Source organism: Clostridium yunnanense, assembly GCF_016595795.1.
GTDB lineage: Bacteria > Bacillota > Clostridia > Clostridiales > Clostridiaceae > Clostridium_AR > Clostridium_AR yunnanense.
This window is the reverse complement of the sequence record NZ_JAENHN010000037.1, coordinates 1-57,671: the sequence shown is the minus strand read 5'-3', so window position 1 is coordinate 57,671 and position 57,671 is coordinate 1. Positions and strand designations below refer to the sequence as shown.

General features: G+C 32.5%; 30 protein-coding genes, 1 pseudogene and 1 riboswitch (1 of these 32 running past the window's edge). Of the genes and pseudogenes, 27 read left to right on the top strand and 4 right to left on the bottom strand.

Annotated features, from left to right (window positions below; translation table 11 throughout):
* The 7 genes from JHL18_RS11640 to JHL18_RS11610 all read left to right on the top strand — a co-directional run.
* On the top strand, positions 1-673 hold the 3' portion of the coding sequence (locus tag JHL18_RS11640) for a PTS sugar transporter subunit IIC (protein WP_200269317.1). 611 nt of this gene lie to the left of the window's left edge; 673 of the gene's 1,284 nt are visible here — the last part of the coding sequence; its start codon lies off the left edge, out of view; its stop codon occupies positions 671-673.
* 282 nt (positions 674-955) lie between these two features.
* Positions 956-3,706, top strand: a complete 2,751-nt coding sequence (locus JHL18_RS11635) for a sigma-54-dependent transcriptional regulator (protein ID WP_200269315.1) — start codon at positions 956-958, stop codon at positions 3,704-3,706.
* 235 nt (positions 3,707-3,941) lie between these two features.
* Positions 3,942-5,228, top strand: a complete 1,287-nt coding sequence (locus JHL18_RS11630) for a hypothetical protein (RefSeq protein WP_200269313.1) — start codon at positions 3,942-3,944, stop codon at positions 5,226-5,228.
* A 163-nt stretch (positions 5,229-5,391) separates the two neighbouring features.
* Entirely contained in the window at positions 5,392-7,116 is a 1,725-nt protein-coding gene (locus JHL18_RS11625; protein ID WP_200269311.1) for a sigma 54-interacting transcriptional regulator, read from the top strand.
* Positions 7,117-7,495: 379 nt separating this feature from the next.
* On the top strand, positions 7,496-9,040 hold the full coding sequence (locus JHL18_RS11620; protein ID WP_200269309.1) for an acyl CoA:acetate/3-ketoacid CoA transferase: 1,545 nt from the start codon (positions 7,496-7,498) through the stop codon (positions 9,038-9,040).
* Between the two features lie 75 nt (positions 9,041-9,115).
* Positions 9,116-10,510 carry a GntP family permease gene (locus tag JHL18_RS11615; protein ID WP_200269307.1) on the top strand — a complete coding sequence of 465 codons (1,395 nt, stop codon included), beginning with the start codon at positions 9,116-9,118 and terminating at the stop codon, positions 10,508-10,510.
* A 57-nt stretch (positions 10,511-10,567) separates the two neighbouring features.
* Positions 10,568-10,984: a MaoC family dehydratase gene (locus JHL18_RS11610; protein WP_200269305.1), complete on the top strand. Its 417-nt coding sequence runs from the start codon at positions 10,568-10,570 to the stop codon at positions 10,982-10,984.
* 121 nt (positions 10,985-11,105) lie between these two features.
* Here JHL18_RS11610 and JHL18_RS11605 read toward each other — a convergent pair whose 3' ends face one another.
* Entirely contained in the window at positions 11,106-12,848 is a 1,743-nt protein-coding gene (locus tag JHL18_RS11605) for a 1-deoxy-D-xylulose-5-phosphate synthase (protein WP_200269303.1), read from the bottom strand.
* A 503-nt stretch (positions 12,849-13,351) separates the two neighbouring features.
* Here JHL18_RS11605 and ppsA point away from each other — a divergent pair.
* From ppsA to JHL18_RS11590, 3 genes are all read left to right on the top strand, one after another.
* Complete coding sequence (gene ppsA, locus JHL18_RS11600; RefSeq protein ID WP_200269301.1) at positions 13,352-15,964, top strand: phosphoenolpyruvate synthase; 2,613 nt, start codon at positions 13,352-13,354, stop codon at positions 15,962-15,964.
* A 407-nt stretch (positions 15,965-16,371) separates the two neighbouring features.
* Positions 16,372-17,196 (top strand): phage replisome organizer N-terminal domain-containing protein, encoded by an 825-nt coding sequence (locus tag JHL18_RS11595; RefSeq protein WP_200269299.1) that lies wholly within the window; start codon positions 16,372-16,374, stop codon positions 17,194-17,196.
* Between the two features lie 178 nt (positions 17,197-17,374).
* Positions 17,375-18,592 carry a macrolide family glycosyltransferase gene (locus JHL18_RS11590; protein ID WP_200269297.1) on the top strand — a complete coding sequence of 406 codons (1,218 nt, stop codon included), beginning with the start codon at positions 17,375-17,377 and terminating at the stop codon, positions 18,590-18,592.
* Between the two features lie 124 nt (positions 18,593-18,716).
* Here JHL18_RS11590 and JHL18_RS11585 read toward each other — a convergent pair whose 3' ends face one another.
* Positions 18,717-18,887 (bottom strand): hypothetical protein, encoded by a 171-nt coding sequence (locus tag JHL18_RS11585; RefSeq protein ID WP_200269295.1) that lies wholly within the window; start codon positions 18,885-18,887, stop codon positions 18,717-18,719.
* An 810-nt stretch (positions 18,888-19,697) separates the two neighbouring features.
* Between JHL18_RS11585 and JHL18_RS11580 the strand changes: the two genes are divergently transcribed.
* The 10 genes from JHL18_RS11580 to JHL18_RS11535 all read left to right on the top strand — a co-directional run bounded on the left by JHL18_RS11580 (position 19,698) and on the right by JHL18_RS11535 (position 32,989).
* Positions 19,698-21,161: a family 43 glycosylhydrolase gene (locus JHL18_RS11580; protein ID WP_200269293.1), complete on the top strand. Its 1,464-nt coding sequence runs from the start codon at positions 19,698-19,700 to the stop codon at positions 21,159-21,161.
* 214 nt (positions 21,162-21,375) lie between these two features.
* Positions 21,376-23,388 (top strand): putative bifunctional diguanylate cyclase/phosphodiesterase, encoded by a 2,013-nt coding sequence (locus JHL18_RS11575; RefSeq protein WP_200269291.1) that lies wholly within the window; start codon positions 21,376-21,378, stop codon positions 23,386-23,388.
* Positions 23,389-23,635: 247 nt separating this feature from the next.
* Positions 23,636-24,325 carry a response regulator transcription factor gene (locus tag JHL18_RS11570; protein ID WP_200269289.1) on the top strand — a complete coding sequence of 230 codons (690 nt, stop codon included), beginning with the start codon at positions 23,636-23,638 and terminating at the stop codon, positions 24,323-24,325.
* An 82-nt stretch (positions 24,326-24,407) separates the two neighbouring features.
* Complete coding sequence (locus JHL18_RS11565) at positions 24,408-25,460, top strand: sensor histidine kinase (protein ID WP_200269287.1); 1,053 nt, start codon at positions 24,408-24,410, stop codon at positions 25,458-25,460.
* A 304-nt stretch (positions 25,461-25,764) separates the two neighbouring features.
* Complete coding sequence (locus JHL18_RS11560; RefSeq protein WP_200269923.1) at positions 25,765-26,532, top strand: ABC transporter ATP-binding protein; 768 nt, start codon at positions 25,765-25,767, stop codon at positions 26,530-26,532.
* Positions 26,519-28,480: an FtsX-like permease family protein gene (locus JHL18_RS11555; RefSeq protein WP_200269285.1), complete on the top strand. Its 1,962-nt coding sequence runs from the start codon at positions 26,519-26,521 to the stop codon at positions 28,478-28,480. The genes JHL18_RS11560 and JHL18_RS11555 overlap by 14 nt, the downstream gene beginning before the upstream one ends.
* A gap of 156 nt (positions 28,481-28,636) precedes the next feature.
* Positions 28,637-30,391 (top strand): spore germination protein, encoded by a 1,755-nt coding sequence (locus tag JHL18_RS11550; protein ID WP_200269283.1) that lies wholly within the window; start codon positions 28,637-28,639, stop codon positions 30,389-30,391.
* The gene (locus JHL18_RS11545) at positions 30,384-31,493 is read left to right on the top strand and encodes a GerAB/ArcD/ProY family transporter (protein ID WP_200269281.1); all 1,110 of its coding nucleotides are present in this window, start codon (positions 30,384-30,386) and stop codon (positions 31,491-31,493) included. The genes JHL18_RS11550 and JHL18_RS11545 overlap by 8 nt, the downstream gene beginning before the upstream one ends.
* The gene (locus JHL18_RS11540) at positions 31,480-32,823 is read left to right on the top strand and encodes a Ger(x)C family spore germination protein (protein WP_200269279.1); all 1,344 of its coding nucleotides are present in this window, start codon (positions 31,480-31,482) and stop codon (positions 32,821-32,823) included. Before JHL18_RS11545 ends, JHL18_RS11540 begins: the two co-directional genes overlap by 14 nt.
* A gap of 1 nt (position 32,824) precedes the next feature.
* Complete coding sequence (locus JHL18_RS11535) at positions 32,825-32,989, top strand: hypothetical protein (protein ID WP_200269277.1); 165 nt, start codon at positions 32,825-32,827, stop codon at positions 32,987-32,989.
* 6 nt (positions 32,990-32,995) lie between these two features.
* Here JHL18_RS11535 and JHL18_RS11530 read toward each other — a convergent pair whose 3' ends face one another.
* Complete coding sequence (locus tag JHL18_RS11530; protein WP_200269275.1) at positions 32,996-33,136, bottom strand: hypothetical protein; 141 nt, start codon at positions 33,134-33,136, stop codon at positions 32,996-32,998.
* Between the two features lie 601 nt (positions 33,137-33,737).
* Here JHL18_RS11530 and JHL18_RS11525 point away from each other — a divergent pair.
* The 7 genes from JHL18_RS11525 (at position 33,738) to JHL18_RS11495 (ending at position 56,795) form a co-directional block, all read left to right on the top strand.
* Positions 33,738-39,269 (top strand): carbohydrate binding domain-containing protein, encoded by a 5,532-nt coding sequence (locus JHL18_RS11525; RefSeq protein WP_200269273.1) that lies wholly within the window; start codon positions 33,738-33,740, stop codon positions 39,267-39,269.
* Between the two features lie 570 nt (positions 39,270-39,839).
* Entirely contained in the window at positions 39,840-49,004 is a 9,165-nt protein-coding gene (locus JHL18_RS11520; protein ID WP_200269271.1) for a carbohydrate binding domain-containing protein, read from the top strand.
* Positions 49,005-49,385: 381 nt separating this feature from the next.
* Positions 49,386-50,426, top strand: coding sequence for a PocR ligand-binding domain-containing protein (locus tag JHL18_RS11515; protein WP_200269269.1), 1,041 nt, complete (start codon positions 49,386-49,388; stop codon positions 50,424-50,426).
* 403 nt (positions 50,427-50,829) lie between these two features.
* Positions 50,830-50,912, top strand: a riboswitch (cyclic di-GMP riboswitch).
* 76 nt (positions 50,913-50,988) lie between these two features.
* A complete protein-coding gene (locus tag JHL18_RS11510; RefSeq protein ID WP_200269267.1) occupies positions 50,989-52,665 on the top strand; it encodes a methyl-accepting chemotaxis protein in 1,677 nt (558 codons plus the stop codon).
* A 169-nt stretch (positions 52,666-52,834) separates the two neighbouring features.
* Positions 52,835-53,113 (top strand): hypothetical protein, encoded by a 279-nt coding sequence (locus JHL18_RS11505; RefSeq protein WP_200269265.1) that lies wholly within the window; start codon positions 52,835-52,837, stop codon positions 53,111-53,113.
* A 594-nt stretch (positions 53,114-53,707) separates the two neighbouring features.
* Complete coding sequence (gene uxaC / locus JHL18_RS11500) at positions 53,708-55,108, top strand: glucuronate isomerase (RefSeq protein WP_200269263.1); 1,401 nt, start codon at positions 53,708-53,710, stop codon at positions 55,106-55,108.
* A gap of 331 nt (positions 55,109-55,439) precedes the next feature.
* Positions 55,440-56,795 carry a glycoside-pentoside-hexuronide (GPH):cation symporter gene (locus tag JHL18_RS11495; protein ID WP_200269261.1) on the top strand — a complete coding sequence of 452 codons (1,356 nt, stop codon included), beginning with the start codon at positions 55,440-55,442 and terminating at the stop codon, positions 56,793-56,795.
* Positions 56,796-57,391: 596 nt separating this feature from the next.
* On the opposite strand, the pseudogene JHL18_RS11490 reads toward JHL18_RS11495, so the two are convergent.
* Positions 57,392-57,671 (bottom strand): annotated as a pseudogene (locus JHL18_RS11490) (hypothetical protein); the annotation flags it as partial.

The following is a 57,671-nucleotide window of genomic DNA, read 5'->3' as shown; positions in this document are numbered from 1 at the left end:
ATCACTATATTTCACATTGCAAAGGCCTTTAACAGCCATAATAGGTAGTTTAGGAGGCGTTTTAGTAATAATTTTCATAACACAACTTTTATGGTTCTTTGGTCTACATGGCGGAAATATAGTAGCCCCAGTTAGTAATGCAATACTGCTTCCAATGATTTTAGCCAATACAGAAGCATTTCAAGCAGGACTTAAGCCAGAAAATATATTAAGCAGTCAGTTTTTGGAATCATATGTATATATGGGGGGAGCCGGAGCAACAATTGCATTAATCATTGCTATATTTATAATTGGAAAGAAGAGAGCAGGAACACAACAAACTTTAATAGCTAATTTAGGAATTGGTCCTGGTTTATTTAATATAAATGAGCCAGTAATATTTGGTATGCCAATGGTTTTAAATCCGATATATGTAATACCATCATTATTAGCACCAATGTTATCATGTATCATAGCATACACTTTGACCGCTATAGGATTTGCACCAGTAGCTCATATTATGGTAGCATGGACAACTCCACCAATACTTGGAGCAGCGCTATCAACAAATTCAATTACGGGGGCAATTACAGCTATTATTTGCTTAGTTGTAGATATATTAATATATATTCCTTTTGTATATATGGCAGGTAAACAAGAACTTAAGGCAGAAGAAATTGCACAAAATGTATAGAGTTAGTAAAAGTTTTTGTATGAACTAAAAAATAATATACTTATCTTCAAGGTTGGAAGTAGAATAAGAACTTTCAACCTTTATATAATTATTTAATGTTATTGTTTAATATATATAGATTAAGAAATTAGTGTTTGTATATTTCAAATTAATTATTTTTAAAATATAAATTTAAATTTGTGCAGTAAAGTTTATTAATAATTAGTATGCAAAATTTTCTTGATAATTAATCTTTCGGTAGTATAATAAGTATTGTTTATTAACAAGGGAGGAGAGGCCTTTATGGAGGGATTAAAAAGGGAGGAAGAAGTCTTAATATACCTAATTAAACTAGAAAAAATTAATCAAAGAGGCATAACGGCTGCTGAATTGAGTTCATATATGGGATTGGACCGCACAAATACAAGTAGATATTTAAATAAATTATATAAGGAAAAGCGGATAAATAAAAATGAAGGTAGGCCTGTTAGATATAGTAGCATTAAAGAGTCAGATGAAGCTAGAAGTTCAATTGAAAATGAATTGGAGCAGATAGTAAAGAATAAAGATAGTCTAGAACAACTTATAGGATCAGAGCAGTCACTTAAGTTACCAATACAGCAGGCAAAGGCTGCAATTTTATATCCACCTAGAGGATTACATACTCTTATATTAGGAGAAACTGGTGTTGGAAAATCATTGTTTGCGGAAGCTATGTATTGTTTTGCTAAAGAATCAAAAATGATAGCTAATGATGCACCTTTTATTAGGTTTAACTGTGCAGATTATGCAGACAACCCACAATTAGTTGCAGCTCAAATCTTCGGAGTAAAAAAAGAGGCATTTACTGGAGCCAATAATGATAAAGAAGGGTTATTAAAGAAAGCAGATGGAGGAGTATTTTTTTTAGATGAAATACATAGATTATCGCCACAAGGGCAAGAAATGCTATTTACTTTTATCGATAAAGGATATTTTAGAGCCTTAGGAGATACTGAGAAGAAGATAAAAGCAGATGTACAAATTATAGCTGCAACAACTGAACAACCTGAATCCTCTTTGTTGAAAACATTTACTAGAAGAATTCCTATGATAATAGTCTTACCACCATTAAGAGAAAGAAAATTAGAAGAAAGATATTACCTTTTAAATGATTTTATAATAGCTGAATCACTTAGGATTGGGGAGAGTATATATGTAAGTAAAAAAGTAATTATTACTCTTTTACTATATGATTGTCCTAATAATATAGGGCAATTTAAAAGTGATGTTCAGCTTGCTTGTGCAAAGGCATTTTTAAATTTTAAAATAAATAAAAATACACATATTTTAGTAGAACAAACTGACTTACAACCTAGAATTCAAAAAGGAATATTGAAGTATCAGGAATATAGAAAGGAAATAGATGCTTTGTTAAAAAGCATGAATGATATTTTAAGATTTTCAAACGACGATAGCATGCTAAAAAATTTTGAATTAGAAGTTAGTCAGAATGAAAGTTTTGAGAGTGAGAGTTTTTATTCCATTATAGAAAAGAAAATGGAAGACTTAAGGAAACAAGAGCTGGAAGACGGTAGGATTAGCGATATTTTAAATATTGATTTAGAAAAATATTTTAAAAAATATATAAGCGCTATAAATTCAAATTATAAAAAGGATGAAATCTCTAAGATTGTAGACATTAATGTTGCAAATGTAGTTGAAGAAATGTTAACAGTAGCATCAAAAAAGTTAAACAGAGAATTTAATCAAAAGGTTTTTTTTGGTTTATCACTTCACTTGCAAGGGAGTATTAAAAGAATTCTCTCAGGGAAAAGAATATACCATCCTAAACTTAATGTTGTTAGAGTAGAGTATAGAGAAGAATTCAGTGTAGCAATGGAGATAGTTAAAATAATAGAAAAAGAGTTTTGTCTAGATGTTCCACTAGATGAAATAGGTTATATAAGCATGTTTTTATCGGAATATAATGAAGAAAGTGATGAACAATTAGAAGAAAAAGTTGGAATACTAGTTATGACGCATGGGACAAGTACAGCTAGTAGCATGGCGGAAACGGCGAATTATTTGATAGGTGAAGAATATATACAAGCATTGGACATGCCTCTTACAATGAAATCAGAGCATATGTTAGAAAAAGCTAAGGAAAAAATAATGACAATGAGTAGTAAAAAAGGTGTTTTGCTATTAGTTGATATGGGATCTTTGGTTAACTTTGGAGATATAATTAGTGGTGAGTTAGGAATAGAAATTAAAACATGTGATATGGTAACAACTCTAACTGTCATAGAAGCTGGAAGTAAGGCATTAAATGGGCGAGGTTTGAATGAAATATATAATTTGTGTAAAGATATAGGAAAGTCATCAATACAGATTGAGAAAGAAGATTATAAACACAATAAAGAACTAACTATAATTACTACATGTTTTACAGGTGAAGGTGCTGCAGAAAGAATAAAAGAAAGAATAAGTAAAAATTTAGGTAATATAGAAAAAGTAAATATTGTGCCGCTCAATATTTTAGATAGAGAAGATTTTCTGAAAAAGGTTAGCAAATTAAAAGAAAATTTCATAGTAGTAGCTATAGTAGGGACAGTAAATATAGCAATTGATGGAATAACATTTATACCAGCACAAGATGTGTTTATGGATAAAGGAATAAATTATTTAGAAAAATTAATTGAAGTTGAAAACGATTTTTTGAAAGTACGCAAAGCGTTAAGTAAGGAAATTAGAGAATTGAATTCCGTAAAGTTATTCTTGGAGATTAGAGATACAATAAGACAAATAGAAAAAAAGTTAAAAATAAGAATTCAACATGATGCACAAATAGGAATTTTGATTCATGTCAGTTTTCTAGTTGATAAATTAAAACATGGTGGACAGGAAGTCAGCTTTAAAAATTTAGAAGAATATAGACAGCGTTACAGAAAAGAATTTGTTTTAATTAAAAAAATTCTGAAGAGTCTAGAAGTAATATACGAAGTAAATATTGGAGATAATGAAGTAGCATATGTAGTAAGGATGGTTAAAGAAAATATAGTTACTGTGTAAAAAAATTACAGAGTGTGCAATTATGTTTTGCACACTCTGTCATTTTTTTACACTCTACAAATAAGCTTGTAATTTAGTAATAAAGCCAATCTGCGTCAAAAAGAAATATATTACAAATTGGCATGCAAATTGCTCTACATATTTAAGTAGAAAGAAAGTTTGATGTTGCGGAAGCTGCTTATAAAGCTAAAAATAAAAAGTATTTTGCAACATAAATTTAGGAGGGAATTTTATTATGAGGAAAAACAAGCTTAAAAAATTTTTCGCAATTGGGTTGGCTTTTACATGCTGTATAGTTACTTCTATTCAAACTAATAAGAAGGTAGCATTTTCAGCAGAACAAAATCAAATGAGTTGGATGTTAAATCAACTTACCACAGATACTAATGGTGGTGCTAAATTAATGAAAGCTTATGGTCCAGAATCAGAGTATTGTTCTGAAAATGCATATCCATATGACCAGGCGACTGCAATTATTGCCTTTACTAGTAGGGGATATAATAGTCAGGCAAAAGCTATTCAAACTGATTTGAAAAACATACAAAATAGTGATGGATCATGGTATTTTTCCTATAATGCATCAAATACAGCTAATATATATGCTGATAAAAAATTGGGAGCACAAGCTTCATGGGTTGTTTTGGGACAAACTTATTATGCAAATAAAACAGGAGATACTCAATATCTTGATTCAGCTGTAAAAGCTATGGACTTTGTTATTACTCTTCAAGATGCTGCAGACGGTGGTATAAAAGGTGGTGTTGGTATAAATTGGAAGTCTGTTGAGCATAATCTAGATGCCTATGCAGCTTTTACACACCTATCAGCAGTATTAAATAAATATAATTTGAACACTAGTAAAATAGCTAAATATAGCAATGCTGCTAACCAAATTAGAAATTTTTTAGAAACCAAGTGTTGGGATAATACTGCGGGGAGATTTTATAGAGGATTAAATGATCCTTATACTATTTTTGATGTAAATTCTTGGGGCATATTAGCACTAGGAACAAAAAGCATTGATGGTACAAAAGATTTTACAAGAGGGTTAGATTGGCAAGAAACTTATTGTAAAAAAACAGACACTAGTATCCGTACAAATAAAAGCGTTACAGGTTTTGATTTTAATTTTGATAAAAACTCAGATTATGATGGAAATAAGGCATTTACCGCAGGTGGAGTTCATACAGGTGATGGAACAGATACAGTATGGTCAGAAGGAACATTGGGCAATGTTATTGCAAATTATGCCTCAGGTAGAACTAGTAAAGGAGATTATTATTTAAACCAAGTAAAGAACATGATTCTTCCTAGTGGAGGTGTAGCGTATACTACTAGTAAAGGAAGTAGTGCTGAATATGCACCTGATAATGATGGTGATGGTAAAGATGATACTGAACTAGCTGAAATAACTGGTACAAGTACTTGCGCAACAGCTTGGTATATTTGTGCGCAAGATAAAGTGAACCCATTTAATACATTCCCAGTTAAACTTTCTAACGGGATATATTTAAATAACTAAATAGAGATGCTTTTTAAATTACATTTAGCCGTCTTTTTTATAATACAATCTCGTCATGAACTTTGTATTGCTAGATATTTTTACCTTAAAAAATTGTAATTTTAAATCCTGTAAGCTATACTATTTAAAAGCATAAAGTTTACAAGAAAGAAGGTACTAGTGAATGGTAAAGGGATTATTATCTTTGAACTATTTTAATGAATTGAAGACGATATTAGATAACATATTTAATGAAATAATTATAGTTGATAATAGTAATAAAATATTCTTTATCAATGAATCAGCTAGTATTCTCTTTGATTTAGATTGCAAAAGTAGTTTAGGTAAAGATATTAATAAATTAATACAGGGTTCAGAACTTTCTTATTTCATATCAACTAAAAAAGAAGAAATTAAAAAGCCTATAGTAGTTAATGAATTAAGTTTAATATTAAATGTTATACCACTATCTAATGGTGAAAGTTTAGAAGGATCAATACTGGTTTTCAATAATATAACAAATTATAAGGAGCTTCTTCATAAGCTTGATGAAGAGAAAAACAGCAGTGAAATATTAAATACTGTAATTGAGACTGCTTACGATGGTATGGTGATTATAGATAAGAATGGAATAATCACTATGATGAGTAAGGCATATAAGGACTTCTTAGGAATAAAAAGTGAAGATGTAATAGGCAGACATGTAACTGAAGTTATAGAAAATACAAGAATGCCAATAGTACTTGAAACCGGTAAAGAAGAAGTTGCACAGCTTCATAAGATTAAAGGAAATTATATGATAGCCTCAAGAATACCTATAATAAAGAATGGAGAGGTTATTGGAGTTGTAGGTAAAGTATTATTTAGAAATGTAAAAGAACTAAATAGTCTTTATAAAAAGATAAGTGCTATAGAAAAAGAATTAGCCAATTATAAATCAAGGTTTAAGGAATTTAATACAGCGAGTTACTCACTTGAAAACATTATAGGGGAAAGTGAGGCTATTTGTTCAGCTAAAGCTATAGTGAAAAAAGCTGCTCATACTAATTCTAATGTACTTATTTTAGGGGAAAGCGGCACTGGTAAGGAAATCTTTGCACATGCTATACATTCAGAGAGTAATCGTTATGAGGGACCTTTTGTTAAGGTTAACTGCGCAGCGATTCCAAGTGATTTGCTTGAGTCAGAATTATTTGGCTATGAAGCAGGAGCTTTTACAGGTGCAAGGAAAGAAGGAAAGATCGGAAAGTTTGAAATCGCAAATGAAGGTACAATATTCTTAGATGAAATTGGAGATATGCCCCTTCATATGCAGGTAAAACTTTTAAGAGTAATTCAAGAAAGAGAAGTTGAAAAGATTGGTGGAGTTGCAACCAGGAAGATTAACATAAGAATAATTGCTGCTACAAACAGGAATCTTGAAAGATTAGTTTCAGAGGGGAAGTTTCGTGAAGATCTCTATTATAGGCTCAATGTTGTAACGATAGAAATTCCGCCCTTACGAGAACGTGGTAATGATATTATACTTATCTCTAATCATCTTATTAGAAAACTTTCAGTAAGCTTGGATAAGAAGGTTAATGGAATGACAAAAGAGGCTGAACAATATCTTAAAACCTATGAATGGAAAGGTAATGTTAGAGAACTAGAAAATATATTAGAGAGGGCAATTAATATTATGGGAGATAGTGATGTAATTGACGTTGATGATCTGCCGAAAGAAATTACAGGGAAAAAAGCTTCAATAACTCCTAAAAAGCTTCAGGACATCTTAGAAGAAAGTGAAAAAAATGCTATTATACTTGCTCTTAGAGCAGCAGATGGAAATAAGACAAAAGCAGCAAAAATTTTAGATATAGGTCGTACTAGCTTGTACGAAAAAATAGAAAAATATAAAATACAGAAGTAGTTGTACGGAGATTCGTACAACTACTTTTTTTACTTATTATAATTGTACGGAATAGCGCACAGTGTGTAAATGTTTACGTAAATTAATGTACGGAAATGTGAACATAAATTTTGTATTTTATAAGATTTGTATACCTTTAAAGCAGTTGAACCCCACTATTTACGTTTTTTTAATCTCTAAAGTCTTGGCATGGATGTTGCTTATATAAATAAGTGAAAGCGAACTTATTAATAAATATTACAAATTTAATTTATGGAGTATATGAATGTACCACTTCATAATAAAATTTATATTTTCAAATTCTCATCTCAGAACCTAGAGGAGTTTTGAAAATAGTTTTCGGATTGAAGTGGTGCATCTATAAAAAGGAGGAGAAAATATGAGCAAGGTAATGTCGGCAGAACAAGCAATCTCCTTAATAAAAAATGGAGACACAGTGGCAGTAGGCGGCTTCATAGGTATTGGACACCCTGAGGGAATTACAAAGAAGCTTAAAGAGATTTATCTAGAGAAAGGTGCTCCAAATAGCTTAACTCTTGTTTATGCAGCAGGCCAAGGAGATGGAAAGGAAAAAGGCTTAAATCATTTAGGACAAGAAGGTCTTCTTTCTAAAGTAATAGGAGGACATTGGGGGCTCGCTCCTAAGGTTCAGGAACTGGCAATTAAGAATAAGATAAAAGCTTATAACCTTCCTCAAGGAGTAATATCAAGTCTTTACAGAGATATTGCAGCAGGAAAGCCAGGAACAATTACTCATGTTGGCTTAAAAACTTTTGTAGATCCAAGGGTTGAAGGCGGAAAATTAAATGATTTTACTACTGAAGATATTGTAAAGGTTATTGAGATTGACGATAAAGAGTATCTTTACTATAAGGCTTTTCCTATAAATGTAGCGATAATTAGGGCTACCTATGCAGATGAAGAAGGGAACGCAAGTCTTCAAAAGGAAGCTGCGACGCTTGATGGGCTTTCAATGGCTCAGGCAGCAAAGAATTCTGGCGGAAAGGTTATTCTTCAGGTTGAAAAAATAGTATCAAAAGGTAATTTAGACCCAAGACTTGTAAAGATTCCAGGAATACTTGTAGATGCTGTGGTTGTAGCTAGTGCAGAAGATCACATGCAGACCTTTGCAGAAGTCTTTAATCCAGCTTTCTGCGGAGAAATAAAAATGCCAGCGAGTTCTATTAAAAGCCTTCCAATGGACGAAAGAAAAATAATAGCTAGACGTTGTGCCATGGAACTTGTGCCAAATGCAATCGCAAATTTAGGAATCGGAATGCCAGAGGGTATTTCTATGGTGGCAAATGAAGAAAATATTAGCAGTGCCTTGAGACTTACAATTGAGTCTGGTCCAATTGGAGGAATACCAGCTGGTGGACTGAGCTTTGGAGCAGCGATTAATCCAGATAGCATAATAGATCAATCTTCTCAGTTTGACTTTTATGATGGTGGAGGTTTAGATGTAGCATTCTTAGGGCTAGCTCAATGCGATGAAAAAGGAAACATAAATGTGAGTAAATTTGGACCTAAGATAGCTGGTTGTGGCGGTTTTATAAATATAACTCAAAATTCTAAAAAGGTTGTTTTCTGTGGTACCTTTACTGCAGGTGGACTTAAGATTAATATTTCTGATGGTAAGCTAATCATTGATAAAGAAGGTAAATCAAAGAAATTTATCAAAGATGTTGAGCAAATCACTTTCAGTGGAGATTATGCAAGAGAAGTGAAGCAATCAGTTCTTTATATAACTGAAAGAGCAGTTTTTAGATTGACAAGTGCTGGAGTTGAGTTAGAAGAAATAGCTCCAGGAGTGAATTTAGAAAAAGATATTCTAGATCAAATGGATTTTAGACCAATAATATCAAAGGATTTAAAGCTCATGGATGAAAGAATCTTTAAAGATGAACTTATGAATATCAAATAATCTATCAATATAGAAAATAATTAATGTTAGAAAAAATGGTTAGTAAAAAATAATAAATAAATGGAGGTTTTATATATGGCGGTTATAGGTATTTTATTAAGCTTGGTATTGTTAATGATTATGGCTTATAGAGGATTCTCAGTTATTGTGTTTGCACCTATATTTGCAATTGCGGCAGCTATATTTTCTGGAATGGCAGTAATGCCAACCTACACGGAAATATTTCTACCTAACTTAGGCAATTACGTAAAGGTTTACTTTCCGTTCTTCTTATTAGGTGCAGTATTTGGAAAAGTTATGGAGCAATCTGGTGCAGCAAAATCTATCGCTAAATTTATAGTTGGAAAATTAGGTAAAAAGCGTGCTATGTTATCCGTAATCTTATCAGCAGCCATTTTAACTTATGGTGGTGTAAGTCTTTTCGTTGTTGCATTTGCAGTGTACCCATTTGCAGCATCAATATTTAAAGAAGCAGATATTCCAAAAAGACTTGTTCCTGCTACTATCGCAGTTGGTGCCTTCACATTTACTATGGATGCACTTCCAGGAACCCCTCAAATTCAAAACTCTATACCAATGAAGTTTTTTAACACAGATCTTTACGCTGCTCCTATATTTGGAACCTTAGGTGCGATCATGGTTTTAGTTTGCGGTGTATCTTATCTTGAGTGGCGTAAACGTAAGGCTCAAGCAAACGGAGAAGGCTATGGAGACAATCATAAGAATGAACCAGTGCTAGTTGAAGATGGAAGTTTACCAAATCCACTTATAGCAGCACTACCATTAATATCTGTACTTGGAGTGACTTTAGCTCTGCAAAAATTAGTATTTCCTAAATGGGATATAGTTTCTTGGGTTACTAAAGCTCCTTATAATATCCCACAGGCCAGTGTTGTAGGTTCAATGAATAACTGGGCTTTAATGATTGCACTTGTTTTTGGTATTCTACTTGCAGTTTGTATTAATCCAAAGCGTATGAAAGGAAATTTAGCTTCAGCAATTAATGCTGGTGCAGTTGGATCACTACTAGCTGTTATGAATACAGCATCAGAAGTTGGTTTTGGTAATGTTATAAAAACTTTACCAGGATTTCAATCTATAGCTCATGCTTTAACAAACATTAATCCAAATGGTAGTCCGTTGCTTTCAGAAGCAGTAACAGTAAACGTACTTTCAGGAGTTACAGGTTCTGCATCAGGTGGAATGAGTATAGCGCTTGATACTTTCGGTAAGCAATATTTAAGTTGGGCAAATAGTGCTGGGGTAGATCCACAATTACTTCATCGTGTTGCTGCTATGGCTTCAGGTGGAATGGATACATTACCTCACAATGGGGCTGTTATAACTCTACTTGGAATTGCAGGCTTAACTCATAAACAATCATATAAAGATATTTTTGTGATCACTTGTATTAAGACAGGAACTGTATTTGTATTAATAGCCTTACAAAGCATACTACATTTTATTTAATAAGTATCTGATGTATTGCTAATGAATAGAAAGGCATTATATAAGGAGGAATTGAAAATGAAGGGCTTAACTATAAAAGAAATAAATATCGGTGATAAATCAGCTTTTCAAAAGACCATTACAGAAACTGATGTTTACTTATATGCTGGTATAACAGGAGATTTAAACCCAGCGCATATAAATCAAGTTGAGGCAGAAAAAACAATGTTTCAAGGCAGAATAGCTCATGGCATGTTAACGGCTGGTTTAGTATCAGCGGTACTTGGTATGCAATTGCCAGGACCAGGTTCAATATATCTTGGACAAGAACTCAAATTTGTTGCTCCAGTGAGAATAGGAGATACAATTAAAGCTGAAGTTGAGGTTATAGAGAAGGTTGAAGAGAAGAATAGAATAAAATTAAGTACTATATGTACAAATCAAGATGGTGTTGAAGTACTGATAGGTGTTGCAACTATAATGCCGCCAAAATAAGGACAAGTTTAAAAAAGCAGTGTGAATCTTAAACAGATAAGATTCACACTGCTTTTTTATTAATGAAAAAATAAAACTATATTTGTGCTATAGCGCAAATAAAGAAAAAGCTATCTTAAATTTATTTCAATATATCAGCAACAATCTGCTCAGCAGTCAAATGATATCTTTGATATAATTCATTCATAGGTACACCATCTGTAAATTCTTTATGAGCACCATAATTGAAAACTCTCATCTTTGTAGGACCAAAGAATCTAGATATCTTTTCTCCAAAGCCTCCATTTAATAGACCATCTTCAAGAGTGATTACTGTATCATGGTTTTCAAGCAAGGAAGTAAGCATAGCTTCATCGACTCCAGTAATAAATCTTGGGTTGATTAACGTTGGAGTTATTCCTTGTTTTTGTAGTTCTTCAGAGACTTCTTCAGCTAGATTAAAGAAGTTTCCAAGACCTATAATTGCAACCTTTTCTCCCTCTGTAACTTTCTCAAACTTATTTAATTCATATTTTAGAGAAAGTTTATTCTTTAGTTCTTTAATTGGAGAAGAGGATATTCTTATTGCAACAGGAAAATCCTTTTGTTCCATTGCCCAGTCTATCATCGAGGTTACTTCTTCTTTATTAGCAGGTGCTAAATATACTAAGTTAGGGATATTACTCATCATTGGTATATCAAATATACCTAGGTGAGTTGCATCGCTACCAGAGATTCCTGCATTTTCAACCATGATTATAGCAGGATTATTGTTTATACATAAGTCCTGTGATATTTGATCATAAGTTCTTTGTATGAAAGTACTTGGGAAGAAAGCAAAAGGCTTCATTCCTTGTGAAGCTAGACCTGAAGCGAAGGCAATAGCATGTTCCTCTGCTATTCCAACGTCAAAATATCTGTCAGGATGATTTTCTCTAAATTCTACTAGATCAAGAGCACCAGGAACAGCTGCGTTTATTACAACAATTCGATCATCCTTTTGAAGTTTTTCAGTAATATGATTTATAGTAATTCTTTTATAGTTTTCACCAGCATTTTGAACGAAAGTTTTTCCGCTTTCAATATCAAATGGCATAGACCAATGGAATCTTTCTTTATTTTCTTCTGCATGAGAGTATCCATTACCTTTAACTGTGTGGATATGAACGACTATAGGTTCATTTAGATCTTTGATCTTTTGTAATTCTTCTATTAAAACATCAACATTATTTCCTTCTTCGATATAAACATATTTAAAGCCTAAAGCCTTGAATATATTAAGTTCAGCCTCTCCCTTTGTCTTTCTAAGCAGAGCAAGATTGCCGTATATTCCGCCGTGATTTTCAGCTATGGACATCTCATTATCATTAATTATAGTAATGAAGTTAGACTTAAATTCAGCTACATTATCAAGTCCCTCAAAAGCTTCACCGCCACTTAAAGAACCATCACCTATTATTGCAACTATATTTTCCTTTGTTCCTTTAAAGTCTCTAGCTTTTGCAAGACCTGAAGCTAAACTTACAGAAGTTGAAGTATGACCTATAGTGAAGAAATCATGTTCACTCTCCTTAGGAGAAGTAAAACCAGTTACAGTTTTATATTTATCTTCAAAAAGAAAAGCATCTTTTCTTCCTGTCAAAATCTTGTGAGCATAAGACTGATGACTTACATCCCATACAAATTTATCTATAGGGGAATTGAATACGTAATGTAAAGCCACCGTAAGTTCAACAATTCCTAAATTTGGACCAAGATGTCCACCTGTCTTACTAACTTTAGTCAATATAGCATTTCTTACTTCGGAGCATAAAGTATTAAGCTCCTCAGTAGTCAATCTTTTTATATCAGCTACCTTTGATATTTTATCTAATATATTTGCCATGTTTTTACCCTCTTTCGTATTAGCTAAATTAAATTTTATTCAAGAAGATATGAATAAATATCATATTTATACTAGCACTTAGAGTTAACTATAAGTCAAGAAATTTTTACTTGACCAATTTTAAAAATAAAAAACTCTTCATTTAAAGCTAGGTTTAGGTATAAGGATAAAAGCATAGCACTTCTGTTGAGTAATTAAAAAGATATAAAAGGTGAAACATAGAGTGGAAGTAGTGTGTATTTTATAGGGGATATAAATGAATATCTTAGAAGAAATAAAAGTATCTCTACTTTAATTATACCATATAAAGAATTTCAAATATAGACTGTTTGTTCTAGGGGGCTAGTGCTATAATTCAATAACATGTTATGAGATTTGTTAGGGCAGTGTTCTTATGGAATACATATGATTCAAGAAACATAAACTAAATGCAATAAAAAAAACCTAAATAAAATCTTTGTACTGATTATCTGAAGAGTTTTTGAATTTAAGGAGGTAAAAGTATGGGTTCATATGTGATTGGGTTTCAGGAAATTGACAAAACGAAGATTATGGTTGTTGGAGGTAAGGGCGCGAACCTTGGAGAACTTTCTAGGATTGAAGAAATAACCGTACCAGAAGGCTTTTGTATTTCTACTGAAGGTTTTAAAAAAGTCATTGCGGAAACGTCGTCGATTAAGGAATTACTTGACCAATTATCGCTTTTAAAGGTGGAGGAGCGAGATAAAATAAGCGAACTTAGTGCAAAGATTCGAACAAGCATTGAAGGTATAGCTATCCCAAAAGATATTAATGAACAAGTTACCAACTTTATTTCAAAGCTTGGAGAAGAAAATGCATATGCAGTACGATCCAGCGCAACAGCAGAAGATTTACCAACAGCCTCCTTTGCTGGGCAGCAGGATACGTATTTAAATATTATTGGAAAAGAGGCAATACTAAAGCATATCAGTAAGTGCTGGGCATCTTTATTTACTGAAAGAGCAGTGATTTACCGCCTTCAAAACGGCTTCGACCATCGTAAAGTCTATCTTTCTGTAGTTGTTCAGAAGATGGTCTTCCCAGAGGCTTCAGGGATTTTGTTTACTGCAGATCCTGTAAGTTCTAATAGAAAGGTTTTATCAATTGATGCCAGCTTTGGAATTGGTGAAGCCTTGGTTTCTGGACTAGTAAATGCTGATAACTATAAGATACGTAACGGCAAGATTATTGATAAGAAAATATCTACAAAGAAGCTAGCTATCTATGCCTTAGAAGCTGGCGGCACAAAAGAGCAGGAGATTGAGCCTGAGTTGCAGGATAAGCAAGTGCTTACAGAGGAGCAGATTTTGAGCCTCACTCACATAGGCAGGAAGATCGAAGAACATTTCGGTAGACCACAGGACATCGAATGGTGCTTGGCTTACGACACATTTTATATAGTCCAGAGTAGACCAATCACTACTTTATACCCAATCCCAGAAATAAATGATGGAGAAAATCACGTTTATTTATCTGTAGGGCATCAACAAATGATGACCGACCCATTAAAACCATTAGGAATGTCTTTAATGGAGTTAATATCTTTTGGACACAGGGTTAAAGCTGGTGGAAGATTGTTTGTTGATGTGGCACAAATGCTGGCTTCACCAGACAGTAGAAAAATGCTATTAAAGAACATGGAGCAACACGATCCACTGACAAAAGATGCGATTATGACCATAATAGAGCGAGATTTTATAAAATGTTTACCGAGTGATAAAGAAGAAAAAAGTGAAAGTAAAGGCAATAAAAGTGCATCACCTGCGAATTCAGAGACACAAATTGATAGCGACCCAACAATTGTGTCTGATTTAATTAAGAAAACTCAAACATCCATAGAAGGGTTAAAACAAAACATACAAACTAAATCAGGATCGGATTTGTTTGACTTTATTATGGAAGATATTAAGGAGTTAAAGAGTATTTTATTCAATCCACAAAGTTCAGCTACCTTTATGGCTGCTATAAATGCTTCTGCATGGGTAAACGAAAAGATGAGTGAATGGTTAGGTGAAAAAAACGTAGCAGATATACTTTCTCAGTCTGTACCAAATAATATTACTTCGGAAATGGGTCTAGAATTGATGGATGTAGCAGACGTGATTCGTCCCTACCCAGAACTAATTGATTATTTGGAAAATGTAAAAGATGATAACTTTCTGGAGGAACTGATTAAGTTTGATGGTGGGAAGAAAGCCCAAGAGGCTATCTATAATTATCTTAATAAATATGGGATGCGATGTGGTGGAGAAATTGATATTACTAAAACCCGTTGGAGTGAAAAACCAACTATACTTATCCCAACTATTCTAAGTAATATCAAAAACTTTGAGCCTAATGAAGCTAATCGAAAATTTGAGCAGGGGCGACAGGAAGCTTTGAAAAAAGAAAGAGAGTTATTAGATAGATTAAAAGAGCTACCGGATGGTGAAGAAAAAGCCAAAGAGACAAAACGAAATATCGACTTAATCCGAAATTTCATTGGTTATCGTGAGTATCCAAAATACGGTATGGTTAGTCGCTACTTTGTTTATAAGCAGGCTTTACTTAAGGAAGCAAAGCAACTGGTGCAAATAGGTGTTATTCATGATAAAGAAGATATATACTATCTCACTCTTAAAGAACTTAGCGATGTGGTACGCACACATGAACTTGATTACAAGATAATTAGAGAACGAAAAAACGAGTATAAACTATACGAAAAGCTAACTCCACCACGTGTTATGACATCTGATGGTGAAATCATTGTAGGGAAGTATAAACGAGAAAACCTCCCAGAGAGCGCTATTGTAGGTCTACCTGTTTCGTCAGGAGTTATAGAGGGGCGAGCACGTGTTATCTTAAACATAGAAGATGCTGATCTAGAAGCTGGAGATATATTAGTTACCTCTTTTACAGACCCTAGTTGGACACCATTGTTTGTATCAATAAAAGGTTTAGTTACCGAAGTTGGGGGACTTATGACTCATGGTGCGGTTATCGCACGTGAATATGGCTTACCAGCAGTTGTAAGTGTAGAAGATGCTACCAAACTGATAAAAGATGGGCAGCGAATTCGCGTACATGGTACAGAAGGGTATGTAGAAATCTTATAATTAGGGAAGAAGATATCTTTCTTGTACAGTACTCCTACAAAAATCAAGAAAGCACATTGATAAGCTTATCAGTGTGCTTTTCTATATAAAGATGAACCACTTCGATCCGAAATCTATTTTTAAAACTCTCACGGGTTTTGGTGAGAGAATTTAAAAATAATAAATTTTATTACGAAGTGGTTCATCTATATATAAATAAAGTTTAAATGGGAAAAATAATAAAAAATTCTGTAATCTCATCTGTGTAAGCATATATATTGATTGAAAGAGATAATGAAAAAACAAGAACCTATCACTTCAATTTATAAATTATCTTGAAAATTATTATGAATTGTTATGAACGGAAATTCTAAAATTAAGTAGTAAGGCCAATATATAAAAATAAAATGTTGAGGAGAATGAGATTTATGAGAGAAAGAAAATATGTAAAATTCAGAGTTGATATGTATGAGGATACTAAGTTTAAGATAATAGATATGAAACCAGAAAGAGATGTAATTCATTATATTTGGAACAGAATGGTGCTACTTGCCGGTAAGGTCAATTTAGAAGGGGAGTTGTTCCTCTCAAAGAATATTGCCTATACAATAGAGACTTTAGCAATAGAATTTAATAGAGATATTGCTCAAGTTAAACTGGCACTAGAAGTGTTTGTTGAGTTAGAGATGATTGAATTAACTGAGGATAAGGTGTATAGAGTGAAAAATTTTGCTAAACACCAAAACATTAAACCCAAGAAAAAAGAAACACCTAAAAATGAAGCTGCTGTAGAAGAGCAGAATGTTGTAAATGCAAATAAAGGTTTTTCTGATAAAGTGGAAAAAAATAAAGATGACAATTTCGGTGAACGACCAAAAGAGAATAAGGAAAAGGGTGGATATAAAACGGACAACCATAAAACTGCAGATAATCCTAAAGACACTGAAGAGGTGAAAAAGGGACAGAAAAACGCAGAAGTGTTAAAAGATACGGAAAATGAATTAATTATAGCTGGCAATAGTGAAGAAGACAAAAATAGTAAAGATAATCTAATGGAATATAAAGTTAATGTGTTTGAAAGTAAAAAAAGGACAAGGAGTGGAAGGAAAAAGAAAAATAGTATTTCCAACAATGAAGCTATTGGGGAAATAGCTGAAGAGGATGGAGATATAGTTGATACAAGTTGCTTTACGGAAGGCGTAAGACCGTTAGGAAAAGGTGAAATAAGTGTTGCCGAGTTTTCCTTTGGATAATGATAGATATTAGATTTTAAATTTATTTAAGCATAAAATTAAAATTTGATAATTAAAACTTTATAGAATCTTTAAATATGCTTTATAGTTTTTTTAATAGTGAGTCGTATAATTCGCATATAAGGATAGATAAATTTAAAATAAAAGTAAAGTTATACGATGAGAAGGAAGTGTCAGTATGTCAAAAGTATTATTTTTAGGTATTCCATCACACGGTCATGTGAATCCAACAATAGGATTGGTAAGTGAGCTTATAAAACAAGGAGAGGAAATAACTTATTTTTCTTCGGAAGAATTTAAAGAGAAGATTGAAAAAACAGGTGCAACATTTAAATGCTATAGAGAAGATTTAAATATCTTTAAAATGAAGAAGGATAGTGGCTCTAAAGAAAAGCCTGGTACTGGTTTATTTGGGGTAGCAAGTAGAATTCTTGAAAGAAGTGATGTAATTATTGGAGATATCTTGGAGCAAACAAAAGAAACTAAATTTGATTACCTTATTTATTCAGCAGCCTTTCCTTTTGCTAATATATTAGCTCAGATCTTAGATATTCCTACTGTATCATCATTAGCAGTCTTTGCAGGTTTAGATAGATTTTTTACATCAGATAATGAAGCTAATGATAATAGGTTTAAGATGTCTGATGAATTTACAGAAAACTATAAAGAGATAATTAAAAAACTAAATAGAGTTTACTCTGTAAAAGTACCAGATAATATTTTAAATCTACTGTTTAATAAAGGTGATATAAATTTAGTTTATACATCTAAATACTTTGCTAGTGATCTTGATTACTTTGATGATACCTTTAAGTTTGTTGGACCACCGGTATATGATAGAAAAGAAAATGTAGATTTTCCTTTTGAAAAATTAGAAGGTAAGAAAGTTGTATATATTTCGCTAGGTACTGTATTTGGCGGGTATGATATAGAGGTATATAATATATTCTTTCAGAGCTTTAAGGATATGGATGCCATTATAGTAATGACAGCCTTTAATGTTGATACATCACAGTTTGATATTCCTGATAATTTCATAGTAAGAAACTACGTTCCTCAGTCTGAGGTTTTAAAGTATACTGATGCTGCTATAACTCATGCAGGAATGAATAGTATAAGTGATTTAATCTACAATAATGTCCCTTTTGTGGCACTTCCAATGGGAGCAGATCAACCATATTTAGCAAAAAGAGCTGAAGACTTAGGAGCAGCTATATCACTTGATATAAAGAGTATAACTCCTGAGTTATTAAGAGCTTCAATTGAGAAGGTACTAAATGATTGGACTTATATAGAGAATATAAGAAAGATTAGTGATTCCTTTGAAAAAGCAGGCGGTTATAAAAAAGCAGTTGAAGAAATTTATAAGATGAAGAAAGAGCGCTTAATTAGCTGAATTTTATAACATATTGTTATAAAATAAAGTTAAAGACTGTTCTAAAGATTCCTATCGTAATAGAGTAAAATTTCCGTAGTTAACTATGTTAATAATTGTTGAAATGAAAGAATATAGAAGAATGCTAAGACATGTAATGAAAACAAGGATTAGCCATTTCTTCTTTTTTTCTTTTGTAAACAAAAGTACTTACTATGACTCCTAATAATGGCAATAAATACTTTATAGTTAAGCCTATTATAATCAAAACATATAATGATAAGGTGAATAGGGCTTGATCAATACTTTTATCCATAATAGACATCTCCTTTTGAAAATATAAAATAATCTAACCATTATTATAAATAAATATCATTAGAGAGTGACACTGGTATATACAGAATTGTTTAGTTTGTGGATCAGTTTTAAATTAATTATTAACAAATATATTGAAATGTTGTAAGAATAATAATATAATATTTGTATAATAACAACATTAATGAGATATATAGTCAAACTCTTCGGAGTTAAAATAGAAAAAGTGTCGTAGTAAATATTCAATTCTAACAAAATAAGATAGTTATTTTAATATCTATCTTTCCTAGTGAATCAAAAGACTTCTATTAATCTTTATTTTTCTAAATTTATAAATGCAATAATTATGATTAGTTGCAATATTATAAGATGTTTAAACATGAATAAAACAAATCTATAAAATCTTTTCCATAAATTAATCCTAAAGAATTTTCATTCAGTATATAATTTTACATCAAGTGAATCTGATTAATATCAAAAATTCTAAATTAAAATCGTTTAACAATAAATAGGATGTATGCCTGGAGATTAGAGCAAGCTGAAAGAAGTAATAATTAAAGAGGGGAGGAATGAGAGGAAAACGGTGTTAAATAATATATCAATTTCAGATCTTACTATAAGCTAATATCTAAATATTTAATATCTTAACTAGTCTTTTAAGTGTTATTTTACACAATTCAAGTATCCATATCCATAACATGTCCTTTAACTCCAAGCATACTCTTAAAGCATAAAATTTGACATCCAATGTTCCTTACATTAATTCATAAATAAAAATAAATTGAAATAAGTTTGGAAAGGTGTGTATTAAATGTTTAAAAAACTTTTTATATGTTTGGTTATGATTTTTGCAATTTGCTTGCCGGACCTAGGGGTAAAGGCTTCTGCAGCTACTTTTACTAATCCGCTAGGAGGCGGAGCAGATCCTTGGGTTATTTCAGCTGGTGGGTCTTACTATTATGTTCAATCAAATGGTGGCAACACTATAACTATTAGAAAATCTTCAACTCTTCAAGGCATAACTAGCGGAACAGCAACAACAGTATGGACTGCACCTTCTGGAACCCCATATTCCAGTGAAACTTGGGCACCAGAATTACATTATGTAAGAGGCAGATGGTATATATATTTTGCTGCGGATAACGGAGCAAACGAGAATCATAGAATGTATTGCTTGGAAGGTGGTACAGATGCAAATAATCCACTAAATGGAGCTTTTAATTTTAAAGGAAAGGTTGCAGCTGCAACAGATAGATGGGCTATAGATGGCACTGTTTTAGATTATAACAATCAATTATACTTCATATGGTCTGGCTGGGAAGGTACTACTAATGTAGCACAAAACTTATATATAGCTAAGATGAGTAATCCATACACCATATCAGGAGATAGGGTACTGATATCTACACCTGATCAAAGCTGGGAGAGGAATGGAACACCATATATAAATGAAGGACCAGAAGTTCTTGTAAGCGGCTCTACAGTAAATATAATATATTCTGCAAGTGGAAGCTGGACTGATGACTACTGTCTTGGAAGACTAACTTGCACTAATGGAGACTTAATGAATAGAGCTGCATACTCAAAGGTTGGTCCTGTATTTTCTAAGTTTGGAGATGTATATGGGCCTGGACATGCTAGCTTTGTAAAATCACCAGATGGAGTACAAAATTGGATTGTATATCATGCAGCAGTATCACAAGGATCAGGCTGGACAAGGAATATAAGAATGCAGCAATTTACAATGTTAAGCAATGGAACTCCGATGTTTGGTGTACCAGTGCAGCCAAATGTTCCACTTCAAGTACCATCTACTGGAAACAGTATGCCGCTAGTAAATAATGGAGTATATACGCTTACAGCACTATGCAGTAATCTTAATTTAGATGTGTCTGGTGGAAAAAATGCTGATGGAACTAAGCTTCAACAATACGGAAGCAATGGCACTGCAGCACAACAATTTAAATTTGTAGATTGTGGTGGAGGATACTATAAGATAGTACCAATGTGTGCTCCTAATATGTGTGTGGATAATCCTTATGGCACAACAGCACTTGGTGGGGCAGTTTCATATCAGATATGTACTGATAATGGTCAAGATGCTCAAAGATTTAGAATTGAGGATATGGGAAATGGTGTGTACAAGATAGTAAATAAGGCTAGTAATCTTCCTATTGATGTAGCAGGAGCATCGACTCAAAGTGGGACACAGATAGATCAGTGGCAGGATAACGGAAATAATGCACAGAGATGGAGATTAGTTAAAGTAGGTTAAGAAGAACTTTATTAATATAAGAAAAATAAGGGTGCAATATTAGTGATTATTTATAACTAATATTGCACCTAGCTATTTAAAATAAATCTTTCCTATATAGGAAAAAATTATACAATGTTAATGTAAAATATAATATAATTAAATAAAAGATTAAAGTGAAAAGTATGCAGATGATTTGTAAAAAAGTGTTGATTATTACATTTGAGGTGATTATATGACAGAAAAAAATATGCCTAAAACTATTCCAGGAATAATAAAAGTGATAAATGAGTCTAGCGATATGGATACAATAGAAGCTATGGAGAATTATCTTGGATGTTATTACGGAGTACCTATTTTAATAATAGGTTCAATAGTTAACTTTTTTCAGCATCATGAACTAAAAAGCTCGGTAATAGATAGCATACTAATGTTAATATTAGGTTTTTGCTTTGCTATTACTCCGTATTTAAAATTGAAAACTAGAATTATTACTCACTGGGTATCTATATTATTTTCGGTGGTGCTAATTTTTGTGGCAATAAGAACCTATATTTTTATTGGACCAGCTATATGGACTATTGCAGCTATTAATATTATTATATCTTCTGCGAGAATTAGTAGGGTTATGCTAAACTATATTATTTTTTCTACATTTTTAGTGTGCATCTACTATTATTTGGTTTTATCAAAGACTTCATTTCAATCTGGAAATACGTATTATATACTTCAAACAATATTATTATTTTTAGTTTTAATTATTTCAACAGTTCTTCATGTGATAAATCAGTCACATTATAAAAGAATCAACAAGATGTATATGACAGAAGTAAAACAAAGAGAAGAGCTTGAGAAAATGTATGATAGTATTGCAGCTACCCATGAAGAACTTAATTATAGATATAATCAATTAAATGATACTAATATTAAGTTGAAGTTTAATGAAGAAAAATTATATCATATGGCTCATTTTGATATGATAACAGATCTGGCAAATAGAAAAACAATTATACAAGAAATATATAAACTAATAAAGCTTTCTGAAGATGTAGAAACATCATTTTACATAGTTTTTATTGATATAGATTCCTTTAAAAAAATAAATGATATTATGGGACATCACATAGGGGATTTATTTGTAAAGGCTGCGGCTGATAGATTAAAAAAGTTTATTGATAAAGATGATTTAATAGGAAGAATCGGAGGAGATGAATTCGCTTTAATAATTGATAGGAATATAGATAATGAGGAAGTATATTCATACTTGGAAGGTATTAGAAAAGAATTTGCCAAACCTTTTATGATAGGAAATAATGAAATAAGGTCCAGTGCAAGTTTTGGAGTAGCTTCTTTTCCTGGAGATGGGATAGAGCAAGTGGAATTAGTGAAAAATGCTGACACAGCAATGTATAAGGCGAAAGAGTTAGGAAAAAATAATATACAATTTTTTGAAAGTTCAATGAAAAAGGAATTGTTAGATAAAATAAACTTTGAAACTAAACTAAAATCTGCATTATGGAATGATGAAATATTTTTAGTTTTTCAACCTATCTATAGCCTTAAGGAACACAAGATACGTGGATTTGAGACTTTAGTGCGTTGGCAGTCACCAGAACTTGGAATGGTGAGCCCAGCAACCTTTATTCCAGTTGCAGAAGAAATAGGAATTATTATTTCTTTAGGAGAATGGATCATAAGGACAGCGTGCGAAAGTTTTAAAAATCTCCAAAGTATATATAACATAGATGCAATACTTTCAATAAATTTATCAGTAAATCAGCTTGAATCTCCTAATATAATTGAAGTAATAGAATCTGCTTTAAAAGACGCAGATTTAGACCCTAAGTACTTAGAAATTGAGGTCACAGAATCTATATTGATTAGTTCTATTGAGAATACCACAATTATTTTAGAGAAGTTGAGGGAAATGAATGTAAGTGTAGCTTTAGACGATTTTGGAACAGGCTATTCTTCGCTAAGCTACTTAACAAAGCTTCCTATAGATGTATTAAAAATAGATAAATCCTTTATAGATGACCTATTAAATGAAGACAAAAATGTAGAGATCATCGGAAGCATTATATCCCTAGCCCATAACTTGGGGATTTCAGTAGTGGCAGAGGGAATAGAGGAAGAGATTCAAATAAAACATCTATCAAAACTTGAATGTGATTATATTCAAGGTTATTTTATAGGCAAGCCGATGAAAGTAAAGGAATTAGAAGAGTACATAACATTAGTAAATTGATATGAAGTTTTTATGGTAAACAATGAAAACTACTTTAAATCCTCTGATCAAAAAACACCAGAGGATTTAAAGTAGTTTTAAGTTTATATACTACAATATTTATTATCCACTATATTTGACCATATTTTATGGAAATAATTACATTAAGGAGTGAAGTTGTAAAACTGCTTTTATGTAAATTATATGCTAAAATAAAAATGGTATAAAACTATATTTATAGGGTATCAGAAGTTCAGGAGGTACTGACATGTACAGTGTAATGATAATTGAAGATGACAAAAAATTAAGTTCGTTAATCAAAAATCATCTAGAGAGATATGGATATAAAAGTTATCTTGTAGAGGATTTTTCTAAGATAAAAACAGAGTTTGTGAGTAATAGTCCTAATGTCGTTCTTATGGATATAAACCTTCCCTTGTTTGATGGTTTTTACTGGTGTAGAGATATAAGGACAGTGTCAAATGTTCCAATTATATTTATATCAGCTAGGGATTCAGATATGGATCAGGTTATGGCTATTGAAAATGGCGGAGATGACTACATAACTAAGCCTTTTTCTTATGATGTGCTGTTAGCAAAAATAAAGGGAGTTATAAGAAGAGCTTATGGAAGCTATGCTGAAAGCAGCAGTAGTGATGTGTTTGAAGTAAATGGTTTGTTTTTATACATTGATCAAAATATAGTGGAGTATAAGGGAAAAAAAGTCGAACTCAGTAAGAAGGAGTTTCAGCTATTATATTCATTAGTTAAGAATAAAGATAAGATTGTTACAAGAGAAACCTTACTAGAGGTTTTGTGGAATGATATAGATTTTGTTGATGACAATACCCTTTCTGTGAATATGACAAGAGTAAGAAAAAGATTAGAAGAACTTGGAATTAAAGATGTAATAGAGACAAAGAGGGGACAGGGATATAGAATAACAGCAGAATGGTAATACTCAGATAATCATAGTATTTAACTTAGAAATATAAGTTCATTATTAAATGAGTCATAAACATGTAAGGCGGGTGATTTAGATGAAGTTTAGCAGTTTTCTTAAGGATAGAATTGCCTATACTGCAGTTTATATTATTAGTACTTGTGCAATTATCCTTATAATGTATTTAACGTTGATAATAAATAGATTGGAATTTCCGATTAATAATATATTTTATGCTTTTTTAGTTTCTATAGTTTTTTATATAATTTTTATAATGTACGATTATTATAGAAACAAAAGTTTTTATAATCAGCTAAACTCAATACTTAATTCAGAAAAAGACTTGGATTACATACTTAATATAGGTAGTCCTAATAACTTTGAGCAAGCTATGTTTAAAAAGGTGTTATTGAAGCTTTATAAGCTTTCAGGAGATAAGACAATAAAGTATGAGGAAGCACATAAACAGTATATGTATTTTGTAAATCAATGGGTCCATCAGATGAAGACACCGGTATCTGTTATTAATCTTTTACTTCAAGAACAAGTAAGCGAAGGTCAAAAAGAAGTGTTTGAAAGTATATCTGAAGAAAATGAAAAGCTGGCTCATGGTCTTGATATGATGCTTTACAATGCTAGACTTAATGGGTTTAATCTTGATTTTAATGTGGAGAGTTTTGACATAATATCTATTGCAAGAGAAGTTATTAATGATAATAAAAAATCAATGATAAGACATCATATATTTCCTAAGATAAACACTAATAAAGAAATATCGGTGCAAACAGATAGAAAGTGGATTTATTTTGTAATAAACCAAATAGTTATAAATGCTATAAAGTATTCTAAATCTGACTCAGAAGAAAGTAAATTAATTACCTTTGAGGTTAGTGAAGAGGCTTCAAAGACAACCTTGTCTATAAGCGATCAGGGCATTGGCATACCAAAAGAAGATTTAAGCAGAGTTTTCAACGCCTTCTTTACAGGTAAAAATGGACGTAAAACCTCTGAATCCACAGGTATGGGTATGTATCTCGCAAAGAAAGTCTGTGATAACCTAGGACATGGACTGCTTGTAAAATCAACAGAAGGTTTCGGAACTACCTTCTCTATTGTATTCCATAAAGGTAAGAATATATTTAACCTGTAAAAGTTATATAAGATTATTAATTCTTTGTGAAGCTCATCAAAGTCTTGGAGGAGTGACGCATAAATTTCAAAACTAGAAACCTTTCAATATTGTAAGATTAAAATTTTATTTGAAAGAGAAATCGATACCTTGATTTCTCTATTTTTTTTATAATAAGTACATAGAGTTGAAAATTAATACATGGATGTACCACTTCGTGATGAAATTTATTATTTTTAAATTCTCTCACTAGAAGCCGTGAGAGTTTTAAAAATTGATTGGGGTTCGAAGTGGTACATCTATAACAACTGAAAGGAAGGATATAATGTCTATACTAAAGGCTGAAAATATAACAAAGATATATGGTGATAAAAGAGGAGGCTTAAAGGTAAAGGCTCTTGATATGTTTAACATAAATATTGAAGAAGGAGAGTTTGTAGGGGTTATGGGACCTTCAGGAAGTGGAAAGAGTACTCTTCTAAATATCCTGGCTACAATCGATACTCCATCTTCTGGGGAACTGCTTATAAATGGAGTTAATCCTAGTAAGCTTGATGAAAAGAAAGCTGCCTTATTTAGAAGAAAAGAATTAGGATTTATATTTCAAGATTTCAATCTCTTGGATTCTTTATCTATTAAGGAAAATATAATACTTCCACTTGTGCTAGATAAACTTAAGGTTTCAGAGATTGAAAAGAAGGTGGAGGGTATTGCTGAACTTTTAAATATAAAGGATATTTTGAATAAAAGGCCTTATGAAACTTCTGGTGGTCAGCAACAAAGAGCAGCTTGTGCAAGAGCGTTAATTCATAATCCATCTATAATTCTTGCAGATGAGCCAACTGGAAATCTTGATTCTAAGGCTTCTCAGGATGTTATGGAGTCTTTAACTAATTTAAACAAGGAAAAGAAAGCAACTATTATGATGGTAACTCATGATCCTTTTGCAGCAAGCTTTTGTCATAGAATAATAATGATCAAAGATGGAAAACCTTTTTTAGAGATTGTAAGAGGAGGCAACAGGCAAGCTTTCTTTAAGGAAATAATGGACTCACTTACACTTATAGGAGGACGTTATAATGACCTTGCGTAGTATTGCTTTTAAAAATATTAAGGGAAACTTAAATAAGTTTGTGATGTATTATTTAAGTAATGCCTTGGTGGTTATGGTATTTTTCATATTTGCTAACTTTATGTTCAATCCTCAGGTGAAGAATGTTGGAGTAATGGGGCAAATTGGAGCTGTAACAGTAGAGGCAATGTATCTTTGTGAGATTGTTATACTTGTATTTACCTTAGTATTTACTAATTATTCAATTTCAAGCTTCTTAAAATCCAGGGAAAAAGAATTTGGATTATTATCCTTGTTCGGTCTTACTAAAGGACAGATAAGAAGTTACATTTTGTTTGAAAATCTAATAGTAGCAATATTTTCAATAGTTACAGGGCTTCTTTTTGGAATATTGTTTTCTAAATTATTTTTTATGGCAGTGTCAGCAATTTTGATTTTAGACAAGGAGCTTCCGTTAATAGTATCAGTTAAGGCAGTATTATTAACAATAGCATGTTTTTTAGTGTTGTTCCAAGGTATAGGATTTATATCCTGCTACAGGATTAAGAATAACAATATAATTGAACTACTTAGAGGATCAAGAGTTGCAAAGCCTGTACCAAAGTTTTCAACTACAAAAGCAATTTTATCCATAGTTCTTATTGCAATTGGGTATGGTATGGCAGTATTTTCAAATCAAGCTATAATATTTACCATGCTTCCTATATTAATAGTTACAGTGGCAGGAACCTTTATGCTATACTCACAATTTAGTGTGTATTTTACAAATAAGCTTCAGAAAAATAAAGAGGTATTTTATAAAGGTATCAATATGATAACCTTATCTCAGATAGTATACAAACTTAGAGATAATTCAAGAATACTATTTGCAGTTTCCATACTTTCGGCTGTAACTTTGACTGCTTCAGCAACAGTATATTCTTTTCAAAAAGTAATACAGAAAAATATTGTGGTTAATTTTCCGCAGGATTTTAGTTTTTTTGAAGAGGGGTTAAATTCACATAAGGTAATAGCTCCTGAAAGAGTAGAACAAATTCTTAAAGATGGTGGACAGGAAATATCATATAAAAATAAAGTTGTACTTATAAATGCTGTTAATGAAAGTTTATCTGTAGAAGAAAAAGCAAAACATAGTACTTTTCCTAATAAAACGGATTTTAACCTTATGTCTAATAGTGATTATAATGCATTAGCAAAGGAACGAAAATTATCAACTATTACTCTTAAGGCTGGAGAAATATATATAAACTCCTATAACTTAAACGGTGGTGAGTCAAAAAAGCTGTTTGTAGATAAGAAAGAATTAAAGCTAAATATAGAAGGAAAAGCAACTACTTGGAGGATAAATCAAGAAGTAAGTGGAGGAATAATTAATACTGATGAAAGAAATGCCAGCACTGCTGTAGTAAGTGATGAAGAGTTTAACAAACTTAAAGGATATCTAAAGGATGAAAAACTAAAGGTTTACTATGGATATAGTCTAAACAATTGGATGAAGTCATCAAATTCTATATTGAAAATTAAACAAGAAGTACCAAAGGAAATGAGCAAGAAGTTTGATGAAAGAGTAACCGATGTTGTAGAAATGATGAAGGGAATGTCTTTGTTTTTCTTTATTGGAACTTTTATATCAATATTATTTTTCATAGCTACAGGAAGCATACTATATTTTAAATTGTTTAATGAAGTTCAAAAGGATAAGCAAGAATTTATAGCTCTTAAAAAAATGGGACTGTCCATCGGTGAAGTAAAAAGAATTGTAAGTACCCAATGTGCGGTTATGTTTTTTCTACCATTTACAGTTGCATTTATTCACACTTGCTTTGCGATAAAAGCCTTAAGCAATATTCTAAAATCAAATCTAAGTTTATACTTAATGATAATAGTAGGAGTTTACCTATTACTTCAGACTGCTTATTACCTATTTGCAAAATCAATGTATATAAGACAGATAAATAGCTGGGAATAAGAAAAATATTTATTATAAAAAATATAAAACCTAAGACCATACATACTTTAGAAGGATATCTTCTTTATATGTATGGTTTTTTATGGTTGTATGAGTAAATTCCATTTATTTCGTAAACTATATAATTATAATTCTTGTGATAGAGTGGTGGGATAAATGGCTAAAAAAAGAAGTTTTCTAAATAAAATTTTATATTATATATCATATAAAGATAAAAGGCAGATTAAAGAGTTTTATATACCTTCTGTTGATGAGCTAAGAGATAGTAAAGGCAATAATAACGATATAAGCAATAAAGACAAAAATAGTAATATTCATATAAAGACTAATGAGCAGGCTTCTAAGGTAGCTGGCAATGAGGGGGAGCAAAAAGGTAACAACGAGACAATAACAACTTCAATTGAAGATAACATCAAACTAATTAATTCAAAATTTAATGCACCGATGAATAGGGATATTGTGATTAGAAGATTTACAATATCAGGTAAATATATGGCTTTTATTGCTTATCTTGAGGGGATGACTGATAAGCAGATAGTTAATGACTTTATATTAAGACCTCTGTTGAATATTAAAGAGTTTCAGCAAAAAGAGCAGCAGTGTCAGCTAGATTATATTCTTGAAAGTATACTTGAAACTAACCAAGCTAGAAAATTAAGCAAACCTAAGGAAGTAGTCAATGAAATACTTTTAGGAAACACAGTACTTTATATTAATGGGTGTAACTTTTATGTGACTAATGAAACTAAAGGTTTTCCTGCTAGAGGGGTAGAAAAACCAGCTATAGAAGGAACAGTAACAGGTGCGCAAGAAGCTTTTAATGAAAGTCTAAGGGTTAATATATCATTAATAAGAAAGATTATTAAGAATGAGAACTTAACCACAGAATTCTTAAGTATGGGAGAAAGAAATAAAAACCAATGTGCCATCATGTATCTAAATGGACTTGCTAATCCTGCAATAGTGGATGAAGTAAAAAGAAGGATAGAAAGTATTGAAACTGATTATAATGCGGGGGACGGTATGTTGGAACAGTTTATTGAAGATAATCCTTTTTCTATTATTCCAACCATACTTACAACTGAGCGCCCTGATAGAACGGCATCACATATAGCGGAAGGGCGAGTAGCTATCATATGTGAGGGAACTCCTTTTGCAAAGGTTGTGCCAATAAATTTCGTATCACTACTTCATAGTCCAGAGGATGCATTTATGAGGTTTCCCTATGGAACAATTTTAAGATTTGTAAGATTAATTGGTATGTTTATAGCAACCTTACTTCCTAGTATATATGTGGCTATGACAAATTTTCATCAAGAAATGATACCAACAGATTTATTAATTGCTATCGTAAAGGCTAAAGAAAATGTTCCCTTTCCTACAATAGTAGAAGTGGTACTTATGGAATTTTCCTTTGAGTTAATTAGGGAGGCTGGAATCAGAATACCTGGGATAATTGGTAATACACTTGGAATTATTGGAGCGTTAATTTTAGGTCAGGCGGCAGTACAAGCAAATATAGTAAGTCCGGTACTTATTATAATTGTGGCCATAACCGGCCTTGGTAATTTTGCTATACCGAGTTTCAGTTTAGGACTCGCAATAAGACTAATAAGGTTTGGGTTTATAGCGTCGGGAGCCCTGCTTGGATTCTACGGGATAACCTGTTTTATGATGCTGATTGGGATATATTTAGTTAATATTAAATCCTTTGGGATGCCGATATTTGCACCGGTATTACCAAGAACCTCTAAGAGTAAGGATTATATTGTAAGATATCCTGTATGGAAACAGGAAGAAATGGTAGACAGTATTAATCCTTTAGATTCTACTAGACAGCCAAAGATCGCTAGAAAGTGGACTGAGGAAGATCCTAACTATAATTATGATAGGAGGGAAACAGATGATTAAGGAAGGCAAATTTGGAACAAGAGAGGCAGTGACTCTTACTACCGTAGTATTAACTTCTAAAGTTTTTTATACTAGCATAAGCGTATTATTTAAAGCTACAAGTACAGCTGCTTGGTATGCCACATTGATTTCGTGCTTGATTAGTATGATGTTATTCTCTATTGTTTGTTTATTAATGAATAGATATCCAAATAAGAATCTTGTTCAAATATTTGATATAGTTACAGGAAAGTTTATTGGTAAAATTTTATCACTTATATTTTGCGCTTACTTTATTTTTTATTCAGGGGCAACTATAAGAGAATTCGTAGAAATGGTAATATCCTATGTTTTGCCAAGTACACAGCCAAGTATAATTATAACAGTACTTTTGTTAATTGTTGTTTCATATGCCTATGTTGGTATTGAAGGAATTGCAAGAATGGCATATGTAGGATTTTTTTGTATAAGTATAGGTTTAGTAACAATCCTTATATTACCCTACAGATTTTACGATATAAATAATCTTATACCTATAGGAGGATATGGGGTAAAAAGCATATTTAGTACAGGATTTTGGAGGGCATCAGCATATAGTGAAGTTATTTTTCTTGCATTCTTATCTAATTGTCTTCATGAAAATAAAAATCTAAAGAAGGTGGGTTTAGTAAGCTTAGCGCTATCAGGAATTATAATAAGTATGGGTACTGTATGTGCCTTAATGGCCTTTGAATATTCGCAAGGAGGAGAAAATCTGTCATCACTCTTTCAGCTTTCAAGAATAATTTATATAAATAGATTTCTTCAAAGAATAGAAAGTGTATTTATATTCATTTGGGTTATTGCTTCTATAATAAATGTTTCAGTGGCTTTTTATGTTGCTATAAGCATCTTTTGTAAAGCTTTTAATGTTTCTAATCACAGACCTTGTTTACTTCCTTTTGTTTATTTTACTTTCATGGTAACACTTTTGCCAAAGAATATAAGTGAAGCTACTGAGGTTTATATTAAATCAATTAGACAATATAGTCTTTTAATTACTTACTTTATACCAATATTAGTTTTATTAATTTCTATATTTCGTGGTAATAAAGGAGGTATGCTTACAAATGAAGAAACTTAGTATAATTATGATACTGATTTTTTTAAGTTGTTTATTTTTGACGGGTTGTACAAAAGATAGTAGGGAGATAGATGATCAGGTATATTCACTGGTCATTGGATGCGACAAGGGAATTTGTAATAAAATGAGGCTTACGGTTCAGTTTCCAGTGTATAAGTCAGGCGGTAATGATAACTCAGGGAATGATAAAAATAGCAATGGTTCGACTCATGGTATATCTAATAACGGTAATACATTATTTGAAACAGTGGAAGCTCCATCTATTTTAGAAGGAATAAACCTTTTAGGCAGTGCAACAACAAGGAGAATATCACTTGTACATACAAAAACCATAATTTTTTCTGAGGCAGTAGCAAGGGAAGGCATTGAAGATTATTTAGCACCAATTTCAAGATTCAGAGAAACCAGAAGAATAATGCAAGTTGTGATATGCAAAGGAAGTGCTGAAGAATTTATTAGAAATAATAATACCTTAATAGGAGAGAGTACAGCAAAAGCTATGGAACTTGCATCTACTCAAGCAAATTATTCAGGCTACTATCCAGAACAGTCGTTTCAGGAGTTTTACACTGGTGTTATTTCTCCATACAAGCAATCTTATTCTGTTTATGCAGGACTAAATGAATTTAAAAAGCTGCAGCCATTGGATAAAGGCGGCTCGTTACCTTTAGACTCTGATGAGATATTTTCCTCTATGTTAAAAACCCAGTATAATTTGCCGCCAGGCGAAATGCCTAGAAGTGGAAACAGGAAGATAGAATTTATGGGAGTAGCGGTTTTTAATGGAAGTAAAATGGTAGGTGCTTTAAATGCATATGAAACTAGATATCTGTTAATGGTAGTTGGTAAGTTCAAAAAAGGCTTTTTTACAATAGAAGATGAACAAAGTAAAAATAAGGCTATTGTAGTTGATATGAGATTGGGGCGGAGACCCAAAATATCTGCATATTTTAAGGAGGGTATCCCAATAATTAATGTCAAACTAAATATTGAAGCAGATATAGGAGCTATTCAAAGCAGATTGCCTTACGAAAGATTAGATAAAATTGATGAGTTAAATAATTCAATAGAACAGATTATACAGAGAGGAGTTTCAGATCTAATAAGAAAAACTCAGCAGGACTACAATACTGATATCTTTGGATTTGGGAAAATAGCAGCTAGGAATTTTTCTACTGTGACTAAATTTGAGGAGTATAATTGGTTGAAACATTATAAAGATGCAAAAATAAATGTAGAAGTTGATGCAAATGTAAGAAGGACAGGAATAATGTTTAGTTCAGCACCTATTAGAGATAATGAAGATACCATAATAACTGGAGGAAAATAAGATGAAAGTTCTACTACTGCTATTTATGCTAGTAAGTTGCTTTTATACATGTACTTATGGGGTAAACTTGATTACAAAACATAATAATAAACTTGGCGGAATTGCTATCTTAGCGCTTGCTGTTTTAGGAACTTTTATCCCTGGATTTGTATTGTTTAGTAGATAAATAATATTAAAAAATCACTGAAGCGACTTTCTTCAGTGATTTTTTTTGTGCAGCTGCCTTTTCTGAATATAGTGAAGAAACTCTTGCTGGAGACATATTATTCTTTTTTAATCTTTCACTTATGTTATGTTCTAAGTTCTTGCTCATATCTATCCATGGATATAATTGAGTTGTAAATTTCTAAAGAATAAAAAAGTCGGAATCATAATTGATGGCGGTATTTTTACGTGAATATAAAAAAAGTAGTGTATATCCAAAAAAAGAGGTGTTGTGAAAAATCCCAATAATATCTATAATGTATCATAACTGCAGTATATTGTGACGTGAGTATAAAAATAATCACACAATCAATCAGAAATAAGTTATGCAAGAAAGTTATAGCAACTATATAATAGCTTTAATAGTTACTCAAGAACTTCTTATCATTGAAGCTTAATCTAACTCTAAATAATAAAATTGTCATATCTATATATAATCTTACCAATATTACACTAAAATTCAAACAAAAATATACCAAGTTATAAGATAGAGTACTCAGGAATATTGAAGCACTTATTAAATAATAAATATGCAATTACAGAATATATAAGCAAAAAAATTATAAACATGTTGAAGAGTAGACACTAAAGTAATATGTGAAATTAATAAAGCCATGTCATAAGAATATTAATGCAGAATGGAGGGAGCAATGTAATCGTTATAATCTAAATAAGTTACAATATATTGTTAAACGAATAGGAGAGAATTTATGAAAAAGTTTATGAATTTTAAGGGTAAAAAATCAAGAAATAAGGCTAAGCGAGGTATTGGCTTATTTATGGCTGGACTTTTCGTACTAGGAGATGTTGGGCTAAGTCCCGCCTTGGTAGCCTTGGGTCAAACTACATCAACAGCTACTAGTTCGATCACTAGTAGAGTAACTACTGCTTTAGCTGCCATTGCTGGAAGTGAACTTGCATTAAACGATCAATTTCCACTTAAGAATGGAGATTTTTCAAATGGCATGACAAAATGGTCAGATTTCGTACAAGGAAGATATGACGGTTGGGATAAGGTCACTGGAGCAAGCGTACAGAATGGAGAACTTAAATATACAGTTTCTAGTGTTGGAAACAACCCTTGGGATGTTATGCTTATGCAAAATGACTTTAAAATGTATGGTGGACAAACTTATGTGGTATCTTTAGACATAAGATCAAGTGCTGCTAGAAACGTTGAAATTGTAGTTGATGATGCTAATGGAACAAGATATATTTCTAAAAATGAAGCTATAACAGCAACCCAAAAAACTTTAAGCTATGAGCTGCCAGTTACTGCAGATATGACTACTTCCTTTAAGGTGCTTTTAGGTAAGATTGATGGAAATGGAACCTTGGCATCCCATGATGTTTATGTGGACAATGTAAGAGTAGAGGTAAAGGGAGCAAGAGACAAGGCCTTTTTACTTAAAAATGGATATTTTACAGATGGAACAAACAATTGGACTGAATTTGTACAGGGAAGAAGCACTGGAATTGATACTGAAACAAAGTATGCAGTAGAAAATGGAGGCATGAAATTCCACGTAGCTAAGGTAGGAAGTGCAGCTACTGATGTAAGCCTTTCTCAAGGGAATCTTTCTTTAGTGAATGGGAAGACATATACAATATACTTTAATGGAAGATCTACTATTCCAAGGAACATTCAAGTAGTTGCGGCCAATTCAGCAAATACTCGTTATTTGGACAAGACGGTTAAGTTAGACAGTTATGTTCAAACTTATAGTTTTGATTTCACAATGGGTAAAGATGATGTAGCAGCATTAAAGTTTTTACTTGGGAAGGTAGATGCTACATCAATTGGTGTTCATGATGTATTTATAGATAATGTTAGATTTGAATTAAAAGGAGCTAAGGATGCAGCTGGAGAGGCAGCTGATGCCACCGATAATATACATCTTCCATTTGGTCCAGTATTGTCACCAGATGCGGATAAAAATGAGCTAGGTCAAGATATAAAGATAACCTTTGCAGATAATTTAGCATGGAGAAATGCTATAAGTGCAGTTACTATTGATGGGAATACAATAGATAGCAGTAATTACACAAAGGCTGCAGGTTATATCCTTATAAAGGCAAGTCAATTTACTCAGCTAAAAGACTATGCTATAGCTGTAAGAGCCAATGGCTTTGAAAAGACAGATGTAGTACAGCCTATACAAGCAAAGAGTGATTGGTCCTTAGCATGGAACGACGAGTTCGATGGTTCTGGTACTAATGTTGATACTAACGGTGTTAACTTAGATAAATGGGGCTATCAAAATGGAACTGGAGCCGAGTATGGTATAGATGGCTGGGGTAATAATGAAAAGCAATATTATCAAAAAGAAAATATAAAAGAACAAAATGGTAATTTGGTAATAGAAGCAAAACCTGAAGCTAAAAACGGGAAAACTTATACCTCAGGAAGATTATGGACTAGTCCTACTTTTAGTCAAAGATATGGAAAGTTTGAAGCTAGAATGAAGCTTCCAAAAGGTCAAGGTTTCTGGCCGGCGTTCTGGATGCTACCAAAGAATAGTGAATATGGAACCTGGGCATCCTCAGGAGAGATTGATATTATGGAAGCTAGAGGGCGTGAAGTAGATAAGGTAGATGGTACAATACATTATGGAAAGCCATGGCCAAATAATAAGGCAACAGGAGCTTCATATAATTTCCCTGCAGGACAAGATATAACTGGATTCCATACTTATTCTCTAGAATGGGAACCAGGAGAAATCAGATGGTATGTAGATGGGATTTTATATCAAACAACAAATAATTGGTTTAGCCAAAGTGAAGGACAACCAGACAAGAATGCTTACCCAGCTCCTTTTGATAAATCCTTCTATATAGTTTTAAACTTAGCAGTTGGTGGTAGTTATGATGCTGGTAAGGAGCCATCATCAAGTGATTTTCCTGCAAAGATGGAAGTGGATTATGTTCGTGCTTACAACTTAACTGGAAGAGCATATAAGCAGCCAGTAGAGCCAGTACTTACAAAGGATACACTTCCAAGCAATGCAAAACAGCCTATAGATGGCAACTACGTACATGATGTTAACTTCAATCAACCAATTACAGATGTTACAACTGGAAGCCTTAACACTGAAAACTGGAACTTTGTTCATGTGCCAGATGCAGGAGGGGCAGGTAGTGTATCTATAGACACAATTAATAATATAAGATTTGCAAAAGTTAATATCGCAAATGCAGGTACTCAAAACTATGCACTGCAGCTTATACAAAATCTTTCTTTAGCAAAAGGCAGATACTATAAGTTAACCTTTGATGCAAAGGCAGCTGCTAGTAGAAATATAAGTGTTAAATTCGGAGGCGGTGCTGATAAAGGCTGGCCTACTTATTCAGATAATTTTGATGTTTCACTAAAGACTTCAGTACAAAGCTATGAGTATAGATTCCAGATGCAGGGTGCAACAGATATAGCAGCTAGAATGGAATTTAATATGGGGACCAACAACAGCGCAGTATGGGTTGGTAACGTGAAGGTTCAAGAAGTAGATGGATTATACGATTCAAATGCTGCTAAGACTCCTTTAGATGATGGTAATCATGTGTATAATGGAAGCTTTAAGCTAGGAACAATGCAACGTATGGCCTTCTGGAATTTTAGTACAGCTTCAGCTACTGCAACAGCTTCTGTAAATCCAGATACTACAGAACTAGGAGTATCAATCACAAATGGTGGGGTTACTAGAGAAGCTGTTCAGTTATCACAAAAGGGTATAAATCTCCTTCAAAACGACACATATCAATTAACTTTTGATGCTAGAGCTGCTGCAGCTAGAGATATGGAAGTTAAATTCTTAAGCAAAAGTGGTACAACAGTATATACTGCTAAAACTTTGAATTTAACCACAACAACTTCAAAGCAAACTGTTATCTTTACAATGCCAGCAGGTATAACTGATACTGAAGGGCAGCTTGTATTCAATCTAGGTGGAAAGAATATAAATGTTTACTTAGATAATATAAGTCTAATACGTACAACAAACAACAACGTTGATTACTCTGTAATTGATTTATTCCCACTTAAGAATGGTGATTTTTCACTTGGATTAAATAAATGGGAGCAATTCCTTCAAGGTGGAGCAGCTACTTTTGATGGATCAAATGGTGAGGCAAAAGTAAGTGTTTCAAATCTTGGTGGCGAAGCTTGGAATGTAATGCTAAACCAATCAAATCTGAAATTATTTAAAGGTTTTGATTATGTTTTATCCTTTGATGCTAGATCATCTGTAAATCGTGATATAGAAGCTGTTTTAGAAAATGGTTCTTATACAAGAAAATTTGCGTCTGGATCATTAGCAACAACTCCAACCTCAAAGCACTTTGAATACAACTTTAGAGTTTCATCTGATGATACAGTTGCTCTTAAGTTCCTACTTGGGAAGACTGGTCAAGGAGCTGTTGGAGATGTATTTATAGACAATGTAGTTTTACAAATAAAAAATCCTCCAGTGAAAAAACCTCCAATGCTTGTAGCAGATTCAACTACTAATAATGTAGGCCAACCTATTGATATAGTAACTGGGCAAGATTCAAGCTGGATAAGTGCAGTTGCAGCTGTTAAGGTTAACGGTACTACTTTAGCAAAGAGTTCATATACACTTACTGCTGGAAAGCTTTCAATAGTACCAGGAGTATTTACTACTGAAGGCAGCTATACAGTAACAGTAGAAGCTACTGGATATGATAAAACAACAGTTACTCAAACAGTTTATTCAGTTGATGGTAATGTGGTGTTGAATGGTAACATGGCATTAGGCAATACTAACTGGGAGTTTTGGAACAATGCGCCTGACTGGTCAAGCTATTCTATTTCAAATGGAGTGGCAAACATAAAGATTAATTATCATGGTGCAAAAGATAATGAATGGAAGGTACCATTTAGCTGGTCTACTCAATTTTCTCAAAAAAATATACAGTTATCAGCAAATAAAACTTATGAATTAAGCTTTAAGGCATGGTCTACAGTTAACCGTCCAATAATAGTTGAATTAACCAATTATCAAGGTAGTCCAAAGTTAAACTTCAATATTACTTCAGATCAAAATGCAGTTTATAAATATACTATTAAGCCAACTCAAGATACAAATATGAACTTAACTTATCTGCTTGGTTATATTGAAGACGGAACAAATGTTACACCTACTGGAGAACACAATATATACCTTGATGATGTGAGCATAAAGGATGTAAATGGCACTGGAAATCCAGCACCTACAACTAATTTAGCACTAAATAAAAAAGGAAATGCTTCAACAAATGTTCAACCTGTTCAAAACGCTTTTGACGGTAACATAGGTACAAGATGGGAGTCAGAAGCTTCAAATACACAATGGGTTTCAGTAGACTTGGGTGGTTTATATAAACTTGACAGAGTAGACCTAAACTGGGAAGGTGCCTATGGCAAAACTTATAAAATACAAGGTTCTACTGTAGCAGCACCAACAACAGATAGTGATTGGACTGATCTTTATACAGAAGTAAATGGAAAAGCTGGAGTAGTCTCAAGTAAACTTTCAGGACAACAAGTAAGACATGTAAGAATATATGGCTTAGAAAGAGGAACTATATGGGGATACTCATTATGGGAATTTGAAGTTTACGGAACAGCGGTATCATCAACTTCTGCAGATAAGACTACTTTAAACTCAAAAATTACAGAAGCTCAAGGAAAGGTTCAAGCAGAATACACAGCAGCTTCTTGGTCAACGCTTCAAAATGCTTTAACAAATGCTTTAACTATAAAGAATAAAGCTGATGCAACTCAAACAGAGGTAGATAATGCAGTTGCTACTTTAACAGCAGCAATAAATGGATTGGTTAAGGCATCAGTAGCAACTGAAAATATAGCTTTAAACAAGACAGCTACTGCATCTTCAGGAACTACTTCCCTTGCTTTCGATGGCAATAAAGGTACAAGGTGGGAATCAGCTTTTAATGATACTCAATGGATAGCAGTAAATCTAGGTGATCTTTACACCTTAGATAAGGTCGTACTAAACTGGGAAGCGGCTTATGGTAAACAATACAAGATTCAAGTTGCAACTGTAGCAAATCCAACTGAAACTGATTGGAAGGACGCATATACTGAAAGTAATAGTGATGGTAATATAGATGAAATCGCAATGAACAAGGTTCAAGCAAGACATGTAAGAATGTATGGAACTTTAAGAGGCTTGCCTCCATATGGCTTCTCTTTATGGGAGTTTGAGGTATATGGAAGTAAGTAACTAATAATAGACTAATATAAAAGAGATTGTACTCTGAGTAAGTAAGAGTGCAATCTCTTTTCATTATGCACGACACTATTTATAATGTTTTGTAGAACTCATTAATGGTGTGAATTTTGATAACTTAATCTAGGACAACAATTTATTGAACATATAAAAAAAGCACTGCATATCCAAAAAAAGTGCCGTTGTAAATGTTTAAACAGATACCTATAATTTATATGGATAATGGAACATTATGGCATATCTGCAATAATTCTTATAATTATAAATCTCAACTTAAATTTTGCAAATAATCTTAGAACTAGTTACGTTTAACTTTATCATTATTTTATAAAGGATAGTACTTCATTAATAGGGCAATTAAATTATATAGTTTAGAATATAATGAAGAAATTTCAAGAGGTGCTTTAATGATGGAGGATCATAATGGGAGTTAATGATAAAGTTATGTCATAAATATTGATCTAAGGAGGGGAAAAGCAAACCTTATAAAGTTTTTTTATTAAGTGTAATCGTTTATAGTCCTAAGTTTGGAATTGTTTAAAATCTTACTTTAGGGGGGAAAGTATGGCGGAGTTATCAAAAATTAATAAGAAAAAGTCATCTAGACAGAATTTTAAGCGATTTATCTCAATGTTTATAGCTATGCTATTTATATTAGGAGATATGGGAATTAATCCTGCATTAGTTGCAACTGTAAAGGCGTGTACTGATGATTCTGGCATTGCTACAGTAAAAAGTGTGGTTAAGCCTGATGATTTTTATGTTCAAAAAGGAACTAAGCTTAATGAAATAATAGAGCTTCTTCCAACGAAGTTAAATGTGATTATGTCAAATTACACCAAAGGTACAGCAGAGGTCATATGGGATACAGCTCATTACGTAGCTCTTACCAAACCAAGCGAGAGCTACACCTTTAGCGGAACAATAAAAGGAACAAAATTAACTACAAAAATAACTGTGAATGTAGCTAATTCATATATAAAATCAATAAAGGAAGTATCAGAAGTAGAAGTTGACAACGGCACAAAAGTAGAGGCCATTGGCCTGCCTAAATACGTTAGTGCTATAACTAGTGATAAAACAGTAGTGTACGCTAAGGTCACTTGGGATACTTCAACTTACAATGGTAATGTGGACAAGGAAACAAACTTTGAATTGAAAGGTACTGTTAGCGGATATGATAAGCAGATAACTTTAAAAGTAAGAGTTGGCAATCCTTTTGTGGTATCTGCTGTAGAGCCATCCGCATTGACTGTGAACAACGGAACTTCTTTAAGTGAGTTAAACAGTACTTTGCCTAAAACTGTACAAGTTAAACTTTCCAATGGTACTAACAGTTCAGCAAGGGTTTGTTGGAATACTTGTGGATATAATGGTAATGTATCAAAAGAAAGTTTATATACCTTCAAAGGAGATTTGGAGGGACAAACAAAAATTACAACAAATATAACTGTGAAGGTAGGAAGTCCTTTTGCAGCGTCAATAGAAGAACCTAAGATGATTACTGTTGATAATGGAACTACACTAGATGTAGTTAAGAAAAAGCTTCCTAAAACAGTGGAAGTAAAATGGTCCAATGGATATAGAAGCGATGCTAAGGTAACTTGGGATACTTCTAGTTATGATGGAAATGCTACTGCAGAAAAGATATTCACTTTTGCAGGTTCAGTAGAAGGAATAACTAAGACAACAACTATAAGCGTTAAAGTAGGAAATCCAACAGTAGTATCTGTTAAAAACCCTGATTCAATAACTGTAGGAAACGGCATTTTAGATAAGGATCTATTATCTTTATTACCTAAGACAGTAGAGGTAAAAATGTCAAATGGAACAGTTAAAGCAGCTAAGGTCACTTGGAATATAGAAAAATATAACCCTAAAAAGACTAAAGCAGAAACTTACGTTTTTAAAGGAAAGCTAGAACAATGCAAAGAAACTGCTGAAATAACTGTATATGTTAGATCAAAAAATGAAGCTCCAACAATATTATCAGTTATAAATCCAGCTTCAGTTAATATTGCAAATGGAACATCAGCAGCTGATTTGTCACTTCCAAAAACAGTGAATGTAAATCTATCAAATAGAACTGTAGGAACAGCAAATGTAAGCTGGGATACCTCAAGCTATAACGGAAATGTTTCTGGAGTACAAGCATTTGTTCTTCAGGGAACAGTTGAAGGAACCACTACTAAAGCAAGTATAACTGTGAATGTTGGAGCACCTTATGTGGTTTCAGTATCAGCTCCAGCTGCAATATATGTTGATAATGGTACAGCACTTCAAAATCTACCTTTGCCTGAAACCGTTGAGGTTACTTTATCAAACGGTATAAAGGTAAGTGTTAAAGCCACATGGGACAGTTCAAGCTATAATGGAAATGTTTCAAAGGAAACTCAATATATATTTAATGGAACTTTAGAAGGAACAGACAAGACAACTTCTATAGAAGTAAATGTAGCAGCTCCAAAAGCTCCTGAAGATCCATGGTCTCTTGTATGGTCAGATGAGTTTGATGGTACAGGAAGCAAACTTGATACAAACGGAGTAGACCTAAGCAAATGGGCATATCAGAATGGAACTGGTGCTGAATACGGCTTAGATGGATGGGGAAATAATGAACAGGAGTACTATACAAAGGATAATATAAAAGTACAAGATGGTAATTTAGTTATACAAGCAAAGAATGATGGCAGAAATGGAAAGCCATATACTTCAGGAAGACTTTGGACAAATCCTACCTTTGACAAAACTTATGGAAAGTTTGAAGCGAGAATAAAGATGCCAAAGGGAGAAGGCTTATGGCCAGCTTTCTGGATGATGCCAAAGAACTCTGAATATGGAACCTGGGCATCTTCAGGAGAAATAGACATAATGGAGGCCAGAGGACGTCTTTTAGACCAAGTAGAAGGTACTCTACACTATGGTAAAACATGGCCTAATAACAAGTCTACAGGAAATCATTACACTTTCCAAAGTGGACAGGATATAACAGGATATCACACTTACTCAATAGAATGGGAACCAGGTGAGATGAGATGGTATGTTGATGGAAACTTATATCAAACTACTAGCAACTGGTTCAGCCAAGGGGAGAATCAACCAGACAAATACGCTTATCCAGCACCATTTGACAAGGATTTCTATATGATTTTAAACCTTGCAGTAGGTGGAAACTTTGATGGTGGAAGAACTCCAGCAGTATCAGATATGCCTGCTACTATGTCAGTAGATTACGTAAGAGTGTATGATCTCACTGGAAGACCATATAAGGCTCCAGTGGAACCAGTTATGGAAAAAGACAATCTTCCAGATGGTTCTAAGACTGCTGTGAATGGAAACTATGTTTATGATACAAATTACGAAAAAGGTTTTACTGATATAACTTCAGATACACAAACTTTAGATAATACTTATTGGAACTTTGTACACCAGAGTCAATTTGGTGGAGCTGGTTCTGTATCAGTTGATACAATAAACAACAATAAGTATGCAAAAGTAGATATAACTAATGCTGGTTCACAAGTTCATTCCATTCAAATGATACAAAAAGTAGCTTTAGCAAAAGGAAGATATTATAAGCTTAGCTTTGATGCAAAAGCTTCAGCTGCTAGAACTATGGCTGTAAAGTTTGGGGGAGATGCAAACCGTGGATGGCAGGTTTACTCTGATAATTTCAACGTAAATTTAAAAAATGAATTGCAGAGTTATGCGTTTACCTTCCAGATGCAAGCAAATACAGATCCTTTAGCTAGATTAGAGTTTAATATGGGTCAAAATACAAACTCCGTTTGGGTAGGAAATATCAAACTTGAAGAGATTACATCCTTAACTGATCAAGATGCTCCGAAAGATCCATTAAAGGATGGCAATCATGTGTATAATGGAAGTTTTGATCTTGGTACTATGGACAGAATGGAATTTTGGCACCTTCAAAACCTAGGTAGTTCAGCAGTGGCATCCGTTAATCAAAGTACAAGAGAACTTCAGGTAGCTATATCAAACGGTGGATACATTGCAGACTCTATAAATCTTCTTCAAAAAGGAATGAATTTACTTGCTACTGATAAATATAAGGTTACATTTGATGGTAGAGCATCAGCTGCTAGACAGATTAAGGTAGCTCTCTTAAGCAAGGATGGAAAAACAAACTATTCAGGTGATAAAACCATAGATTTAAGTAATACTATGGGAGAAAAATCCTTTGAGTTTACAATGCCAAATGTTACTGATACAGAAGGGCAGTTAGTATTTAAATTAGGGTTAGGTTCTGAAACAGTTTATCTTGATAATGTAAAGATGGTTAGGTTAACTAATAACAATACAGGAGAACTTTCATTAAATGATCAGTTCCCACTTAAAAATGGTGATTTCTCAAATGGTATAACAAAATGGACTGATTTTGTACAAGGCAGATATGACGGATGGGATAAGGTTACATCAGCTAAAGTGGAAAACGGTCAGTTAAAATATCTAGTTTCAAGTATAGGCAACAACCCATGGGATGTAATGCTTATGCAGAATGATTTTCAGCTATATAAAGGTAAAACTTATGTTGTATCTTTAGACATTAGATCAACTGTGCCAAGAACTGTTGAAGTTGTAGTTGATGCTAATGGAAACAGATATTTATCTAAAAATGAAAGTATATCAACAACAACTAAAACTTTAAACTACGAATTAACCTTGGATTCAGATATGGTAGCTTCCTTTAAGCTATTGTTAGGTAAGGTTGATGGTACAGTAAACAATGTGTCACATGAGGTTTATGTAGATAATGTTAGAGTTGAGGAAAAGGGAGCAAGAGAAAAGGCATTCCCACTTAAAAATGGATACTTTACAGATGGAACAGCTAATTGGAGTGAGTTTGTACAAGGTAGATATGATCAATGGGATAACGAATCTAAATATTCTGTTGAAAATGGTGGTATGAAGTTCCATGTTTATAGTGCTGCTAACAATCCATGGGATGTGATGTTTTATCAAGAAGGTTTAGCTTTATCAAAAGGAAAGATTTATAAAGTTTCCTTTAATGCTAGAGCTACTACTCCAAGATTAATAGAACTTACTACTGAAAATTCTAGTTATACTCGTTATTTAGATAAGATGGTTAAGCTAGAAGACTATGTTCAGACTTACAGCTATGAATTTACTATAGACAAAGATGATGTAGCAGGTCTAAAGTTCCTATTAGGCAAGGTAGAAGGTCTTGGTGAGATAGGTATTCATGATGTTTACATCGATAATGTAAGATTTGAAATAAAAGGTGCAAAGGAAGCAACAGGAGAACTAGCAGAAACTGCTGATAATATCCATCTTCCAGCAGCACCAGCTTTATCACCAGATGCTGATAGAAATGAACTTGGTCAAGATATAAAACTAACTTTTGGTGACAACTCTGCATGGAGAACTGCTATAACAGCTTTAACTATTGATGGAAAGACTATAGATAGTACTAAGTATACAGTAGATGCTGGAGCTATAACTATAAAATCAGATCAGTTTACCTCAGAAAAGGATTATGTCATTGCTGTCAAAGCAACTGGGTATGAAAGAGCGGAAGTTACTCAAAGTATTCAAGCTAAGAGTGATTGGACATTGTCTTGGAATGATGAATTTGATGGTTCAGGTACTAATGTTGATACAAATGGTGTTAACTTAGATAAATGGGCATACCAAAACGGAACTGGAGCTGAATATGGTATAGACGGCTGGGGAAATAACGAAAAAGAATACTACCAAAAAGAAAATATAAAAGTTGAGAATGGTAACTTAGTAATAGAAGCAAAACCAGAAGCTAAAAATGGTAAGACTTATACTTCTGGAAGACTATGGACTAGTCCAACCTTTACTCAGCAATATGGAAAGTTTGAAGCTAGAATGAAGCTTCCTAAAGGTCAAGGTCTATGGCCAGCCTTCTGGATGATGCCAAAGGATTCTGCTTATGGAACTTGGGCTTCTTCAGGTGAACTAGATATTATGGAAGCAAGAGGCCGTTTGACTGATAAGATAGATGGTACACTCCACTACGGAAAGCCATGGCCAAATAATAAATCTACAGGGGGAACTTATAATTTCCCTACAGGTCAAGATATAACAGGCTTTCACACTTACTCGGTAGAATGGGAACCAGGAGAAATCAGATGGTATGTAGATGGAAATCTATATCAAACTACTAACAATTGGTTTAGCCAAAGTGCAGGACAGCCAGATAAAAATGCTTATCCAGCACCGTTTAATAAGCCGTTCTATATAATCTTAAATCTAGCTGTTGGAGGAAACTTCGATGGAGGAGTTGAACCTTCAGCAAGTGATTTCCCTGCAAAGATGGAAGTAGATTATGTACGTGCTTATGACTTAACTGGAAGACAATATAAACAGCCAGTAGAACCAATACTAGAAAAAGATATCGTACCAGCTGATGGAAAGCAGCCAATAGACGGTAACTATGTTCATGATGTTAACTTCAATCAGCCAATAACAGAAGTTACTACAGGAAGCTTAAATACTGAGAATTGGAACTTTGTTCATGTACCAGATGCTGGAGGTGCAGGTTCTGTATCTGTAGATACGATTAATAATGAGAGATTTGCTAAGGTTAATATAACAAATGTAGGTACACAAAACTATGCATTACAGCTAATCCAAAATGTTACTTTAGCTAAGGGAAGATACTATAAGCTTACTTTTGATGCTAAAGCAGCTGCTAATAGAAACATCAGCGTAAAATTTGGTGGTGGAGCAGATAGAGGCTGGAGTGCATATTCAGACAATTTTGATGTTTCACTTAAGGACTCAGTTCAAAGCTATGAGTATAGATTCCAGATGCAGGCTGATACAGATAAGTTAGCTAGAATGGAATTCAATATGGGAACTAATAACAATGCTGTGTGGATAGGAAATGTAAAGGTTGAAGAGGTTGATGGACTTTATGATTCAAACGCAGCTAAAACTCCATTAGACGATGGAAACCATGTATATAATGGAAGTTTTGAACTAGGCACTATGGAGCGTATGGCTTTCTGGAACTTTAGTACTTCTGGTGCTACAGCACAGGCTTCAGTAAGCTCAGATACTACAGAGCTTAAAGTAGGTATTACTAATGGAGGTACTTCTAGAGATTCAGTTAGATTAGTTCAAAAGGGGATGAATTTACTTCAAACCGATTCCTATGAATTAACCTTTGATGGAAGAGCTGCTTCAGCTAGAGATATAGAAGTTAAGCTTCTAAGTAAAGATGGAAGTACAGCTTATAAAACACAAGTGTTAAGCTTAGGTACGGCTTCTTCAAAACAAACTATTGACTTTACAATGCCTCAAGGGGTAAGTGATACAGAAGGTCAGCTTATATTTAATCTAGGTGGTACAAATGCAGATGTTTATGTAGATAATATAAAGCTAATCAGAACAACTAATAACAATGTTGATTACACAGGTGTAGACTTATTTCCACTTAAGAATGGCGATTTTTCACTAGGATTAAGTGCATGGGAGCCATTTACTCAAGGAGCTAATGCAGGCTTTGATGTGGTAAATGGAGAGGCAAAAGTAGGGGTTCAAAGTTTAGGAACTGAAGCATGGAATGTTATGCTTAATCAATCAAATCTGAAGTTAAGTAAAGGCTTTGAATATGTACTATCTTTTGATGCAAGAGCTTCTGTTAATCGTGATATCGAAGCTACTCTTGAAAATAGTTCTTATACCAGAAGATTTGACTCAGGATTTATAGCTCTTACACCACAAACTAAGCATTTTGAGTATAACTTTAAGATGACAGTTGATGATGTATTAGCACTTAAACTTATCCTAGGAAAAACACCACAAGGTGCTGTAGGAGATGTATTTATAGACAATGTTGTGCTACAAGTTAAAAATGCACCAGTGAAAAGGCCACCTATGCTAGGAGCAGATTCAACTAGTAATAATGCAGGGCAACCAATTGATTTAACTTTTAATCAAGATGATGCTTGGGCTCGCGCAATAACTGCAGTTAAGATCAATGATAGTGCTATTGAAAAAAGTAAATACACTTTATCTTCAGGAAAGGTTACTTTAGCGCCAGAATTATTTGCTTTAGAGGGAAGCTACAATATTTCAGTTGAAGCTAGTGGATATGCAAACACTTCAGTTACTCAAAAGATATTCCCAAGCAGCGGTAATTTAGTGTTAAATGGAGATCTGTCTCTTGGAGATAAAAACTGGGGTTTCTGGAATAATGCTGCTGATTGGTCAAGTTACACTATCGCAGATGGAGTAGCTGATATAAAGGTCAATTACCATGGTGCTAAGGATGATGAGTGGGGGGTTCCGTTTAGCTGGTCGACTCAGTTTGTACAAAAAGGAATACAACTTTCCGCAAATAAAACTTATGAGCTTAGCTTTAAGGCATGGTCTTCAGTTAATCGTCCAATTATAGCAGAAATGACTAACTATAATGGAAGTCCTAAGGTTAACTTTAATATTACTTCAGATAAAGATGCGGTTTATAAATATACATTAAAACCAACTCAAGATACAAATATGAATTTAACTTATCTTTTAGGATATATCGAAGATGGAACTAATGTAACTCCTAGTGGAGAACATCATGTATACTTTGATGATGTATCTATAAAAGAAGTAAAAGTATCAGTAGATAAAACAGCCCTAGTTTCAAAGATAAATGAAGCACAAAGTAAGGTGCAGGCAGATTATACTAAAGATTCTTGGCAGACACTACAAAGTGCATTATCAAATGCAGTTGCAGTAAATGCCAAGGCTGATACAGCTCAAGCAGAGGTAGACGGTGCTGTAGCAAACTTAACAACAGCTATAAATGGGTTGGTGAAAAATTCAACTACGCCACCAGTTCCTGGTACAAACATTGCACTAAACAAGACCGGAAAAGCATCTTCTGGAAATACTGCTTTTGCTTTTGACGGAAATAAGGGCACAAGATGGGAGTCTGAGTTTAATGACAACCAATGGATATCAGTTTATTTAGGTGGAGTATATAGCTTGGATAAAGTTTTGCTAAACTGGGAAGCTGCATATGGAAAAGAGTATAAGATACAAGTTGCTTCAGTTATGAATCCAACAGAAGCAGATTGGAAGGATGTTTATACAGAAAGCAATAGTGATGGCAATATTGATGAAATTCCTATGAATAAGGTTGAAGCTAGATATGTAAGAATGCTTGGTCTAAAAAGAGCATTACCTTATGGATATTCATTATGGGAGTTTGAAGTGTATGGTACTCAAGTAGGGGATTTAGATCCAGTACTTGCTACTAAAACTCTATATTTAACTACTGGAGGAAAGTTATCACTGAGCTCAGGTACAAGTGAAGCTAAAGATATTCTACCTAAAAACCAAACTCATGTAGAATATACACTAGATAACTTGAATGGAAGTTACAATAAGACTGGAAATACTTCTGCAGACCTATATCTTAATGGGTTGGCAATAGGAGAAGGAATTAAGGGAGATATATCATACGATTTTGATGGTGACGGAACAATTGATAGAACTGAAAGTATAGATATGATGCCAACAGATGGAGCAATAGGTAGTGGTAGCTATGAAAACTTCAAAAGAGCTTCTTCCTTTGTCTCTGGATCAGAATACAAAGACTTTGCCAATGGAAAAGTTAAAGTTAGTCTTTATATTTTATTTGGTACAGGCGATGGAGAAGTGAAAGTTAATGCACCAGGAAGTTCGTCTAATATTGTACTACCTTATGATATAAAGTAAGGAGCATTTAGGTAAGTTAAAGTAATTAAGAGGTTGCATGAAGATCGATAGGTTCTACATGCAATCTCTTTTTGCCTTATTAATTAAGAATAATAGTATAAGCTCAACAATATTTTTTAACATAACCCCAAATTAGGATCTCTAAGATATTGATATTTGAATATAAAAGGAAGCCTTTATAATATAAAGAAATAGATATCAAAATTAGGTATATACAATTAAACGAAGTTTTTCCAAAAAAATTATAGAATATTTATAGAAAAGTATATTAATAAAATGCAAAAAACACATAAGTATTCGATAAATATGTACGATAATATATTAGGGGAAAGTTTAAAATGCGGTAAATAAAATTTTGGGGAGTTAATTGGAGGGGTTTACATGATTAAGAGATTAAATAACGGTGAATTAGATCTTGAAGCTTTAGAAATAAGTGATGTAATAGATCTTAAACTATTGCAGACCTTTCAAGATAATTTTGCTATAGGAATGAATATTGCTAGTGTAACTGTAGACAGAAATGGAACACCTGTGACCAAGCCTAGTTCTTATACGAATTTTTGTATTAATTTAACACAATCAACTAGTGCTGGTGAGGGTAGATGCGCTCAATCTCATAAAAAAGGTGGAGAAGAAGCTGCTAGAACAGGAAGACCTTATATTTATAAATGTCATGCTGGATTAATTGACTTTGCGGCACCAATAATGATAGATGGACATCTAATAGGAACGATTTTAGGTGGTCAGATTCTAACTTCAAGTCCAGAGGAAAAAAGTTTTAGAGAAACTGCTTTGGAAATAGGGGTTAATCAAGATAAATATGTTGATGCTGCAAGAAATGTTTATATGACTAAAGAGGAAAACGTAAAATCAGCAGCAGAAGTTTTGTTTATAGTAGCTAACTCATTATCAAGAGCTGGATATGAACAACTTGTGCTAAGCAATATGTCACAAGTACTTTCAGAGAACTTTAGCCAAATATCAGCTACTATGGAAGAGTTAAATGCAACTTCTGCAAATGTAGCAAATAATCAACATAATCTAAATGATGAAATATCAAATGTTAAAAATATTTCAATAGAGATAAATACTATATTGGATTCAATAAAGAGTATCGCGGATCAAACAAAGATGCTTGGATTAAATGCTGCAATAGAAGCTGCAAGAGCTGGTGAAGCAGGAAGAGGTTTTGGAGTGGTGGCTACAGAAATAAGAAAACTATCTCAAAGCTCAAAGGAAACAGCATTTAAGATAATGGATCTTACAGGTAAGATACAACAATCTGTAGATAGAACAATGGAGACTTCCAACGCTACTCTTGAAAATGCAGAACAGCAGTCAGCAGCAATGGAAGAAGTTACTGCTAGCTTAACTGAAATAGCTACTTTAGCTGATGAATTGAATACAATGACCAATAAATAAGGTGCTGTTAAGCACCTTTTTTTATTGATAAGTTAGCCATGTGATACTTTAATGAGTCTTCCCAAAGAATTAATATGATCTTTTTCATATTCCATCGATGAGCTATTAAGAAGTTAGTAAATAAAATATAAAAATCACATAAATATTAGATAATTATGAACTACAATATATATGGATTGATATTGTTAGTGTAATGGTAGATAAAAATATAACAAATATAGCTATACCTAGATCTTGTACAAACCTTAACATAGCCAAGTAATAGATAAGGTTATTTTAAAGCATTATGTTGAAATTAATTATTATATTTATATAAATATTAAATCAATATATTGCAAAAAATGTTGAATTGTGTAAAAGTGTGTGATAATATCATATGGGTATAAATAATAAATTTAATATTAAACATATTGGAGACTATGAAGAATTTCTTAAATTTGGGCACTTTGAAATTTGGAGTTTGAAGTGCAACCGGCCAATATAAAAGTAGAATTATATTTACTTTTATATTGGTCTTTTTTACTGTTTTCAATTCTTAAAACACAATAGGGAGGCTAAAGCGATGGGGTTTAAAACTATTAAAGGAAAATTTGCAATTATAATTATTCTTATTACAATCATGGTTTTTACTAATGTTTTTTTATCTTTTAAAGGAGATAAAGATATACAAGATGTAAAAAATAGTACTTTTCCAACATATAAACTTTCAAATACTATGTCTCAAAGTTTAATTGAAGTATGGCAGTATCTTTCAGATATAAGTGCCACTAGAGGGTTAGATGGATTAGATGATGGAATCAAAGAAGCAGATGTGCATGCAACGGAATTTATTAAAGCAGCAAAACAATTAGAAACTTTAGAACCTAGTAAGCAAAAAGAAATTGATGAAATATTAGTTGCCTTTGACGACTATTATAAAACAGGAACAGAGATGGCTAATATCTATATGAAGGAAGGCACTGAAGCTGGTAACAAGTTTATGCCTAAATTTGATGATGCATCAAGTAAAATATTAAAATTGACAAACAAATTAAGTGAGGAACAGGATAATGGAATCGTAAACTCTCTTGATAAAACAGCTTTTCAAAATAATATTTCATTATATATGCTTATTACAAGTGGTATAGCATTAATGATTTTTGTGTTTATTCTATCAAAACAAATTATTAATCCGTTAGAAAAATTGGTATCCTATGCAGATGATATTGCTAAAGGAGATTTAAGTAAAAATAGTGGTATTAGTGGACGCAAAGATGAGATAGGAAGGTTAGCATATGCTTTTGAGATTAGTGTACAAAGTATGAAAGATATAATAAGTAAGATAGAGTACACATCAAATAAAGTAAATAACTTTTCAAATGAAATAAAAGATGCTTCTTATATGACAAGTAGTACTAGCGAACAAGTTGCATCTTCAATAGAGGAAATATCTGTTGGAGCTTCAACACAGCTTAGTGAGATAAATAAGGTTTCTAGTTTTATAGGATCCCTTGATAGTGATATTGAAAAAGCAGTTACTAAATTGGAGGAAACTTCGAACATGACTAAGCAGTCTAAAGAGATGAGTGAATTAGGCGTTAGGTCAATGGATAATATAGAAAATAATATGTCTGCTATATATGAGTTTAATAAGAAGAATGTAGAAAAGATAGGTGAGTTAGAGATTAACTCAATTAAGATTAATCAAATTGTCGATGCAATTACTCAAATATCAGATCAAACTAATCTATTAGCGCTTAATGCTGCAATTGAAGCTGCAAGAGCTGGAGAGTCAGGAAGAGGATTTAGCGTTGTATCAGATGAAATAAGAAAATTAGCTGAACAGTCAAATTCATCAGCGAAATTAATAACAGAAGTGGTAAAAGAAATTCAAAATCAAATAAGTGAAATAACACTATATATAGGAAACGGTACAAAATATATAGAAGATGGAGTAACGATAGTTAGTGAAGCTGCTTCAAGATTTAGTGGAATAGTGTCTAATACAGAAGGTATATTAAAATATGTAAATCAAGTCACTAGTTTTTCTCGTGATATAAATGATGTATCAAAAAAAATAAAGCAATATATAAGAAGTATATTAGCAATAGTAGAAAATTCTTCTACTTTCACTGAAGAAGTTATGGCAGCATCAGAAGAAAATACAGCTAATATACAAAATATATCTACTTCAATCAGTGAATTAACAGAGCTAACAGGGGACTTAAAAAAGTTAGTTAGGAATTTCAAAGTAACTTAAAAAAAATATCCATTCCCATTAATAAACCAATTATAGCTCCATTTACTTGTGATAACTAAGAAAGAAATACACAAGATATAATTCGTAAGTTAAATAAAAAGGTGATTATGACCTTAATAAGATTATTGTACTTACTAATAAATTATGAGTAGAAGAGGAGACTAAAATCATGATTACTAATAAGAATGGGGTACAAGAGACTAAAAAGTTAAATCAACAATCAAGACAAGGGCAAGGTGGAATGACTAGTTCTGCTGGCAATACAAATGCTAACAGCTCAGAAATTGAAGAAACAAAACAATTAAATGCTCAGTCTAGACAAGGAAGCATGTCAAGTTCAGCTAGTGGAAGCTCATCACTTAGTTCAGGAGCTTCAGGCTCAATGAGCAGTGGTGTAGAGGAAGCAAAGAAATTAAATGAACAATCTAGACAAAATAAAGGTAAGTAATAGGCATGGAAAGTTAGCTTTTAAGAAATAACATGGAATAGTAGTGGAGTCGATAAATAAGAAATGCATCAATCAAATCATTAACGAGTTCTATAGCTTTTTATTGAGTTTAATAAGAGATTTAGAAATTTGAGCTCAGTATCATGGTGCATATATTTAAGTTGGTAGGTATGTATTGCATACCTACTTTTTTACTGTTAAAAACTGTGAAACTTTAAATATATTTAAACTTATATATTTCAATTGTGTTAGAAGTTATATAAACACAGTAAAAAAGTAAAAGTTATATGGCCTGCCAAATTTTCCTCATATACATTCGGAAAGGCAGATGCGATAAAAAAGCTCACTGAAGAAGGGGTGGGTAGTTAGTTTTTTACATAAATGTATAAAGGAGAAGCGTTAAAAAGTACCTTAAACCATACAAACTAATACTAATAAATGCATCTATAAAAAATAGTGAATAATTTCACAAAAATTTTGTTCACGTGAACAATTTACTATTGTATTCTTTTAAGAAAACGATTATAATAACATTGTAAGTGATTGTTCACGTGAACAATACATAAAAGTTAAATGAAAAGTAAGGTGATTATTATGAAAAAATTTATGGATGAGAATTTTCTATTATCAAATGAAACAGCAGTGAAATTATTCCATGATTATTCAAAAAGTATGCCAATTATTGACTATCACTGTCATTTAAACCCTAAGGAAATTTATGAGAATAAAAGATTTAAAAATATAACTGAAGTTTGGTTATACGGGGATCATTACAAGTGGAGAGCAATGAGAAGTAATGGAGTAGATGAAAATACTATAACTGGAGATGCAAGTGACTATGATAAATTTTTAGCATGGGCAAAGACCTTGCAGGTTGCTATAGGAAATCCACTTTATCATTGGACTCACTTAGAGCTTCAAAGATTCTTTGGAATCTATGAGCCTTTAAATGAAAAAACTGCTCCTCAGATATGGGACAAGGCTAATGAGATACTAAATGCAGGTGATTTTGCAGCAAGAGATTTAATTAAAAAGTCTAATGTAGAAGCAATATGTACAACTGATGATCCAGTTGATTCACTTGAGTATCATATAAAGCTTAAAGAAATTAAAGACTTTGACGTAAAAGTTTTACCAACTTTTAGACCAGATAAAGGAATAGAAATAAATAGAGCTACATTCTTACCATGGGTTAAGAAGTTAGAAGAAGTATCAGGTAAAGAAATAAATGATTATGAAGCGTTTTTAAAAGCTTTTGAATCAAGAGTTGAATTCTTCCACTCAGTTGGATGCAGAGTATCAGATCATGCTTTAGATACAGTAGTATATGCAGATTCAACTAAAGAAGAAGCTGCAGAAATATTTGCAAAGGCACTAAAAGGTGAAGCTGTTAGTTTTGAAGAAGAGAAAAAGTATAAAACTTTTACATTAGGTTTTGTAGCTAAGATCTATCATAAATTAGGATGGGCAATGCAACTTCATATCGGAGCTCTTAGAAATAATAATACAAGAATGTTTAATAAATTAGGGGCAGATACTGGATTTGATTCAATCAATGATGGACAAGTAGCAGAAGCACTATCAAGATTTCTAGATTCATTAAATAGAGAAGACTTACTTCCAAAAACTATATTATATACGTTAAATCCAAAGGATAACTATGTTCTTGGAACAATGCTTGGAAACTTCCAAGGAGGCGGAGTACCAGGGAAGATACAATTTGGTTCTGGCTGGTGGTTTAATGATAGTATAGATGGAATGACTCAACAAATGAAAGCATTAGCTAATTTAGGCCTTTTAAGTAGATTTGTTGGAATGCTTACTGATTCAAGAAGTTTCTTATCATACCCAAGACATGAGTATTTCAGAAGAATAGTATGTAATCTTATTGGTGAATGGGTTGAAAATGGTGAAGTTCCAAATAATATAGAACTTTTAGGAAGCATAGTTCAAGATATATCATATAGAAATGCTAAACAGTACTTTAACTTATAAAATAAGTATTAAAATTTGCATAAAATTGTTAACGTGTGCAAAAAAGAAAATATTATTGCATGCGTTAACCACAATATATACACTATATGTACACTTATTAAAACAATAATGCAAAGTTTTACAACAAGGATGTAAAATAAACTTTGGTGTAAACGTTATTGAAAAACTTATAAACAATATAAACCAAATATAGATTAAACCAATAAACTTTCAAATAATATCAGGTTAGCAAAACTGTTTATAAAAATTACTCAAAAATTTTTAAGTAATTAAATCAAAAGGTATTTATAAAATTCATTTAAATAATAATATTAAGAAAGAGGTAACTAGTATGAGTAAATTAACGTTGAAAGAAAAAATTTCATACGGTCTAGGCGATTTTGGTAATGGCTTTATGTTCGACTTAGGTCAAGCGTACTTGCTAAAGTTCTACACAGACGTTTGTGGAATAGCATCAGCTGCAGCAGGAGGAATATTCTTATTCACAAAAGTATTTGATGCATTCATGGATCCAATAGCAGGTATAGCTATAGATTCAAGAAAGAACATAGGTAAAAATGGAAGATTCAAACCAGTAATGTTCTTTTCAAGTATACTACTTGCAATACTTACTGTAATAACATTTACAACACCAATGGGTGCAACTGCTCATCAGAGATTAATATATGGATACGCTACATACATGATATGGGGACTTCTATATTCATTTACTAATGTTCCTTACGGTTCATTAGCTTCAGTTATGACCCAAGATGTTCAAGATAGAGCTAATCTAGCTTCCTTTAGACAAGCGGGTTCAGTTGCAGCTCTATTAATCACAGGTGTAGTATTTATGCCAATAGTAACCTCTTTTTCTAATACAAAAGTAGGTTTCCCAATAGCAGCAGGTATAATGTCTTTAGTAGGTGTAATATCTTTCTTCGTAACTTTCAAGAATACAAAAGAAGTTGTGCAAGTTAAGAGAACAGCTGAAAAGATAAGACCAAAGGATTTTGCTACAGCAGTATTTACAAATAAACCACTTTTAACATTAATTCTTATGACTGTATTCTCAATATCAGCATATAACATTAAAACTGCAATGATGGTATACTTCTGTCAATACTACCTTGGAAATGCAGCACTTTTAGCAAGAACAAACTTCTTTACAATAGGTAGTTCAATAATTGCAATACTTTTCATACCTACATTAGTAAAGAAATTAGGAAAGAAGAAAACAGCAATACTAGGATTTTCAATGGCTTTCATAGCTGATGGATTAAACTTTATACTACCAGTTCATATAGTTCCATTCACAATATTAATGGCTATATCATTTATAGGAATAGCACTACCAAACGGTGTTACATGGGCATTTGTTTCAGACGTTATAGACTACGGTGAATGGCATACAGGTGAAAGAAGAGAAGGTATAACTTACTCAGCATTTAACTTCTCAAGAAAGATAGCTCAAGCTATAGCTGGATCTCTTTCAGGTTTTGGATTAGCATTAATCGGTTATGTTCCAAACGTAAAACAATCAGCTCAAACATTATTAGGAATGAAGGGATTATTAATGTTATACCCTTGTATAGCTTTAATAATAGCTGCAATAGTACTTGGAGTATTGTACGGATTATCAGATAAGAAGTACAAAGAAATCGTTACTGATCTTCAAGCTGGAAAGTACGAATCAAGTAAAGCATAATGATTTAAATAATATAATGTATATAATTTAATCAACTATTGTTTAAAACTACAATTTTATAGATAAGCTCAGTATATAATACTTAAAATTATTAAAAATCCACCTACTTCTATAGTACAATAGAGCTTATCTTTAAGTTTCTTCCTTATTACCCACAAGGACCATTAACTTAGTTTTAATAATAAGAGATTATAATTTATATAAAGTATACGGTTCATTCGAGATTAAACACATTTTCCGCTACGAACCCTAAGTAGAATGAACTGTATACCTAATAAATCTTATAGATTTAACTTCTATTAAAAATCATGTGAAAAGCAAGTGCTTATAATAAATAGGTACTTGTTTTTTTATTTTTATATAAAAGGTCTAATAAGTTTTACTCATAAAAATATTGAGGTAAATATACTTTAATCTATTAAATGTAGTAAATTAGCAGAACATTTATAATAGTATATTTTGAAATAACCACACTACTATTTTTTACTAAGCTATACACTTACATTATGTTTTTTCCTTATATAGCTATATATTAATTAAATGTTGGTAAATATTCATACAAAAAAACGGACAAACCCAGTGTTAATTTTATATTTTTAAAAAAGTGAACTCCTAATTCTTATCTCATCAGTTTTTATAAATCTATTTCCTTGAAATAATCTAACGTATATCAAGTCCATATAATCAATAACCTTATCCAAGTTCATGATTATGAAAAAACTAAGGTATCTTTGCAGGTACTTTGAAGCCACCCCATGGAAGATTGATAGCCATTTCTTTAGATTTGGCCAAAGATATTTTATTCTATATTCGGTCTCTACCTTAATAGATTTATTTCTATTATGTTTCATTGCTACTAACTTTATATATCTATCT

Bases quoted from the DNA above. Each gene is read 5' to 3' on its own strand.
- JHL18_RS11535 (WP_200269277.1), top strand. From the start codon at position 32,825: ATGAAAGTTCTACTACTGCTATTTATGCTAGTAAGTTGCTTTTATACA.
- JHL18_RS11615 (WP_200269307.1), top strand. From the start codon at position 9,116: ATGGCGGTTATAGGTATTTTATTAAGCTTGGTATTGTTAATGATTATG.
- JHL18_RS11525 (WP_200269273.1), top strand. From the start codon at position 33,738: ATGAAAAAGTTTATGAATTTTAAGGGTAAAAAATCAAGAAATAAGGCT.
- JHL18_RS11605 (WP_200269303.1), bottom strand. From the start codon at position 12,848: ATGGCAAATATATTAGATAAAATATCAAAGGTAGCTGATATAAAAAGA.
- JHL18_RS11495 (WP_200269261.1), top strand. From the start codon at position 55,440: ATGAGTAAATTAACGTTGAAAGAAAAAATTTCATACGGTCTAGGCGAT.
- JHL18_RS11505 (WP_200269265.1), top strand. From the start codon at position 52,835: ATGATTACTAATAAGAATGGGGTACAAGAGACTAAAAAGTTAAATCAA.
- JHL18_RS11595 (WP_200269299.1), top strand. From the start codon at position 16,372: ATGAGAGAAAGAAAATATGTAAAATTCAGAGTTGATATGTATGAGGAT.
- JHL18_RS11565 (WP_200269287.1), top strand. From the start codon at position 24,408: ATGAAGTTTAGCAGTTTTCTTAAGGATAGAATTGCCTATACTGCAGTT.
- JHL18_RS11625 (WP_200269311.1), top strand. From the start codon at position 5,392: ATGGTAAAGGGATTATTATCTTTGAACTATTTTAATGAATTGAAGACG.
- JHL18_RS11530 (WP_200269275.1), bottom strand. From the start codon at position 33,136: ATGAGCAAGAACTTAGAACATAACATAAGTGAAAGATTAAAAAAGAAT.
- JHL18_RS11540 (WP_200269279.1), top strand. From the start codon at position 31,480: ATGAAGAAACTTAGTATAATTATGATACTGATTTTTTTAAGTTGTTTA.
- JHL18_RS11590 (WP_200269297.1), top strand. From the start codon at position 17,375: ATGTCAAAAGTATTATTTTTAGGTATTCCATCACACGGTCATGTGAAT.
- ppsA (WP_200269301.1), top strand. From the start codon at position 13,352: ATGGGTTCATATGTGATTGGGTTTCAGGAAATTGACAAAACGAAGATT.
- JHL18_RS11545 (WP_200269281.1), top strand. From the start codon at position 30,384: ATGATTAAGGAAGGCAAATTTGGAACAAGAGAGGCAGTGACTCTTACT.
- JHL18_RS11515 (WP_200269269.1), top strand. From the start codon at position 49,386: ATGATTAAGAGATTAAATAACGGTGAATTAGATCTTGAAGCTTTAGAA.
- JHL18_RS11560 (WP_200269923.1), top strand. From the start codon at position 25,765: ATGTCTATACTAAAGGCTGAAAATATAACAAAGATATATGGTGATAAA.
- JHL18_RS11635 (WP_200269315.1), top strand. From the start codon at position 956: ATGGAGGGATTAAAAAGGGAGGAAGAAGTCTTAATATACCTAATTAAA.
- JHL18_RS11510 (WP_200269267.1), top strand. From the start codon at position 50,989: ATGGGGTTTAAAACTATTAAAGGAAAATTTGCAATTATAATTATTCTT.
- JHL18_RS11585 (WP_200269295.1), bottom strand. From the start codon at position 18,887: ATGGATAAAAGTATTGATCAAGCCCTATTCACCTTATCATTATATGTT.
- JHL18_RS11620 (WP_200269309.1), top strand. From the start codon at position 7,496: ATGAGCAAGGTAATGTCGGCAGAACAAGCAATCTCCTTAATAAAAAAT.
- JHL18_RS11555 (WP_200269285.1), top strand. From the start codon at position 26,519: ATGACCTTGCGTAGTATTGCTTTTAAAAATATTAAGGGAAACTTAAAT.
- JHL18_RS11580 (WP_200269293.1), top strand. From the start codon at position 19,698: ATGTTTAAAAAACTTTTTATATGTTTGGTTATGATTTTTGCAATTTGC.
- JHL18_RS11570 (WP_200269289.1), top strand. From the start codon at position 23,636: ATGTACAGTGTAATGATAATTGAAGATGACAAAAAATTAAGTTCGTTA.
- JHL18_RS11630 (WP_200269313.1), top strand. From the start codon at position 3,942: ATGAGGAAAAACAAGCTTAAAAAATTTTTCGCAATTGGGTTGGCTTTT.
- uxaC (WP_200269263.1), top strand. From the start codon at position 53,708: ATGAAAAAATTTATGGATGAGAATTTTCTATTATCAAATGAAACAGCA.
- JHL18_RS11575 (WP_200269291.1), top strand. From the start codon at position 21,376: ATGACAGAAAAAAATATGCCTAAAACTATTCCAGGAATAATAAAAGTG.
- JHL18_RS11610 (WP_200269305.1), top strand. From the start codon at position 10,568: ATGAAGGGCTTAACTATAAAAGAAATAAATATCGGTGATAAATCAGCT.
- JHL18_RS11520 (WP_200269271.1), top strand. From the start codon at position 39,840: ATGGCGGAGTTATCAAAAATTAATAAGAAAAAGTCATCTAGACAGAAT.
- JHL18_RS11550 (WP_200269283.1), top strand. From the start codon at position 28,637: ATGGCTAAAAAAAGAAGTTTTCTAAATAAAATTTTATATTATATATCA.